The sequence below is a fragment of the Paenarthrobacter sp. NPDC056912 genome, from assembly GCF_042786555.1.
In the GTDB taxonomy this organism is placed as follows: domain Bacteria; phylum Actinomycetota; class Actinomycetes; order Actinomycetales; family Micrococcaceae; genus Arthrobacter.
The window spans coordinates 224,746-281,737 of record NZ_JBHUCD010000002.1; the positions used below are offsets into that span (position 1 = coordinate 224,746).

Annotated in this window: 51 protein-coding genes and 1 pseudogene (2 of these 52 running past the window's edge); 34 read left to right on the forward strand and 18 right to left on the reverse strand. The window is 63.9% G+C overall.

Annotated elements, in window-relative coordinates; genetic code table 11:
• A protein-coding gene (locus tag ACFRJ9_RS03095; protein ID WP_377664302.1) for a hypothetical protein crosses the window boundary here: on the reverse strand, nt 1-625 show its 5' portion. The gene continues 224 nt to the left of window position 1, outside the view; the window shows 625 of its 849 coding nt (coding positions 1-625); it begins with the start codon at nt 623-625; its stop codon lies off the left edge, out of view.
• Between the two features lie 165 nt (nt 626-790).
• Between ACFRJ9_RS03095 and ACFRJ9_RS03100 the strand changes: the two genes are divergently transcribed.
• Nucleotides 791-4,240 (forward strand): SNF2-related protein, encoded by a 3,450-nt coding sequence (locus tag ACFRJ9_RS03100; RefSeq protein ID WP_377664304.1) that lies wholly within the window; start codon nt 791-793, stop codon nt 4,238-4,240.
• A 22-nt stretch (nt 4,241-4,262) separates the two neighbouring features.
• Here ACFRJ9_RS03100 and ACFRJ9_RS03105 read toward each other — a convergent pair whose 3' ends face one another.
• Nucleotides 4,263-5,435 carry an MFS transporter gene (locus ACFRJ9_RS03105; protein WP_377664306.1) on the reverse strand — a complete coding sequence of 391 codons (1,173 nt, stop codon included), beginning with the start codon at nt 5,433-5,435 and terminating at the stop codon, nt 4,263-4,265.
• Nucleotides 5,432-6,115 carry a GntR family transcriptional regulator gene (locus tag ACFRJ9_RS03110; protein WP_377664308.1) on the reverse strand — a complete coding sequence of 228 codons (684 nt, stop codon included), beginning with the start codon at nt 6,113-6,115 and terminating at the stop codon, nt 5,432-5,434. The genes ACFRJ9_RS03105 and ACFRJ9_RS03110 overlap by 4 nt, the downstream gene beginning before the upstream one ends.
• Nucleotides 6,116-6,366: 251 nt before the next feature.
• Between ACFRJ9_RS03110 and ACFRJ9_RS03115 the strand changes: the two genes are divergently transcribed.
• On the forward strand, nt 6,367-9,855 hold the full coding sequence (locus ACFRJ9_RS03115; RefSeq protein WP_377664310.1) for a discoidin domain-containing protein: 3,489 nt from the start codon (nt 6,367-6,369) through the stop codon (nt 9,853-9,855).
• A gap of 113 nt (nt 9,856-9,968) precedes the next feature.
• Here ACFRJ9_RS03115 and ACFRJ9_RS03120 read toward each other — a convergent pair whose 3' ends face one another.
• From ACFRJ9_RS03120 to ACFRJ9_RS03135, 4 genes are all read right to left on the reverse strand, one after another.
• Nucleotides 9,969-10,769, reverse strand: a complete 801-nt coding sequence (locus tag ACFRJ9_RS03120) for a GNAT family N-acetyltransferase (protein WP_377664312.1) — start codon at nt 10,767-10,769, stop codon at nt 9,969-9,971.
• Between the two features lie 303 nt (nt 10,770-11,072).
• Entirely contained in the window at nt 11,073-13,013 is a 1,941-nt protein-coding gene (locus tag ACFRJ9_RS03125; RefSeq protein WP_377664314.1) for a DUF2264 domain-containing protein, read from the reverse strand.
• Nucleotides 13,013-14,164 (reverse strand): LacI family DNA-binding transcriptional regulator, encoded by a 1,152-nt coding sequence (locus ACFRJ9_RS03130; protein ID WP_377664317.1) that lies wholly within the window; start codon nt 14,162-14,164, stop codon nt 13,013-13,015. Before ACFRJ9_RS03130 ends, ACFRJ9_RS03125 begins: the two co-directional genes overlap by 1 nt.
• Nucleotides 14,161-16,146, reverse strand: a complete 1,986-nt coding sequence (locus tag ACFRJ9_RS03135; RefSeq protein ID WP_377664319.1) for a heparinase — start codon at nt 16,144-16,146, stop codon at nt 14,161-14,163. Before ACFRJ9_RS03135 ends, ACFRJ9_RS03130 begins: the two co-directional genes overlap by 4 nt.
• A gap of 163 nt (nt 16,147-16,309) precedes the next feature.
• On the opposite strand from ACFRJ9_RS03135, the gene ACFRJ9_RS03140 reads away from it, so the two are divergent.
• The 6 genes from ACFRJ9_RS03140 to ACFRJ9_RS03165 all read left to right on the forward strand — a co-directional run bounded on the left by ACFRJ9_RS03140 (nt 16,310) and on the right by ACFRJ9_RS03165 (nt 23,110).
• Nucleotides 16,310-17,323, forward strand: coding sequence for a hydroxyacid dehydrogenase (locus tag ACFRJ9_RS03140; RefSeq protein ID WP_377664321.1), 1,014 nt, complete (start codon nt 16,310-16,312; stop codon nt 17,321-17,323).
• Nucleotides 17,324-17,388: 65 nt separating this feature from the next.
• Entirely contained in the window at nt 17,389-18,669 is a 1,281-nt protein-coding gene (locus ACFRJ9_RS03145; RefSeq protein WP_377664323.1) for an ABC transporter substrate-binding protein, read from the forward strand.
• Between the two features lie 114 nt (nt 18,670-18,783).
• On the forward strand, nt 18,784-19,710 hold the full coding sequence (locus tag ACFRJ9_RS03150) for a carbohydrate ABC transporter permease (RefSeq protein WP_377664325.1): 927 nt from the start codon (nt 18,784-18,786) through the stop codon (nt 19,708-19,710).
• Nucleotides 19,710-20,651, forward strand: a complete 942-nt coding sequence (locus tag ACFRJ9_RS03155; protein WP_377664327.1) for a carbohydrate ABC transporter permease — start codon at nt 19,710-19,712, stop codon at nt 20,649-20,651. The genes ACFRJ9_RS03150 and ACFRJ9_RS03155 overlap by 1 nt, the downstream gene beginning before the upstream one ends.
• A gap of 5 nt (nt 20,652-20,656) precedes the next feature.
• Entirely contained in the window at nt 20,657-21,343 is a 687-nt protein-coding gene (locus tag ACFRJ9_RS03160) for a DUF624 domain-containing protein (protein WP_377664329.1), read from the forward strand.
• A gap of 15 nt (nt 21,344-21,358) precedes the next feature.
• Entirely contained in the window at nt 21,359-23,110 is a 1,752-nt protein-coding gene (locus ACFRJ9_RS03165; RefSeq protein WP_377664331.1) for a beta-galactosidase, read from the forward strand.
• A 167-nt stretch (nt 23,111-23,277) separates the two neighbouring features.
• On the opposite strand, the gene ACFRJ9_RS03170 is transcribed toward ACFRJ9_RS03165, so the two are convergent.
• Nucleotides 23,278-23,643: a hypothetical protein gene (locus ACFRJ9_RS03170; RefSeq protein ID WP_377664333.1), complete on the reverse strand. Its 366-nt coding sequence runs from the start codon at nt 23,641-23,643 to the stop codon at nt 23,278-23,280.
• A 106-nt stretch (nt 23,644-23,749) separates the two neighbouring features.
• On the opposite strand from ACFRJ9_RS03170, the gene ACFRJ9_RS03175 reads away from it, so the two are divergent.
• From ACFRJ9_RS03175 to ACFRJ9_RS03210, 8 genes and pseudogenes are all read left to right on the forward strand, one after another.
• On the forward strand, nt 23,750-24,370 hold the full coding sequence (locus tag ACFRJ9_RS03175; RefSeq protein WP_377664335.1) for a hypothetical protein: 621 nt from the start codon (nt 23,750-23,752) through the stop codon (nt 24,368-24,370).
• Nucleotides 24,371-24,629: 259 nt separating this feature from the next.
• A complete protein-coding gene (locus ACFRJ9_RS03180; RefSeq protein WP_377664337.1) occupies nt 24,630-25,010 on the forward strand; it encodes a DUF6507 family protein in 381 nt (126 codons plus the stop codon).
• 890 nt (nt 25,011-25,900) lie between these two features.
• A pseudogene (locus ACFRJ9_RS03185) lies at nt 25,901-25,960 on the forward strand (hypothetical protein); the annotation flags it as partial.
• Between the two features lie 833 nt (nt 25,961-26,793).
• On the forward strand, nt 26,794-27,144 hold the full coding sequence (locus ACFRJ9_RS03190) for a DNA/RNA non-specific endonuclease (protein WP_377664689.1): 351 nt from the start codon (nt 26,794-26,796) through the stop codon (nt 27,142-27,144).
• Entirely contained in the window at nt 27,137-27,610 is a 474-nt protein-coding gene (locus ACFRJ9_RS03195) for a hypothetical protein (protein ID WP_377664339.1), read from the forward strand. The genes ACFRJ9_RS03190 and ACFRJ9_RS03195 overlap by 8 nt, the downstream gene beginning before the upstream one ends.
• Before the next feature lie 12 nt (nt 27,611-27,622).
• On the forward strand, nt 27,623-28,099 hold the full coding sequence (locus ACFRJ9_RS03200) for a hypothetical protein (protein WP_377664341.1): 477 nt from the start codon (nt 27,623-27,625) through the stop codon (nt 28,097-28,099).
• A gap of 11 nt (nt 28,100-28,110) precedes the next feature.
• A complete protein-coding gene (locus tag ACFRJ9_RS03205) occupies nt 28,111-28,587 on the forward strand; it encodes a hypothetical protein (RefSeq protein ID WP_377664343.1) in 477 nt (158 codons plus the stop codon).
• A gap of 12 nt (nt 28,588-28,599) precedes the next feature.
• Nucleotides 28,600-29,076 (forward strand): hypothetical protein, encoded by a 477-nt coding sequence (locus ACFRJ9_RS03210; protein ID WP_377664344.1) that lies wholly within the window; start codon nt 28,600-28,602, stop codon nt 29,074-29,076.
• 120 nt (nt 29,077-29,196) lie between these two features.
• On the opposite strand, the gene ACFRJ9_RS03215 is transcribed toward ACFRJ9_RS03210, so the two are convergent.
• Both ACFRJ9_RS03215 and ACFRJ9_RS03220 read right to left on the reverse strand, forming a co-directional pair.
• Nucleotides 29,197-30,915, reverse strand: a complete 1,719-nt coding sequence (locus tag ACFRJ9_RS03215) for an amidase (RefSeq protein WP_377664346.1) — start codon at nt 30,913-30,915, stop codon at nt 29,197-29,199.
• On the reverse strand, nt 30,915-31,958 hold the full coding sequence (locus ACFRJ9_RS03220; RefSeq protein WP_377664348.1) for an agmatine/peptidylarginine deiminase: 1,044 nt from the start codon (nt 31,956-31,958) through the stop codon (nt 30,915-30,917). Before ACFRJ9_RS03220 ends, ACFRJ9_RS03215 begins: the two co-directional genes overlap by 1 nt.
• A gap of 92 nt (nt 31,959-32,050) precedes the next feature.
• Between ACFRJ9_RS03220 and ACFRJ9_RS03225 the strand changes: the two genes are divergently transcribed.
• Nucleotides 32,051-32,686: a TetR/AcrR family transcriptional regulator gene (locus tag ACFRJ9_RS03225; RefSeq protein WP_377664351.1), complete on the forward strand. Its 636-nt coding sequence runs from the start codon at nt 32,051-32,053 to the stop codon at nt 32,684-32,686.
• Nucleotides 32,687-32,701: 15 nt separating this feature from the next.
• On the opposite strand, the gene ACFRJ9_RS03230 is transcribed toward ACFRJ9_RS03225, so the two are convergent.
• Nucleotides 32,702-33,688, reverse strand: a complete 987-nt coding sequence (locus tag ACFRJ9_RS03230) for a LacI family DNA-binding transcriptional regulator (RefSeq protein ID WP_377664353.1) — start codon at nt 33,686-33,688, stop codon at nt 32,702-32,704.
• Nucleotides 33,689-33,853: 165 nt separating this feature from the next.
• On the opposite strand from ACFRJ9_RS03230, the gene ACFRJ9_RS03235 reads away from it, so the two are divergent.
• From ACFRJ9_RS03235 to ACFRJ9_RS03250, 4 genes are all read left to right on the forward strand, one after another.
• Nucleotides 33,854-34,069, forward strand: coding sequence for a hypothetical protein (locus ACFRJ9_RS03235; RefSeq protein ID WP_377664355.1), 216 nt, complete (start codon nt 33,854-33,856; stop codon nt 34,067-34,069).
• A complete protein-coding gene (locus tag ACFRJ9_RS03240; protein ID WP_377664357.1) occupies nt 34,066-35,571 on the forward strand; it encodes a sodium:solute symporter in 1,506 nt (501 codons plus the stop codon). Before ACFRJ9_RS03235 ends, ACFRJ9_RS03240 begins: the two co-directional genes overlap by 4 nt.
• The gene (locus ACFRJ9_RS03245) at nt 35,568-37,172 is read left to right on the forward strand and encodes an amidohydrolase (RefSeq protein ID WP_377664359.1); all 1,605 of its coding nucleotides are present in this window, start codon (nt 35,568-35,570) and stop codon (nt 37,170-37,172) included. Before ACFRJ9_RS03240 ends, ACFRJ9_RS03245 begins: the two co-directional genes overlap by 4 nt.
• Before the next feature lie 184 nt (nt 37,173-37,356).
• Nucleotides 37,357-37,755 (forward strand): hypothetical protein, encoded by a 399-nt coding sequence (locus ACFRJ9_RS03250; RefSeq protein ID WP_377664361.1) that lies wholly within the window; start codon nt 37,357-37,359, stop codon nt 37,753-37,755.
• Here the strand turns inward: ACFRJ9_RS03250 and ACFRJ9_RS03255 are convergent.
• The 4 genes from ACFRJ9_RS03255 to glmS all read right to left on the reverse strand — a co-directional run bounded on the left by ACFRJ9_RS03255 (nt 37,752) and on the right by glmS (nt 42,450).
• Nucleotides 37,752-38,138, reverse strand: a complete 387-nt coding sequence (locus ACFRJ9_RS03255) for a DUF3040 domain-containing protein (RefSeq protein WP_377664363.1) — start codon at nt 38,136-38,138, stop codon at nt 37,752-37,754. The genes ACFRJ9_RS03250 and ACFRJ9_RS03255 overlap by 4 nt on opposite strands.
• Nucleotides 38,139-38,197: 59 nt before the next feature.
• Complete coding sequence (locus tag ACFRJ9_RS03260; RefSeq protein WP_377664365.1) at nt 38,198-38,965, reverse strand: carboxymuconolactone decarboxylase family protein; 768 nt, start codon at nt 38,963-38,965, stop codon at nt 38,198-38,200.
• Nucleotides 38,952-40,364 carry an MFS transporter gene (locus ACFRJ9_RS03265; protein WP_377664367.1) on the reverse strand — a complete coding sequence of 471 codons (1,413 nt, stop codon included), beginning with the start codon at nt 40,362-40,364 and terminating at the stop codon, nt 38,952-38,954. Before ACFRJ9_RS03265 ends, ACFRJ9_RS03260 begins: the two co-directional genes overlap by 14 nt.
• Before the next feature lie 184 nt (nt 40,365-40,548).
• Entirely contained in the window at nt 40,549-42,450 is a 1,902-nt protein-coding gene (gene glmS, locus ACFRJ9_RS03270; RefSeq protein ID WP_377664369.1) for a glutamine--fructose-6-phosphate transaminase (isomerizing), read from the reverse strand.
• Nucleotides 42,451-42,587: 137 nt separating this feature from the next.
• On the opposite strand from glmS, the gene ACFRJ9_RS03275 reads away from it, so the two are divergent.
• The 13 genes from ACFRJ9_RS03275 to ACFRJ9_RS03335 are packed head-to-tail and all read left to right on the forward strand — an operon-like array spanning nt 42,588 to nt 55,204.
• Nucleotides 42,588-43,640 carry a substrate-binding domain-containing protein gene (locus ACFRJ9_RS03275; RefSeq protein ID WP_377664371.1) on the forward strand — a complete coding sequence of 351 codons (1,053 nt, stop codon included), beginning with the start codon at nt 42,588-42,590 and terminating at the stop codon, nt 43,638-43,640.
• Between the two features lie 46 nt (nt 43,641-43,686).
• Nucleotides 43,687-44,766 (forward strand): ABC transporter permease, encoded by a 1,080-nt coding sequence (locus ACFRJ9_RS03280; RefSeq protein ID WP_377664373.1) that lies wholly within the window; start codon nt 43,687-43,689, stop codon nt 44,764-44,766.
• Nucleotides 44,763-45,605 carry an ATP-binding cassette domain-containing protein gene (locus ACFRJ9_RS03285; protein WP_377664375.1) on the forward strand — a complete coding sequence of 281 codons (843 nt, stop codon included), beginning with the start codon at nt 44,763-44,765 and terminating at the stop codon, nt 45,603-45,605. Before ACFRJ9_RS03280 ends, ACFRJ9_RS03285 begins: the two co-directional genes overlap by 4 nt.
• The gene (locus tag ACFRJ9_RS03290) at nt 45,602-46,501 is read left to right on the forward strand and encodes an MBL fold metallo-hydrolase (RefSeq protein WP_377664378.1); all 900 of its coding nucleotides are present in this window, start codon (nt 45,602-45,604) and stop codon (nt 46,499-46,501) included. The genes ACFRJ9_RS03285 and ACFRJ9_RS03290 overlap by 4 nt, the downstream gene beginning before the upstream one ends.
• A gap of 1 nt (nt 46,502) precedes the next feature.
• On the forward strand, nt 46,503-47,144 hold the full coding sequence (eda, locus tag ACFRJ9_RS03295; RefSeq protein WP_377664380.1) for a bifunctional 4-hydroxy-2-oxoglutarate aldolase/2-dehydro-3-deoxy-phosphogluconate aldolase: 642 nt from the start codon (nt 46,503-46,505) through the stop codon (nt 47,142-47,144).
• A gap of 46 nt (nt 47,145-47,190) precedes the next feature.
• Nucleotides 47,191-48,030 (forward strand): SDR family oxidoreductase, encoded by an 840-nt coding sequence (locus ACFRJ9_RS03300; RefSeq protein WP_377664382.1) that lies wholly within the window; start codon nt 47,191-47,193, stop codon nt 48,028-48,030.
• A gap of 6 nt (nt 48,031-48,036) precedes the next feature.
• Entirely contained in the window at nt 48,037-49,104 is a 1,068-nt protein-coding gene (locus tag ACFRJ9_RS03305) for a galactitol-1-phosphate 5-dehydrogenase (protein WP_377664384.1), read from the forward strand.
• Nucleotides 49,101-50,150 (forward strand): zinc-dependent dehydrogenase, encoded by a 1,050-nt coding sequence (locus ACFRJ9_RS03310; protein WP_377664386.1) that lies wholly within the window; start codon nt 49,101-49,103, stop codon nt 50,148-50,150. Before ACFRJ9_RS03305 ends, ACFRJ9_RS03310 begins: the two co-directional genes overlap by 4 nt.
• A 44-nt stretch (nt 50,151-50,194) precedes the next feature.
• Nucleotides 50,195-51,694, forward strand: a complete 1,500-nt coding sequence (gene glpK / locus ACFRJ9_RS03315) for a glycerol kinase GlpK (RefSeq protein ID WP_377664388.1) — start codon at nt 50,195-50,197, stop codon at nt 51,692-51,694.
• Nucleotides 51,695-51,729: 35 nt separating this feature from the next.
• Entirely contained in the window at nt 51,730-52,689 is a 960-nt protein-coding gene (locus ACFRJ9_RS03320; protein WP_377664390.1) for a shikimate dehydrogenase family protein, read from the forward strand.
• A complete protein-coding gene (locus ACFRJ9_RS03325; RefSeq protein ID WP_377664392.1) occupies nt 52,686-53,312 on the forward strand; it encodes a glucose-6-phosphate isomerase in 627 nt (208 codons plus the stop codon). Before ACFRJ9_RS03320 ends, ACFRJ9_RS03325 begins: the two co-directional genes overlap by 4 nt.
• 5 nt (nt 53,313-53,317) lie before the next feature.
• Complete coding sequence (locus tag ACFRJ9_RS03330; RefSeq protein WP_377664394.1) at nt 53,318-54,274, forward strand: phosphoglycerate dehydrogenase; 957 nt, start codon at nt 53,318-53,320, stop codon at nt 54,272-54,274.
• 15 nt (nt 54,275-54,289) lie between these two features.
• Nucleotides 54,290-55,204 (forward strand): MurR/RpiR family transcriptional regulator, encoded by a 915-nt coding sequence (locus ACFRJ9_RS03335; RefSeq protein WP_377664396.1) that lies wholly within the window; start codon nt 54,290-54,292, stop codon nt 55,202-55,204.
• A gap of 6 nt (nt 55,205-55,210) precedes the next feature.
• Here the strand turns inward: ACFRJ9_RS03335 and ACFRJ9_RS03340 are convergent, their stop codons facing one another.
• The 3 genes in view from ACFRJ9_RS03340 to ACFRJ9_RS03350 are tightly spaced (at most 10 nt apart) and all read right to left on the reverse strand, a layout consistent with a single transcriptional unit that may run on beyond the window.
• Nucleotides 55,211-55,921: an HAD family hydrolase gene (locus tag ACFRJ9_RS03340; RefSeq protein ID WP_377664399.1), complete on the reverse strand. Its 711-nt coding sequence runs from the start codon at nt 55,919-55,921 to the stop codon at nt 55,211-55,213.
• A complete protein-coding gene (locus tag ACFRJ9_RS03345; protein ID WP_377664402.1) occupies nt 55,918-56,346 on the reverse strand; it encodes a heat shock protein transcriptional repressor HspR in 429 nt (142 codons plus the stop codon). The genes ACFRJ9_RS03340 and ACFRJ9_RS03345 overlap by 4 nt, the downstream gene beginning before the upstream one ends.
• Nucleotides 56,347-56,356: 10 nt before the next feature.
• A protein-coding gene (locus ACFRJ9_RS03350; RefSeq protein WP_377664405.1) for a DnaJ C-terminal domain-containing protein crosses the window boundary here: on the reverse strand, nt 56,357-56,992 show its 3' portion. Its footprint extends 348 nt past the window's final position; the window shows 636 of its 984 coding nt (coding positions 349-984); its start codon lies beyond the right edge, outside the window; the stop codon is at nt 56,357-56,359.

A 56,992-nucleotide genomic window follows, 5' to 3' on the forward strand; every position in this document is an offset into this window, starting at 1 on the left:
GGATGATGACCTCGAACTCTGGGGCGTTGGCCAGCGCTTCTTCTTCGGCTTCTGCCTGGCGCTCGGCGAGGTCCGGGATCAGGGCGACGCGCTCGGCGATGTGCGCTTCGATGTCCTCATCCGAGAGAACCAGCAGCTCGGACTGATCGCGAAGGTATGTGGCGTTGAGGTCGATGATGTCTTCTTCTTCCAGCAGGGCTTCGAACTCACCGTCCAACTCGTCCAAGAGAACAACGGCGGCGAGGGGAGTTTCGGACTCGTCCAGTTCGCCGTCGAGGTAGGCCTCGGCTTCGTCCTCGCTCAACGCATCAAAGGCAGCGGCCGTGCGGTTGAAGAGGTCCAGGTGCCGTTCGGCGCCCATGCCTTCGAGGCCTGCGCGAACATAAGCGTCAACTTCTTCACGCTCCGGTGCAGTGAAGACGTACTGGGCGAAACCGCCAGCCAACGCCTGGGTCAGGTAGAAGTCGACAAAGTAACTATTGAGCGCAGCAGATGCGATTTCGTCGCTGTTGAGGAGCTCCTGGTACATCTCGTTCACCACGTTGACGTTGGAATCCACAACATCCGCATTGCCGGCTTCGAAGCTGGTCTTGTTCAGGACGACGGGGTACTCGTTGATAGTCATGGGGAATCCTCACTGCTGAAAGCTGATGGTGCTCCGGACACCTTCAACGTACGCGCGGAAGCGGCGCAGCAATCGAGGATGAGGTTAACGGAGGGCGAAGTTTGGGAGCCGTTTTCTGCTGACTAAGATTGAGCAGATAACCTCCTGCCGAAAGTAGCCCGACGCATGCCGTCCCACACAGACGAAACCTGGGAACTGGCCATTCAGACTCCTGCCATTAACGACCGCTCCTTGGCGGCCGGATTGGCCTATGCCATGGGCAGCCGCGTGAGCGGGATTTCTTTCGATTCAGCCACCGGACTCCTCATGGGCAAGGTCCGCGGCACCGGTCCGCAGCCGTATTCAACATCGGCAAAACTGGTCCGCAAGTCCAGTGGCTGGAGCTGCACCGTGGGCATCTGCAGCTGCCCGGTCCGCAAGGACTGCAAGCACGTCGCCGCGCTGCTCTTCACCGCCGAAGACCACCCGACCATCCGTGCCCAGCTGTTGTCGCAGGCGCCAGGAATCCAGACCTCGCGTCTTGGTTCCAGCGAGCAAGGCGGCTCTGCACGACCCGCTTGGGAACAAGCCCTCAACAGGCTGATCGCCAAGCCCGGCACGGCACCCAGCACGGCCGGAATCCTCCTGGCCCTCCAGTTCGAGGTGGAAGAACCCGCCGCGCACTTCTCCTACACAGGCCGCCGCGACCCCATGCGCAGCGTCCGCCAACTCAAAGCCCGCCCCGTCATGATGGGCGCCAAGGGCAAATGGATCCGCGGCGACGTCTCGTGGAACAACCTCAGCTATGTGAGCTTCCGGCGCGAATTCAGCGAGGTCCACGTCGAATGGCTCCAAACGTTCCTTGCCGCGCACGGTTCCAGCAACGGCCGCCAGCAACCGTCCGGAGCCATGTGGCTCAGCCTGAACGATTTCGCGGCCAAGAACCTCTGGACCCTCCTTTCCGACGCCACCAAAGCCGGCATCCCGCTCATCCACTCCGCTGGTAGCGAGCCCGTGCTGGTAGAGACCCAATCCGCCGTCGTCGGACTTAGTCTGGCGCGTTTGGACGCGAACGGAACCGAAAGCACAACGCCCGACGGCGGCCTGCAGCTTGCGCCGTCAGTCACCGTGGGCGGGGAGCCGGTTGATGCCGGAACTGTGGGCTTCCTGGGCAAGCCGGCCAACGGGATCTTCTTCACGCATTCCGGGGAAACACTGCCGGGCGTGCCGCAGCAGAAGAACCTGATTACCCTGGCACCGATCGAGGGCGGTGTCAGCGATGAACTCCTGGAGTTCGTCATGGACGGCCAAACACTGCAGATTCCGGCCGAGGACGAGAGCCGCTTCCTGACGTCGTTCTACCCGAAACTGCGGCAATCGACGCCGGTGCAGGCCGCGGATAAGTCCGTTGAGCTGCCCACGTTGGCTGTTCCCACGTTGTCCCTGCTGGCCAATTACGGCAACGACCACAAGGTCCGCCTGCACTGGGAATGGCACTACAAATCCGGCACCTTGGTCACCGCGCAACCGCTCTGGCGGCACCCGGACGACCGCGGCTACCGCGACGATCCCGAGGAAGCCCGCATCCTGGAATCGCTCGGACGGCCGTGGGATGTGGTCCCGGCTCTGGCGGAGTCGGCCACGGGTGGTTGGGGCGCTCCGAGGCTCTCGGCTTCGGCCGAGCTTGGCGGCCTGGACACGCTGGCCTTCACTGAGGAAGTCCTGCCAGCGCTCAAGGACCTTCCCGACGTCGTGGTGGAAACCTCCGGCGACATCGCCGATTACCGGGAGGCCGCCGAGGCACCCGTGGTGTCCATCTCCACGAAGGAAACGGCCAGCGGCGACTGGTTTGACCTGGGCATCGTGATCACGCTTGAGGGCGAACCCGTCTCCTTCGCCGCTGTGTTCTCCGCCCTCGCTGCCGGGATGAGCCGCATGCTGCTGCCCAGCGGTGCGTACTTCTCGCTGGACCTGCCGGAGCTGCACCAGCTCCGCGCCCTGATCGACGAAGCGCGCTCCCTGCAGGACAACCCGGACAACAAGGACGGCACCCTGCAGATCAGCCGTTTCCAGGCCGGGCTCTGGGACGAGTTGGCGCAGCTCGGGATCGTGGACGAACAGGCCGCCGCGTGGCGTGAGGCAGTTGGCGGGCTGCTCGACGACGGCGTGACCGGGCTGCCGCTTCCGGCCGGCCTTAACGCTGAGTTGCGTCCGTATCAGCTGGAGGGTTTCAACTGGCTGAGCTTCCTGTACAAGCACAGCCTGGGAGGCGTGCTTGCTGACGACATGGGTCTGGGCAAGACCGTGCAGGCCATTGCGCTGATCTGCGCGGCGAAGGACCTGGCAGCCTCCACTGCAGCCGCCGCCCAGGGTGACTCTGCCGACGTGGCACCGCGTGCTCCGTTCCTGGTGGTTGCGCCCACCAGCGTGGTGAGCAACTGGGCTGCCGAAGCGCAACGCTTCGCTCCCGGGCTCGTGGTGCGGACCGTCGGTGAAACTTTTGCCAAGAGCGGTATGGCGCCCAATGAAGCGTTGGAGGGCGCCGACGTCGTGATTACCTCCTACGCGCTGTTCCGCATTGACTACGACGCCTACGCATCGTTCCAGTGGGCCGGGCTGATGCTGGACGAGGCGCAGTTCGTGAAGAACCACCAGTCCAAGGCCTACCAGTGTGCGCGCAAGCTGCCGGCACGATTCAAGCTGGCCATCACAGGCACCCCACTGGAGAACAACCTCATGGAGTTCTGGGCGTTGACGTCCATCGTGGCGCCCGGCCTGTTCCCCAGCCCCAAACGGTTCGCGGAGAACTACCAAAAGCCGGTGGAAAAGAACGGTGACTCGGCGCAGCTGGGCAAGCTCCGGCGTCGTGTCCGTCCGCTCATGATGCGCCGCACCAAAGAGCAGGTCATCAAGGACTTGCCGCCCAAGCAGGAGCAAATCCTGGAAGTGGTGCTGAATCCTCGGCACCAGAAGGTCTACCAGACGCACCTGCAGCGTGAGCGGCAGAAGATCCTGGGCCTGATCGACGACGTCAACAAGAACCGCTTCACGATCTTCCAGTCGTTGACGTTGCTGCGGCAGCTGAGTTTGGATGCGTCCCTGGTGGACTCTTCGCTGTCCGGTGTTCGGTCATCCAAGCTCGATGTGCTGTTCGAGCAGTTGGAGGACCTGGTCTCCGAGGGCCACCGCGCACTGATCTTCAGCCAGTTCACCGGGTTCCTGGGCAAGGTGCGTGAGCGTTTGGATGCCGAGGGCGTGGAATACTGCTACCTCGATGGCAGCACCCGCAACCGTGGCGACGTAGTGAGCGAGTTCAAGAACGGCGCCGCTCCGGTGTTCCTGATCTCGCTCAAGGCCGGTGGTTTCGGGCTCAACCTGACCGAGGCCGACTACGTGTTCCTGCTGGATCCGTGGTGGAATCCGGCATCCGAGGCCCAAGCCGTGGACCGCACGCACCGCATTGGGCAGGCCCGGAATGTGATGGTTTACCGGCTGGTGGCCAAGGACACCATCGAGGAGAAAGTCATGGCGCTCAAGGCCAAGAAGTCACAGCTGTTCGCGGATGTGATGGAAGGCGACGCGTTGGCCGGTGGCTCGTTGACGGCGGATGACCTGGCGGCGCTGTTCGCGGAGTAGGCGCCCAAGCCAACCGAACGGCTCAGTCGTCCAGCCGCACACCACGCAGCAACAGCATGGTTCCGCCCACAGCTACCGCGGATGCCAGGAACACACCCGCCGCACCGAGGCCCACGGCCACAACACCAATGGCGCTGGGCAGGACCACTTGGCCCACCCTGTTTCCGGCGAGCCTCAAGGCCAGTGCACGTCCGCGTTGGCCTTCGGGCGCTTGGGCCGAGAGCCAGGACATGGTGAGCGGTTGGCCAATTCCCAGCCCAAGGCCCAGGAATGCCATGACGACGAAGAGCAGCCACACGGGCATCGGAATGGCGGCCACTGCCAGCGCGGCGGTGGAGATCGCGAGGCTCAGGACCAGCAGCCTCATCCGACCCAGCCTGCGGGAAACGCTGCCAAGCCCCAGCCTGGACACCATGGAGAAAACGGCTCGGACGGTCAGCAGGAGGCCGACCGTTGCCGCGGTCAGGCCGCGTTCGGCGCCGAGTGCAGGCAGGTAGACAACTGTCAGGTCCACCACGGCGAGGACCGTAGCGCTTGTGGCCAATGCCCGGATGACGCCGGGTGTTCTCAGCAAAGACAAGGCTCCGCCTTGAGGGCTGGCGCTGGCCTTGCTTCTCCGGCTGCTCACCCGGCCCGAAACCACGAACGTGGTCAGGAACAGCACCAGGCTCATGCCCGTGGAGAGCAGGAAAATCGCCTGCGTGTCCGGCCGGATGGAAGCACCGCCCACCAAGGAGATCGCCAACGGTCCAAGGGCCTGGCCCAACGATGCGGCGAACGTCAAATACCCGAAGGCAGAGTCCATGCGTGACGCGGCAGCATTGTTCGCCACCACCGCCTGCTGCCCCACTACGCAGGCGAGCTGCCCCGCACCAAGAAGGGCGGTGCCTGTCACCAGCGCGGGGACCGACGTCCCCCAGAACAGTAGAAACGCAGAACAACCCAGCACGACGGCGGACCCGATCGCCATGAGCCGACGCTCACCGAGGCGGTCCACCAGTCCGCCGATCGGCAGGGCTAGCAGCAGCGGAAAGACGGCGTAGCTCGCGGCCAGCAGGCCAAGGGCGAAGGCTGGCACGTCCAGCTCCAAGGCACGGTAGGTCGCGGCTGGCCGGACCAGGAACGTCACAGCCTGGATCAGCGCCGAATGAACCAGGAGTGCGGTGGACGAGCGCCGTCCAAGTTCGCCGATCATTCGACCACGAGGCCGGTATCCGAGATGACTCTCAACGTCTCATCGCGGGCGCCGATGACGTGGTCAAAAGCGATCTTGGCCGCCTTTTCCGGATCCTTGGAAGCGATGGCCTCGACGAGCAGCCGGTGATTGGCGAGCGCCTCGTCGCGGCGTTCGGGAGCGTTGTTGGTGAAGTATCGGTAGCGTTGAACCTGGCTGGCGATCTGTTCGTGAAAGCGCAGGGCCCAGGAGTTTCCGGCGATCCTGGCGATGGCGGCGTGCAGGGCAACCCCGTATTTCATGGCTTCGTCGGCGAACTCCACCATGGCCGCATTGCGGGCTACGAGCCCTTGGAGTTCTTCGAGGTCAGCCGGGGACGCATTGGCGCACGCTTCCCGGGCCATCAGGGACTCCAAGGCAGCGCGGACGTCGTACAGCTCTGAAATCACCGTCTCATCCAGCGCCGGTACCAGCACTCCTCCGGTGGGTTGCTGCTCCAGCAAACTCTCCGAAATCAAGCGACGGATGGCCTCGCGGAGCGGCGTGCGGCTGACTTGCAGCACGGTAGCCATGGCGGGTTCGTAGATGCGCTCACCCGGCTTGAGTTCCAGGCTGAGGATCTGGCGCTTCAGCTCGCCATAGACGAGGTGCGCTCCTGTAGTGCGTGGTTGTGAACCGTTGCGTGGTTGTGAACCTGCCATGATGACCGCCCGCCGATTATAAAGTGTACTTGTATACATCTATACCCCGGCCCTTGTTGGCTGAGCAAAGTTGTTACAGCTCTGACCACTTCCGACTGACCACGAGCGAGCCTGTTCGACTGCCTTGTGACGCCCCCACCCACCTCATAGTCTCGGCTTGCCGGCCTTCCCGAAAGCCGTGCCAAGCACCCAATGACACCCCGACGATGAGGTCCACCATGGCGTTTACCGCGCGAAGAATCCGAAGGCCAGTGGCCGTGCTGGCAGCAGCCGTCACTGCGGCAGCCAGCCTTGCACTCCTGCCCGCTACATCACCGCAAGCCCACGCAGACAACACAACCGCCGTCACCATCACCCCCAACCCGGCCAGCCGCGGCGAAGCGTTCGAAGGCTGGGGAACCAGCCTGGTCTGGTTCGCGAATGCGACGGCGGGATACTCACCCGAACTGCGTGAGGAGCTGTACCAGAAGGTCTTCGGCGAGCACGGACTCAACCTCAATATCGCCCGCTACAACGTGGGCGGCGGCAACGCATCGGACGTAGCCGACTACCTCAACGACGGCAGCGCTGTGGAGGGATGGTGGAAACCGGTCGCTGAAGCGCAGGCCGGCCAACCGGCGTCGAACCTTTACAACGCGGACGGAACTGTCGACAAAACCCAGGCAAACAAGCTCGCGTTCCTGAACGCCTGGAACCCGGACGACCCCGCCTCCTACAACCCCGACGCCGACCAGAACCAGCGTTGGTGGGTTGAACGCCTCGCCGCCGACCAGCAGGTCACCCACTGGGAAGCCTTCAGCAACTCCCCGCCCTGGTTCATGACCAAAAGCGGCTATGTCTCCGGCCAGGTCAACACGAACAAGGGCGAAAACCTGCTGCCCGAAGCGGAAGCCAAGTTCGCCGCCTACATGAGGCACGCCGTCGAACTTCTCGAAAGCGGCAGCGGGATCACGGTGGACACCATCGATCCGTTCAACGAGCCGAACTCCGGCTACTGGGGAACGGACATCAACGCCGCCACCGGCAAACCGCCCACCACGTACACGCAGAAACAGGAGGGCGCGCTGATCTACCCGGCGGCCCAGGACCGCGTGACCAAGCTGCTTGCTGCGGAGCTCGCCAAGGGCAGCACAGACGCCGTCATCTCCGCGATGGACGAGACAGACCCCACCAAGTTCATGACCAACTGGAACGGCTACAGCCAGGAAGCCAAGGACGCCGTTGCGCAGCTCAACGTCCACACCTACGGCACCAACGATCGCCGCAGGGTTCGCGACCTGGCCAGCTCCACCGATAAGCCGCTGTGGATGAGCGAAGTGGGTGGATTCTGGCCGGGCAACCCTGCACTCGGCGACTCCACCAGCGGCTGGGACCGTTCAAACATCACCAACGGCCTGGGCATCGCGAGCCGCATGGTCAACGATCTCCGCGAACTCGACCCCAACGCCTGGGTGTTCTGGCAGCCTGTGGAGGACACGTACAAGCAGGAGAAGGGCGACAAAGGGTGGGGCTCCATCTACGTCGACTTCGACTGCAATTACGAGGGCCGCGAGGACTTCTCCAATCGTCGGCTCAACGACGGCGCCACCCCGGACCAGGCCAAGTGCAAGGTCCTGACCAACCAGAAGTACAACACCACCCGGAACTTCACGCACTACATCCGTCCGGGCGACTTCCTCATCCAGAACAACGACGCCAAGACCGCCAGCGCCCTCCACGCCGACGGCAACGGCGCCACACTGGTCCACTTCAATGACACCCCGACGCCGGAAAAGGTCACCATTGATCTCAGCCGCTTTGGCGCAATCGCACCCGGCGCCAAGGTCACTCCCGTGGTTACCACCAAGTCGCCGTTGGACGACATCGAGAAGAATGCCCTCGTTACCGGCGTGCCGGTCGCCGTCGATACCGCGGCCCAGTCCGCGACGCTTGAGGTTCCTGCAGCGTCAGTGGTGACGTTCGTCGTCGACGGCGTCAGCGGAGTTTCGGAGGACGCCGCACCAGTGCGGGATGGCCACAGCTACCACCTGGCGGGTGAGGCCAGCGGCAAGTACCTGACCGGGCGTGCGAACGGAACGGCATCGATTGAAGAACCGGGCACGGATGCGGCCGGCGTGGCTGCGCAGATGTGGACGTTCAATGCGGTGAGTACGGACGGCGAGTTTGCGAACGATCGCCGATGGGTTCTTACGAACAAGGATGGCCGAGTGCTCTCTGGCAGTGGCGGTGTGCTGAACGGAAGCCAGTCGGGCTCCGTCTCGCTCGCCTCGCTGACCCTGGAACAGGCCAAGGCCGCTCCTTCCGCACAGTGGATAGTCACCACGGAGAACGGCAAACAATGGTCACTGGTGAATGCCGGTGCTGCTATCGCCCTGCAGGTTTCGGGCAACCAGACGGCGGCGGGAACGCCCGTGGCCCTGGCCTCCTCTACCGGAACCACGGCCACGGCCACCAGCAGCCCCCATCAAGCGTGGGCGTTCACGGACATCGCGGACTTGAAGCTGCTCGGCGTCTCATCCGTGCAGCTCAGCACCCCCACCGGCGTGTCACCTGTCCTCCCCAGCACTGTGACTCCGCTCTACGAAGCGGGTCCAGGCAAGCCGCTCGCCGTGACGTGGGACGCTGTTGCCCCGTCCGTGTGGCAGAAGGCGGGTACAGTGACCGTTCGCGGCTCCGGCATTGACCCATACGGGCAGGCCTTCAGCGATGCTCTGGCCACAGTGACCGTTGGCCAGTACGCGGCCACGGACCCCGCGTCGTTGACTGTTGGTGTCGGTTCTACTCTGGCTGCGGTCCAGGCCGCTGCGCCTGCCACCGTCCCCGGCCAGATCGGCGACGGACCTGCCCGCAACCCGCTTCCTGTGGCGTGGGACTGGACCTCGTTCGATGCCTCGAAGCTGCAGTCTCTCGGTTCGGTGACGGTGCCGGGCAAGGCCGGCTCCATCGACGCGAAACTGACAGTCCTTGTAGTGGACCGAGTTCCGAGCAGCAACATCTGCAAGGACGACCCCACCACCACCGCAACCGCGAGCTACACCGAGGGCTCGTACATCGCAAGCAACACCTGCGACGCCAACGCCTCCACCCGCTGGTCCAATTGGGTAAGCGGCGGCCGTAACAGCGACAACCTGAGCTACTCCTTCAGCCGCGATTACACAGTGTCTTCGGTGAGCGTGACGTCAGCGGAGAAAGCTGCGCAGAGCCTCAAGGTCCAGTACTTGGATGCCGACGGCGCGTGGAAGGACACCTCGGCGGGCACCATCACGGGACTCTCGACGACGGCGCCGGTCACCGTCAGTTTCGATCCGGTCAGCACTCGTGGGATCAGGGTTTCGTTCGTGACAACGGGCTCGTACACGAAGGTCGCCGAGGTGGCCGTTTCCGGGTCACGTTTGGCTGACGCCGGGCTCGCCGACCTCGGCAGGCTACTCGTGAACCAAGCATCGGTGGTCGGTTTCGTTCCCGGAACCACTGACTACCGGGCGCTGACGCAGTCGGCGACTCCCGCCGTCGTCGGCTACCCGCTGGACACGAACGCCAACGTGACCGTCCAGCAGGCAACGGCAGAAAACCCGACGGCGGTAGTCACCGTGACCGCGCCGAACGGCACCACGAAGGAGTATCGCGTGACGGTGTCTACGGGCAAGGAAGCGTGCAAGAACGATGGATGGAAGACGAGTCCATCGCCCGTGTTCAAGAACCAAGGGCAGTGCGTGAGTTACTTCGCGGCGGGGAAGTAGGGAGTTCAGTCACAGCGGAACCGCGCGTGGGCAGCCACGGAAGTCCTGGATGAGGTGGACCGGCTGAACGAGCGTTTGGCCGGTCCAGGCATCTAGGACAGTCTGCCGATTCCTCAGCTCCGCACCCAGCGGTACGGCGTGGTCGTCGAAACCTTGATCAATCCTGAGCGCTCAAGAATAGGGCGCGAGAATTCGGTCGAGTCGCTTTGAATGAGGGTCTTGCCCTTTGCCAGCGCCGACTCGGCACGACGAGCCGTCAGTGCCCGGTAGATTCCACGGCCACGCCATTCGTCACGTGTGGCGCCACCCCAGATGCCGGCGAAGTCCGTACCAGGAACGGGTTCCAAACGACCCGCGCTGATGATGAGTCCGTCTGCTTCCGCAACCCATAACTCCATGCCGTCATCCAACGAAAGCCGGCGCAGCAGGGCATCAGCCATCTCGTCGGAGACTGGTTCGCCGAATACCTCGTCCTGCATTGCGCTCATGGCCCGCACGTCCGGCTCATCAACAACCCGACGCAACCTCACGCCGTCGGGAAGAGGCACGTCCACGCTCAACGCTTCGGCGTCACCGATCATGATCGACTCCGGCGGATCCGGGGTAAAGCCGTTGTCCAACAGTGCCTGGTGGAGGCCGGGAGCGTGGTCGTGTCCGCGGGTCTTCCATTCGACGCGTGTGATCCCGGCGTCGGCCTGAAAGTAGTCGATCGCCTCCGTCACGAGGCGGCGGACCGTTTCCGCGTCCGCACCGCCGAGGTCCTTGTACGTGACAAAGCCGCGCCCGTGAAGGAACGTCACCAACCGGAGAGGGCCATGCTCAGTGACTTTCAGTGCACTGGGAGTCTCGGCATCGGTGCGAAGTTGCTCGTCGTAGGCGGTGAGGAGGCGTGATCGCATGTCAGATTCGGTCATTCGGAGAGCTTACTGCAGAGAATTTCTTATCGTTCCCTGCTCAAGCGCCGCGGGTGATTTCCTCAGGAGATGGCAGCACATCGCGTTCCGCGTCGGGGAGGGTCTCGTAAGTGTAGGAAGAGACTGCGATGGGATGAGCAGAGCCGTCCAGCGCGTAGCGAACTGTTGGTTCGTGCGTAGAAGTTGAGCTGCCCCAGGGTACAAATTGGTACGTGAGAACCCCTTCATATGCGGGAACTCCGCCCTGAGGTCACGAGCCAGCCTTTCCAGCACTTTTGAGCTGGGCTTCCTGAACGAGGCCCTTCAAAGTAGCAAGCGCCTCGCGGTAGTCGTCTGGGAGAAAGCTTGGCCGCATGTACTGTGGAGAACCCTGCTCCTCATGGTTTCCAGGCTTACCGATACACCGTCCGGGAACACGAAGCGGTCGTCCTCGTACCGAACGCCGGCATCTACAGCACCTCCCTCACCGGCGAGAATCACGACGGCGGCGTAGTCGCCGTCGTGCGCGGTTCCCGAGGTGCCGACCCACGGAATGGTGAGTTCCGAACCCATGGGGTGCGCGCCGGAGCGGACGAACGACCCGGTCGCGTCCAAAGCCAATCCGAACCCCGGAACGGCCTGGACGGCGCTGACAACGGAAGCGGCCGCATCTACCGGCCAGCCACCGATTCGGAGAGAAGCGCCCGAGCCAGCAGAACGCACGCGGACCAGCCGAAGCTCAACAGCCCCGCGGGTCACAGAAACCACCGTGACCGTGGGCCCGGGCGTTGCGGCCCCGGCGACTCCGCTGCCGTGATCGGGACCGGCGTCGGGATCGGGTTGAATCCAGTGGGCCGTGAATCGTGAGGCCCCCACTTGAACGCCGGCCTCAGAGAACGACCCCAGGTATTCGAACCCCGTCCGATGCGTCAGCTGGCCGGAGGAATCAACAAACACCACCGCGTTGTCCCGAGACTCCGGCGACAGATCGGGGAACGTGTGCGTCGAGTACCCCAGCCGCGCGTACAACGGTGAGTCCGCCGCCAAAGCCCCAACCACTGCGTGGTCCGTCCCGTGGTTCCGGATCCGGACAACCCCGTCCGCGACCGTCCCATCCACCTGCCATCCCGGTGCCTCGATGAGCCGCCGGGTATCGGCAACTTCAACGGGCAGGGGCTCCTCAACGGCAGTCCACACCGGGTGATCCGCAGGCAGAGCGAGCCCAAGCATCCCCTTCGCCGCCCAATACGGAGATCCCGCGCCGGAGTAGGCCTGCTTCATGCCCGTGAACTCGCCATGCCAGCCAATGGATAGGAGACCATCCGGGGTGATTGAGCCGTGGCGGACAAAGTAATCGAGCATCCCGGAGGCGGCCCGGCGGCTGACCCCGGGTGCCAACCGCGTGTGCCCGGACAACTCCCCCACCCAGAACGGTGCGGCCGCCGCGAAACGGTAGATCAAGCTACGACCCTGAATGAGCGGAGCACCATTCGCGCCGACAAGGAAGGAAGCGTCGTCCAGGAAGTCAGCCAGCCGATCGCCGTCGAGCGCCTTGCGGGCAGTAACCCTGGGATCAGAAGGCGCCATCAGCGCCCATAGCTGCGGGTAGACCTGGAAGGCCCAGCCCACGTAGTGGTCGTACGCGCGTTCGGGACCGTCGGCGAACCAACCGCCGCCCCGGTACAGCGAGTCGTGGATGGCGAGCCCGGCGTCGATATCCTCATCGGAGGACCGGCCGCCAACTGAGGCCAGGAATGTCTCCACCACAATCTGGAACCACACCCAGTTGATGGGCGGATATTCCTCGCCGATCACGGTTTCGAACCACGCGATGAGCTGCTCTTGGACGCGTTCGGGCAGCTTGTCCCACAGGACTTCGCGGGTCAGCGCCAAGCCAACAGCCAACGACGCCGCCTCCACCTTCGCCTGCCCCAGCTCACCTGGCGTCGGCCACCGGTCCGGGTTGGCGGGGTTGGTTCCAGCATCCAGGCCGGCGGCATACCATTCGGCGATCCACCCGGTATTCGAGGGGTCCCCGGCGATCCGGAACGAGGCAAGCAGGAACGTCCGGGCGAAAGCCTCCAGCGAATCGCTCCTTGGGCCATAGTTGCTGTTGGCGCCGGGCAGGTGGATGTTGGCGTGATCCTCGCTTCCGAACCGGTGTGCGGAGCGCAGCAGGTAGTCGGCATATGCGGTCCAGTGCCCGCGCGTCAGGCCGGTGAAAGGTGAAAGGGAGTAGTCCAGGGGCGGCAAAACGAGGGGCATCAGAGCGAATCCTCCAGCAGGGTATCGGTGCGCAACCGGGGCGCGCCAACGGATGATTCGCGCACGATCAGCTCCGGGTTCAGGTCAATGCGGTGCACGGGGCGCATCCTTCCTTCGGCCAGGCGGGCGGCCATGAGCTGCACAGCCACTTTGCCGACGTAGCTTTTGGGTGGGCGCACGGCTGAGATCGCGGGCTCGGCAAGGTAGGCGACTTCGTCGTCGTAGCCCACGATCGCCATGCTTCCGGGAACATCCACGCCGCGGTCCACGCAATGCTGCACGAATGCCACGGCCTGCGTGTCGGAGTGGACCAGCATGGCCGTGGTTCCCGAAGTCCTGCACAGTTCCAGGACGTGGTCGAAATGCTTGGCACGGTCCCCGTTGTCCAGCTTGGCAGAGTCCTCGTGGATGGATTTGTCCAGCGGGATCTTGAGGGCAGCCAGCGCCTGCTTCCAGCCGCGGACCACGTGTGGGCTGGTGGGACTGCTGGAATCGGTCAGGCAACCGATCTTCCGATGCCCTTCCTGCCAGAGATGACGCACGGCCATGCCGGCACCGAAGGCGTGATCGGTGGCCACCCATTCCAGGCGGTGCGCCGGAATCTCGGACAACGATCGCCGTTCTGCCAGGACCACGGGAATGGGCAGGGCGTTGAGCCACCGGAGCAGATCCTTGCCGTACTCGCCGCCCATGTCCGGAGCCACAATCAGCCCGTCAATGTTCTGCGTATCCAGCAAAGCCTGGACTTGGCGTCGGTTGTCTGCAGCGTCGTAATCGGATCCACGGACCAGGATGCGCAGGTTCTGCACCTCCGCTTCACCCCTCGCACCACTAATGACCTGCGGCCAGTAGTAGTCGAGCGACGGCACCACCATGCCGATGGAGTAGCTGTGCGCCGACGGCCTCCCCACGGCAACCGACCGGTCCAGCGGGCTGGGCAGCGTAGCCCCGCCGTGCACGCGGGACACCAGGCCTTCGTCGGCGAGCGTGTTCACGTCGCGCCGGATGGTCAGTTCGCTGACGCCCAGTTTCGCGGCGATGTCACGGACGGTGATAGCACCATGCGCACGGAGCTCTTCCATGAGCCGCTCGCGTCGCTGAAGCGAAAAGAGCGACTTACCGCCCGCTTCCGGGGTCTGATCGGAACTCAAGATGTTGCCTCCACGGTGAGGGTGAATGCGCCGGAAGCGCGGTTTTCTTGCGGCATGCGGAAACGGATCCGCGTGAGCTTTTCTCCCCAGATGTCGCTGAGGAGCGGATCGTCCAGGTCCCATTCGTCCACAAGCACGACGGCGGTTGCCGGCTTCCAGCGCAGGTGCAGTCCGACGGGGCTGCTGGCGGTCGGAATTCCGACAGGGGTGATGGTCGCCGTCGCGTCCTGTCCCAAGTGGACGGTGCCGGCCGCAAGGTAGGTGATGTCGACGTCGTGCGTTCCGCCAGGTGGGGGCGACGGCAGGTTCCAGCGGTCATCAATCACCACGGCTCCGAGTTCCCTGTTCAGCAAGGACGTGCGGATCCATTGCTCAGCGTGGCCCAGTCCGTAGGCAGCGCCAAGTCCGAGCGCGAGGGTGGGCTCGTGGGGAGTGGGCTCCTGGAGAACAGTTGCCGCAAATGAGGAACCGGTCCCCTGCTCCAAGCCGAAGGGCGCCGGTACGCTGTGCCACGCACTTTGCATGGCCCGGATCCCGTAGCGATCAGGTCCGAACGTTTGCGCGGTGTAGGTGGGCTGGCCGGCGTCGACCAGTAACGGAACACCGTCCACGGCAACCACAACCGATCCGACATCGCGGTGGTTATGGTGTTCGCCGTTGTGCCCGCCCTTGGCAGCGAGCGTGAGCCCGTCCGTGGAACCAGGGTTCTGGCGAGCCACCATGATCTGCACCGACGGCAGGTACGTCCCCCAAGTAGGTGACGGCACATGTCCCAATGGACGCTCACTGCGACGTTTGCTGTCACCTCGTTGGGTACGGGAAGCGGGGTGGGTGAGGGACGTGAGGACGCGGCCCAGCCCGGAGCGGGGATCGGGATCGGGCTCGGCGGCGGCGAAGGACTCGGCGTGTTCGGCGGCATGCGAGTCACCGAGGCGCAAGGCCCACGCGTGCAGCATGCCCCACGGGAGCCCTTCGTGCGCGCGGGCCGGGCCATCGGCAACGTTGAGGAACCAGCGGTCGCCCAGGTGCATGCGATGCGGGAAGGCAACCAGCCCGCGGATCACGGGCAGGTCCGGGTTCAGTTCACCGCCGCTTGCTTCCTCCAACAGGGCAAGTCCTTCCAGCGCGCGGCCGGCCCCGTTCCACCAGTAGGCAAAGCCTTCGTCGATTGCGCCGTCGGCCGGGATGGAAGCGAGGAAGCGGTCCAGTCCTTCGACGCAGCGGGCGATGCTCTGCGCCTGAAGCTCGGCATCTTCCACCAGCAACAACGCGGCCACGATGATGTTGGAGTGGATCCACGGGTTCCAGTTGTGGACGTCCCCGTTGAGGCCCAGCCAGTGCCAGTCGAGCCGGTCCAGGAATGGGCGGATCACGCGTTCGTTTGCTTCCAAACGAAGCCGCTTCCGCAGGCCGGGCGCCCTTTCGTCCAGAGCATCTCCCAGAACCAGGTCCAACCACGCCAGCTGCGCCACAACCTCCCCGGCTCCCAGGTCCAGATAGGGGCGGGTGCGGTCCGGAACTACGTCGCCGTCGAGGGTGAACACGTCGTCGTGCGCGGCCCAACTCCACGAACTCTGCTCGCAGAGGAGGTACGCGCCGTCGATCACCTCATCGAGCCACGCGTCGCCCGAACCAAGTCCAGCCAAGGCGGCCATCACGACGGCGCGTGTCAGCCGCTGCTGCCGGCTCGCAACGAGTCCCTCGTACGCCGTGCGATTGCCGTCGCGGAAGTAGCGGGCGTAGTGGGAGACGAGCGGTTGGGGCCACGCGGTTCCCTTCTCCGCCTCCGCTTGGGCGCGCAGCCCTGAAAGGGGGCGGGCAGCAACGTGCTGCCAACCGGCGTCGGACGCTGGACGGACGGCGAGGCGGTCACGCGAGCCGCGGAGCGAATCCACCAGGGAGGACGCATCGGCCCGATTGCCCCAAGCGCTCCGTAACGGGTAAAGCAGTGGCGCTTCAACGGCGGCGGTGCCGGTTGCCATAGGAATTCTTCTCTCGTTTGTTCGAGTTTGAATGTTTCAGATCAAGCTCGATTGAGTTGAATGAACTGTCTTGTTTATGAGTATGTACTGATTATTAGATGTGATGCAACACATAAATCACGGTCGAACAGGCCAAAGAAAATCCGAAGGGAGGATCCCCTCAATGTCGCTCAAGCCCCAGGCACTGCTGGTCATGAATAGCGGAACCTTTGCTGACCAGTTCGATTCCACGCGACTGGAGCGGCTGGCAGGACTGGTCGATCTTGGTGACCAGCCCTGGACGGATTCCTTGGACGCCGCCGAATTCGCGGGCCGCCTTGAAGGGGTGGAAATCCTCCTCACCAGCTGGGGAGTCCCACAGCTCAACGCCGAGCGCTTGGAACGGATGCCCAAGCTTCGGGCAGTTTTCCACTGCGCAGGAACAGTCCGCAGCTTCGTCACCGAAGAACTCTGGGATCGCGGCATCACGGTCACCAACGGCGCCGACGCCAACGCCATCCCGGTAGCCGAGTTCACGTTCGCGTCGATCGTCCTGGCGGGCAAGAAGGCACACGTCCTGGCCAATGATGCCCGGACATTCCGCGCGGACTGGAGTTACATCGGCGATCGCGGAGAGCTGGGCAACATCGGACGCGTTGTGGGCGTCATCGGCTTCTCCCGGATCGGACGCCGGGTGGTCCAACTGGTCCAGCAACTCCAGGACGTCACGTGCCTGGTCAGCGATCCCCACGCCGACCCCCTCGAAGTCGCGGCCGCAGGCGGGACGTTGGTCACGCTCCAAGAACTCCTGCCGGTCTCGGACGTAGTCACCATCCACGCACCCGCCCTGCCGGAAACCCGCAACATGATCAGCACAGCTGAGCTCAGCGCCATGAAGGACCACGCGACACTCATCAACACGGCACGCGGTTCACTGGTTGATACAGCGGCCTTGGAGAAAGAATGCGCCACCGGACGAATCACAGCCCTGCTGGACGTCACGGAGCCTGAGCCGCTGCCCGCTGGATCCCCCCTCTACGACCTCCCCAACGTGATCCTCACCCCGCACATCGCAGGTTCACTCGGGACCGAAACCCGCCGGATGTCCGATGCCGCACTGGACGACCTTGAACGGTACCTCGCCGGCAAGGACCTCCTGGCCCAGGTAGTCCACTCGGATCTGGGCCTGAGCGCCTAGACCCGGCGACAAAACACAAGCCGCACCTGCGGCAAACTTGAAACCCAGTACTAAAGGAGAACGCAATGAAGCGCACAACCCTCGCCGCAATCGCCCTTGCGGTGACTGCCGGGCTTGGACTCACAGGCTGTGCAGGCGCAGCCGGTCCCGCCGAACAACCGGCGGCCAACGGCAAAACCAAGCTGACCGTCTCGGTCTGGAACTACGAGGGCACCCCGGAGTTCAAGGCCCTCTTTGACGGCTACGAGGCCGCCAACCCCAACGTGGACATTGAGCCCGTGGACATCCTGGCTGATGACTACCCCCAGAAAGTCACCACCATGCTTGCCGGCGGCGACACCACCGACGTCCTCACCATGAAGAACGTGATCGACTACTCCCGCTACGCCAACAACGGCCAGCTGCAGGAGATCAACAGCGTGGTGGACAAGGTGGGCAAGGACAACCTGGCCGGCATTGATGCCTTCAATATGGACGGCAAGTACTTTGCTGCCCCGTACCGCCAGGACTTCTGGCTCCTGTACTACAACAAGGACCTGTTCAAGGCCGCCGGCATCGAAGATCCCAAGGACCTGACCTGGGAGAAGTACACCGAGATCGCCAAGAAGCTCACCTCCGAAGCCGATGGCAAGAAGGTCTACGGCACCTACCACCACATCTGGCGTTCGGTGGTCCAGGCCATCTCCGCGGCCCAAAACGACAAGGACCAGAACAGCGGCGACTACGGGTTCTTCGAGGACCAGTACAACACCGCCCTGGACCTGCAGAAGTCCGGCGCCACCTTGGACTTCGGCACGGCCAAGAGCCAGAAGACCAGCTACCGCACCATGTTCGAGTCCGGCCAGGCAGCCATGATGCCCATGGGCACCTGGTACATCGCCGGGCTGCTTCAGGCCAAGAAGGACGGCAAGACCAACGTCAACTGGGGCTTGGCCCCGATGCCGCAGAAGAACGACGACGGCAAGGTCACCACGTTCGGTTCACCCACGGCCTTCGCCGTGAACAAGAACGCCGCGCACTCGGATGAAGCCAAGAAGTTCATCGAATGGGCAGCCGGCGAAGAAGGTGCCAAGGCCATCTCCAAGATCGGTGTTGTGCCTGCCCTGCAGAACGAGTCCGTGACGGCTGAGTACTTCAAGCTCGACGGCCTGCCCACCGACGAGCTCTCCAAGAAGGCCTTCACTCCGGATCAGACCGCACTGGAAATGCCAGTCAGCGACAAGTCCGCCGCAACGGACAAGATCCTCAACCAGGAGCACGACCTCATCATGGTCGGCGAGCGCTCCGTCACCGATGGCATCGCCGAGATGGGCAAGCGCGTCAAGAGCGAAGTCCTGGGCAAGTAAGGCCAGACAAGCAACTGGTTCCGGTGCTGCCTCCCAAGGGCGCAGCACCGGAACCGGACCTGAACTCTCCTGATCCTGAAATGGAGGAACGCTTCCGCCCCGGGAGCGGTCATCATGACTACTGAAACAATCACCCAGGCGCCTGCCCCCGTGCACAGCCGTGGCAACAGGAAGCAGGCCAGGCGAAATACGCTGATCGGCTGGACGTTCATCCTTCCGAACTTCATTGGCTTCCTGGCCTTCACCCTCATTCCGGTCGTGGCGGCCTTCGCGCTTTCCTTCATGGAATGGACCTCGTTCAGCGCCCCCAAGTGGGTTGGCCTGGCCAACTTCCAGCGCATGTTCGCGTCCGACTCCTTCTGGATCGCCCTCCGCAACACCGTTGTCTACGCACTGGGACACGTCCCGCTCACCATGGCCCTCGCCCTCATCCTGGCGATGCTCCTGAACCGCAAGCTCAAGGGAATCGGCTTCTTCCGGGTGGCCATCTTCTTCCCGTACATCACGTCCTTGGTGGCTGTGGCCGTGGTTTGGAACATGCTGTTCAGCCCGGACAGCGGTCCCATCAACCAGTTCCTGAACGCCGTTGGCATCGCCGATCCGCCAGGCTGGACCTCAAGCTCCGACTGGGCGCTTCCGGCCGTCATCATCACCAGCGTGTGGCGCGACATGGGCTACTACATGGTCCTGTACTTGGCCGGTCTGCAGGCCATCCCCACCGAGCTTTATGAAGCCGCCGAAGTTGACGGCGCCAGCGCTTGGCAGCGCTTCTGGAACGTCACCATCCCGTCCCTGCGACCCACCACGTTCTTTGTGGTGGTGATGCTGACGGTTTCCAGCTTCAAGGTGTTCGACCTGATCGTAGTCATGACCAACGGTGGCCCCGGACGCTCCACCACTGTTCTGTCCCAACTGATCTACCAGGAGGGCATCGGCGAAGGTAAGTTCGGCTACTCCTCGGCCATTTCGCTGGTCCTGTTCATCATCGTGCTGACGGTCACCGTCCTGCAGTTCAAGATCCAACAGCGGAGGGAACGCTGATGACCAACATGGCCGAAGACCTCAAAGCCACTCAGTTGAAGGACACTGCACCGTTCCCGAACGGCGCGTCCAGTGCGGAAGACCGGCGTCGTAATGAGCGCAAGCGCTCGCCACGCGAGCAGAAGAAGCGGACCGCGAACCTCATTATCTACGGCGTGCTGGTGGTCCTGGTGGTGGCACTGATGGTGCCGTTCATCTGGATGCTTTCCTCCTCGTTGAAGGAGAACAACCAGGTCCTTACCGTTCCCATCCAGTGGATCCCCAGCGAGTTCGTGTGGAGCAACTACACGGACATCTGGACACGGATTCCCATGATGGGCTACCTGCAGAACTCGCTGTATCTTGCCGTGATCATCACCTGCCTCCAGGTCCTCACCGGTTCGCTGGCGGCCTACGGTTTCTCCAAGGTCCGCTTCCCCGGCCGCGACGTGCTGTTCCTGGCTTACATCGGCACCATCGCCGTTCCGTGGCAGGCCTACATGGTTCCGCAGTACATCATGATGCAGCAGCTCGGACTGACCAACAGCTTCAACGCCTTGATCCTGTTGCAGGCGTTCGGTGCGTTCGGCGTGTTCCTGATGCGCCAGTACTACATGACCATCCCGGACGAGCTCTGCGAAGCTGCCCGCATTGACGGTCTCAGCGAGTACGGAATCTGGGCGCGAGTGATCCTGCCGCTGTCCAAGCCTGCCCTCGCCAGCCTGGCGCTGCTCACCTTCGTGAACACGTGGAACGACTACATGGGTCCGTTCATCTACCTCACGTCCAACCGCCTCTGGACTGTCCAGCTGGGCCTGCGATCTTTCGTTGGCCAGTTCGATGCCGAGTACGCCATGATCATGACCGGCTCGGTGATCTCCGTGATCCCGATCCTCATCATCTTCCTGATCGGCCAGCGCTACTTCATCCAGGGCATCGCGACGAGCGGAATGAAGGGATGAGTTCGGTGAGCGCTAAGCCGCGCCGCTGGGCCGGGCCGGGATTCGAGACCTTCGGGAGCATTTTCGGGTTCATTTACACGTTCCTGGCCGGGAACGTCCTGCTCGCTGCGGCAAACGCGCCGCTGGTGTTCTGCCTCGCTTTGGTGGCAGACCCCGCGGCCGCGTGGCCGTTCTTCCTGGCGCTCTCGGTGACCATTGCGCCGTCGCTTGCCGGCGTCTTCGCTGCCTTCCGCGCATTGAACGACGACGGCGGCGCGGTCAAGCCGGTTGCCGCTTTCCTTCGGGGATACAAGCGCAGTTTCGCCAAGGCCGCGCTGCTCGGCGTCGGTGCCGTGGCACTGCTGATGTTCCTTGGCGTGGACCTGGCCGTCATCCAGTCCGTTCCGGGCGCGGCTTTGCTGGTACCGCTGGTTGTCGTTGTCGCCGCCGTGACGGTGAGCTTGGCTGTTACGGCGATTGCCGGCGTCGTACTCCTGCCTGAGGCGAGGCTGAAGAGCATCCTCAAGGCCTCGCTGTACCTGGTGGTGCAGCGCTGGTACCTGAGCCTGGCGATGCTGATCCTGCTGGGGATCATCGTGTCCGCCGCCGTGCTTCAGCCGGTGCTGGGTGTCGCCCTGGCGCCGGCTCCGCTGCTGTTCGTGATCTGGAGCAACGCTTCGTACGCTTTCCACGCCGTCCTCCGCTCGGCGTAGTTGTTAGGAACCTTGTTGGACACTTTTGAAATCGGCGATCAGGACTTCCTCCTGAACGACGAGCCCTTCCGCATCCTTTCCGGGGCCATCCACTACTTCCGGGTGCACCCGGACCTGTGGGCTGACCGGATCCATAAAGCCCGGCTCATGGGGTTGAACACCGTCGAAACGTATGTGCCGTGGAATGAGCACTCGCCTGCACCCGGTTCGTTCGTTGCCGACGGCGGACTGGACCTGGGCCGGTTCCTGGACCTTGTGGCAGCCGAGGGCATGCGCGCCATCGTCCGGCCTGGCCCCTATATTTGCGCCGAATGGGACAACGGCGGGCTGCCGGCATGGCTGTTCAATGACCCCACCGTGGGCGTCCGCAGCAGCGAACCCGGTTACCTCGCCGCCGTCAGCTCCTACCTTGAAGCGGTCCTTGCTCTGGTGGTCCCGCGGCAGCTCTCCCGCGGCGGGCCGGTGATCCTGCTGCAGATCGAGAACGAGTACGGCGCCTACGGAAAGGATAAGGAATACCTTCAGCAGCTGGCGGACTTGTCCAAGCGCGCCGGTGTGGAGGTTCCGCTCTTCACGTGTGACCAGCCGTTCGGGACCATGATCGAGGACGGCTCACTGCCCGAGCTGCACAAGACCGGGACATTTGGTTCGCGTTCACTTGAACGTCTGGCGTTCCTGCGGGAGCGGCAGCCTACAGGGCCCCTGATGTGCGCCGAGTTCTGGAACGGCTGGTTCGACAACTGGGGCACCCACCACCACACCACCGACGCCGCTGCTTCCGCCGCCGAACTGGATGCCCTGCTGACCGCCGGGGCTTCGGTGAACATCTACATGTTTCACGGCGGCACGAATTTCGGGTTCACCAACGGCGCCAATGACAAAGGCATCTACGAGCCCACCATCACGTCGTACGACTACGACGCTCCCCTCTCCGAAGACGGGCACCCGACGGCCAAGTACTTCGCATTCCGGGACGTCATTGCCAAGCACTTCCCGGTGCCCGCGGAGGTGCCTGCCGAGCGGGTTCCTGTTCCAGCTTCAGTACTTTCGGTCGCCAAGTCGGTGTCATTGCTGGATGTTCCGGTAGCGATGGATTTGGTACCCGGACCTGTGCCGCCGGTGGAAGTCACCAGTCAGTACCGGGGTTTCTACGTCTATGGGGTTGCTGTTCCGGGCGGAGGGGACCTGTCCTTTGCCGAGGTCCGCGACCGTGCGCAGTTCTTCCTGGACGGCGTGCCTGTGGGTGTGCTGAGCCGGGAATCGGGCGAACGTTCCATCGTCATCCCCGCAGGCGGCCGTCTGCAGATCCTGCTGGAGGACCAGGGCCGAGTGAATTACGGGCAGCGGATTGGCGAGGCCAAGGGGTTGATCGGGCCCGCCTTGCTGAACGGCGTGGAGGTGCTCGGCTGGGAGATCGGCGCCCTCGACCTGGATTCGCTGGAGCCCTTCCGGGAGGCCGCCGCCGCGTTGCCCCTTGGTCCCGCTTCTGCCGGAGTGGCAGGCCCGTCCGTGTCCTTCGCTTCCTTCGAAGCCGACGGATCCGGCGACCGTTTCCTTCGCCTGGACGGCTGGACCAAGGGCAATGCGTTCATCAACGGATTCAACCTCGGCCGCTACTGGAGCCGCGGTCCGCAGCGCACCCTGTACGTCCCGGGTCCCCTGATCCGCAAAGGCACCAACGAGCTCGCCATCCTGGAACTCCACGGAAGCGCGACGCGCGAGGTGAGCTTCGCCGTCGAACCTGATCTTGGCCCCGACGAAAAATAACCCTCTCTCACCTCCCGACACGTTTTCCGATCGCTCTCTCACCACCTGAGAGAGCGATCGGCTTTAAACGACGGGAAGTGAGAGACGGTTGGAAACGGCAGAAGGGGACCGGTTCAACCGATCCCCTTCTGGTACGTGTCTTTCGTGGCGCTAGGCCGCAGGCGTCTTTAGCCGCGGCAGAGCTCACCGTACTTGGTGCCGGCTTCCTGGTACGCGGCGCCCAGCTCGGCCAGCTTTGCTTCGCGCTCGCTCTTCTTTGCGGCATCGGTCGGCTCTTCCTTGGACTGCTCATCCAGGAACTCGAGGATCGCGGTGACCACGGGCTTCATTTCCGCCGAGGCAATGGGTTCGATCGGCCGGACCGCGTTGGCCACGCGGGTCATGGCCGTCGGGCTGACGTTGCTGGGAATGCCTGCGGCAGCGACGCCCAGCCGGTCGCAGGTTTCTGCGGTGGTCAGCTGCTGCTGAGCGGAACAGGCGGTTGCGGAGGCAAGGAGCCCCGCAGCGATCAGGACAGTGGTGAGTTTCTTCATGATTCCCTCAGTGGTCGGCGTCCCTTTGATTGTAATCAGAGCCGGGGCGAGGCCGCGCATTGGACGCTCTTCGAGACAGGCTGCGGGCTGCCCTAGGCTGGAGGGCATGGCGATCATTCACAAGGCAACCCTGTCCCCGTCCAAGCTCGAACTCATCGCTGACTACCTGCCCACGCAGCACTGGTTCCAAACCAGCGACTCAGCCCCGGAGCTCATCGGCGCCTACCGCTTTGACGATCCCGCCGGCGAGGTCGGGATCGAAACACACGTAATCGCTGCCGGTGGGCACATCTACCAAGTGCCCCTCAGCTACCGGGGCTATGAACTGGCCGGCGCCGAGGAATGGCTCATCGGCACCATGGAGCACTCGGTCCTTGGCAAGCGCTGGGTGTACGACGCCTGTGCCGATCCCGTGTACATCAAGGCCCTCGCCACCGCGATCCTCACCGGCCAGGAACAGGCCAAACTGATCGTCGACGGCGAGCCCGAGCCCCGTCCCAGCACGGTCACCGTGAAGGGCAGTGGAACGCTCGACGGCGGTGTCCCCACCGTGAGCGCGTCGGCGCCGGTTTCGGGCAGCGGAGTGACCATCATTGATGCCGGAGAGCTTCGGCTGAAGGTGGCCCGGGTGATTGACGTCGACGCGGAAGCCGCGGACCTCTCCCTCAACGGCAGGTGGGCCGGCCAGGACCGCCCGGTGCCGCTGGCCGCCGTCGAAACCCGCTAAAGGGAACCAACACACCAGCGGCGGGGCGGGCACCCACGGGTGTTCCGCCCCGCCGCTTTTTCAAGAAACACTTTGTCACGATCGCCGCTGTTACCTTGTCCGGCCTGGCTTTTATGCAGATTCATATTGTGGCGTCGAGGCCGGTTTCGTGATGCTTATCCCAGGTCTTTTTCTGGCTTACAGTTTCAGCCGCGCCAATTAGTAGCATCCTCTCAAGTCTTGCTTTTCCGTTGTGGAAAGGCTTTGTTTGGGGGATTTTGTGACAATCAGCTGGGATATCGATCCTGCCGGCACCCAGGCCGTGCTCCGTACCGCTGCAGCGGACATTGAGCAGCAGAACCAGGCTGCCACGCGGCTGGGGACCGCCGTCGACGAAGCCGGCGCAGTGGTGGGCGGCGGGTTGGTTGGCAGGGCGCTCAGCGACTACGTCGAGATCTCCCTGCTACCCCACCTCACGGCCATCGCCGGACGGTCTGATCGGATCATCGACGGCGCCACGGGCGCGTTAGTCGCCTATATGCGGGCTGACTCAGTTATGGCGCAGCAGGCGACTGCTTCGGCCCTGACTGCCGGGGGTTTGGAGCCCGACGGCGGCGGGTCGATTTCGTGGGGCGGCCGCCTGTCTCGGGAACAGGGCTGAGCTCACGATGACCAACAACTTTGGTCTGTGCGTCGCCCCGAACGGTGGCGTCCCAGGTTTGGATCTCAGCGCACTGCCCGTCGTCCCGGATCCTCTGGCACTGGATTTGGCAGCGGACGTTCTGCGAGGTGCTGGAGCAGGATTCGGCGGAGCAGTGGCCACAACCGCCACTGCCTGGAGTGCTTTGGCGGTCTCTTTCCGCACGCCGGAGCTCCCTGAACTTTTAGCTGCCTTTGCCCCCGTGAGCGATATGGCAGAGACGGTCAAGGACGGATCGTCCGTGGTCGCCTCGGCGCTATCGGAGTTCGCTTTAGCCTGCCAGGCCGTCAAAATACATTCCCGGAATGTCACCGAGGACACCGAAAACCTCAGCCGACGCATCCAGCTCAAAGGCGACGACTGGGCCACTGTTCCAGCGATCATCGACGAGCAGCACCGTCTCCTGTCTGAACTCAACAAGATCAAAGCCCGGTACGCCGAAGCCGAACAGGACTGCGCCAACAAGATCAACGGCGTCTATGGCGGATCCCGCTACGTCAGCGCCACCGACGCCGCCGCCCGCCCCGACGGCTCCAACGTCTACGCCGTAGACGCGTCTACCTTGGACACCCTGGGCGAGGAAGGCAAACTCCCTTGGGGCACACCCATCGAACGGGCCAAGCTCCATGGATGGGCCGGAGCCGCCCAAGCTGCTCTGGAGACCGCGTGGGAAGTAGGGGGTGCAGCCTACTCGCTAACGGGGCTGTCAGCTTTTCTGCGGCCCTCAGTACCGGAGTTGGGGCTCGACCAAACCCCCAGCACCGAAGACACCGTTACCGGAGTCGGCAAAGCACTCTGGAACATCGGCACGTTCATCGCCCCCGGCATCTGGCTGGACCGCGCCATCACCGGCAAGCAGGAAGAACAGGACGAGGCCGGCGCCGAACTCAGCCGAGCGCTTCCGGAACTGATTCAGGCCGAGGCATGGAGCAAGGGCGAATGGGAGTATGCCCTCACCCGCAACGGCCTCGATGTTGGGGCCGCCCTGGCCACGGGTGGCGGAACATCTGCCGTGCGGGCGGCCGCTGCTGCCGAAAGGCTTGCGGTCCGTCTGGCCCCGGTGGCCGCAGTCAAGATTCTCGACACCTCAGCCGCGGCCAAAGCGGCTGCCTGGCAGCATGTCCTCAAACCAGCAGCTGAGGGGGCCGCCAGCGTTCTGGACAAGCTCGACGACGGCGCGGGCGCGGTTCGCGTGGCTGACGGCGTCTCAGGAGAGGGCCGTGGTCCTCTGGGCAGTCTGGCAGGGGACCTGTTCCAAGGCATAGATCGCCTGGAGCAGGCAGCCCACCGACCCCCGGCACTGGGCACCCACGGCAGGGCCGCCGACCACCACGAGGTCATCTCACAGTTGAGATCCGCTCCGCTGCACGACGTCTCAAAGCCATCCGTGCACCACGTCGTCCGCGTTCCGGAGTCCATGGTGCCCGGACCTCGGACACCATGGACCAAGGTCACCGAAGGCTTCGCACCCAACACCGAGTACCAGGTACCGGGCCGCGGAACCTTCACCACCGACGCGAACGGAACCATTAAGGAAGCAGCACTCACCAAGGTCAAGGACAAACTGAACCCGGACCTGAACAACCCACTGCCGGACATGACCTACAAAGTGACGGGCCTCAAGGGAGAATTTACCTACAAAACCAATCACGAGGGGCTCACGGAGTACGCCAAGGTCAAGGCCCTGGAACTCGGCGACGGCCGACGCTCAAGCTGGATTCAGGGATTGGTCGGCCGCGAAGCGATGGAGGAACTGCGCCGCCTCAACCTGCTGCCACCCGGCGTGAAATACGACGGCGGGCACCTCATCGCCCGGCTCTTTGATGGCATCGAAGAACGAATCAACATCGTCGGCATGCTGCGCGACCTGAATCAGAACTCAGCAAACGGGGATAATTTCTACAACTTTGAACAGGCCTTGAAGGAAAAAGCGTCGCAGATTCCCCCGCCCACGATTGACGCGGAGGTCACGTTAATAAGGACTCCCGGCTTGAAAACTCCTGAGACAATCAGCGTACGAACTTGGGTCGATGGAAAGCTCGTTGACGATGAAGACTTTGAAAACATCGTAGGAAAGTGGGAGAACCTTGACTGATGCAGTCGCACCCCAGGTATTCGAAGACACCCGGGAACAGGAGCGGATCATCGCTGAAGACCTTTGGTCTCTTCGGCCTGTGGGTGAAGAGTGGGACGTCCTTGAGTATGTGCGCTCACAAACAGGCGGCCGGGGTCGTTCCGTTGCAAAGGTTTATCTCAACGGCGAAGAGGTTGACCGCAAGGGCACCTCCTCAGCCGTCATTATCGCGGTCAAAATGCTTCGCAATCTGATGTACGCCCCCGGGAAGGGCGCATGGTTTTCCATGTCCTTGCGGGTAACTCCCGAAGGAGATGGCTGGGAAGCCGACTACAACTACACAGATAAGCCTATTTGGGAACTCGGTGAACCCTCCGCCGACTCTTATGCCCAAGAGCTCTACCTCTACCCTCGGGACGAGGAACACATCCCCGACTGGTTCAAAGAAGAAATGAAAGGCGCCACCTGGACCCCGGGCTCCGACTGAGGCGATTCGCAAATGACGCAACGAACCACACCACAGGACAGATTCGAAAAGGCACGGGAACTAGAGAGAACCATTGCTGAAGGACTTTGGGCCGTTCGGCCGCAAGCTACACCGTGGGATTCCTTCGTTTACGTCCACAACCACATTGGCGGTCGTGGTAGTTCGATTGCCAAGATCTACCACCAAAGCCAGCTCATTGGACGCGAAAGCATCTCTAGTGAAGTTCTATTTACGGTGATGGACCTTCGCGAGCTGATGTACAAGTCAGGAGTGGGCACGTGGATCTCCATGACCCTGACGATCACGTCTGGCGGAAACGGCTGGGAAGCCGACTACAACTACACAGAAAAGCCCGTCTGGGAACTCGGCGAACCGGTCAACGACACCTACGCCCAAGAGCTCTACCTCTACCCCCGGGACGAGGAACACATCCCCGAGTGGTTCAAAGAAGAAATGAAAGGCGCCACCTGGACCCCGGGCTCCGACTAGGACATCGGAAAATGACTCACAGCACTTCATCAAGGGATCCGTTTGAGCAGGCACGCGAGTACGAGCGCATTATCGCGGAGGGTGTGTGGTCCATCCGTCCGACAGATATGGCATGGGATTCGCTGGTATATGTCCACAATCAAATAGGCAGCCGGGGAAGCTCGATAACCAAAATCTTCCATCGCGGAGCGTTGATAGATCGTAGGAGTATCGTCAAAGAAATCTTGTTCACAGTCGATGATCTTCGAGACGTGATGTATCGACCCAATCAGGGCACGTGGATCTCCATGACCCTGAAGGTCACTCCAAAAGGAGATGGCTGGGAGGCGGACTACAACTACATGGAGAAGCCCGTCTGGGAACTCGGCGAACCAGTCAACGACACCTACGCCCAAGAGCTCTACCTCTACCCCCGGGACGAGGAACACATCCCCGACTGGTTCAAAGAAGAAATGAAAGGCGCCACCTGGACCCCGGGCTCCGACTGAGGCGATTCGCAAATGACGCAACAAACCACACCACAGGACAGGTTCGAAAAGGCACGGGAACTCGAACGCATCATCGCGGAAGGACTCTGGGCCGTCCGGCCCCAGGGCATCCAATGGGATGAGTTTGCATATGTTCGCTCCGAAATCGGAAGCAGGGCAAGCTCCATCGCAAGGGCCTACCTAGCCGGCGCCGAGGTGAAACGCATGCACGTGGACAATAACGTTCTCATTGCAGCCCGGACGCTTAGGGAAGGGATGTACCACCCCAATCGGGGCACGTGGTTTTCCATGACCCTCAAAGTCACACCTGCCGGTAATGGCTGGGAAGCCGACTACAACTACACAGAGAAGCCGGTCTGGGAGCTCGGCGAACCAGTAAACGACACCTACGCCCAAGAGCTCTACCTCTTCCCCCGTGACGAGGAACACATCCCCGACTGGTTCAAAGAAGAAATGAAGGGCGCCCCTTGGACCCCGGGCTCCGACTAGTGCTTCCAAGAATGACGCAAGGAGCTACCTCACACCCGGGTGACCGCATGGCTCCCGGCCGCAACCACCAGCGGCGGGGCGGGCACCCACGAGTGTCCCGCCCCGTCGTCGTCGAATCCGCTACAGTGCCGGCGTCCGGGGCGGTGCCGTGCGACGCGATCCGGTCGCTTCGAAGGCCGCGGCCAGCGTCAGCAACGCCGTGTCATCGTAGGCCCGCCCCGCGAAGGTGAGGCCCACGGGCATGCCGATGTCGGCCATGGTTCCCATCGGCACGGTGACAGTGGGAATGCCGAGGTGCCTGGGAACGAGGTTGCCGTTGGCCACCCACACGCCGTTGCGCCATCCGAGGTCCGCGGAAGCCGGATTGACGTCCATGTCGGACGGTCCCACATCTGCGGCAGCCGGGAACAGGACCGCGTCCAGGCCGAGCCCGTCCATCCATTCCTCCAGGTCAACGCGTCGGGTCTCTTCCAAACCGTGCAGCCCGTTTTCGAGCTCCGGGATTTCGGTGAGCGTCGAAAAGCCGTTGTCACGGACGTGCGCTGGGTACTCGGCGATGTCGTCGTCGAAGCCGGCGTAGCGGTCCGGCAAGGCGCCCTCGGGGTGCGGGAAGATCCTTGCACCGTCCACGTCGGCGAGAGTGCTGAGCTCGGGGTCGCCGTTGGCCCGCAGGAAGTCGTCCCAGGCCCAGGAGGACAGGTCCACGATCTCGCGCTTCAGGTACTCGGGAGTGACCAGGCCACGGGTGGCGATGGTGGGCGCTCCGGGGCGGTCGCCTTCGTAATTGGAGACCACCGGGAAGTCCACCAGGACAACCTCGGCCCCGGCAGCCTCGAGGTCCGCCTTCGCAGCTTCCCACAGCTCGATCACGGAATCCCGTGTCTCGATCCGCTGCCCGGTGGACCCACCGATGCCCGGCGTCGGATTGGTGCCGGCGTCGCGGTCCGCGTTGACATACATGCGCGGCACTCCGAACCGCTTGCCCCGCAAAGCCAGCCGCCCGCCGTCGAGCCTTTCCTGTGACAGCGCCACATAGGACTCCGGGCGGACCTCGGAGGACTTTGGGATCTGGACCCACGGCTGTGCGCGCCAGAAATCGCCACGCGCCTCGGCGTCGTCGGCCACTATGACATCCAGAAGTTCCAGCATGTCCGCCATGGTGCGGGTGTGCGGCACCACGACGTCCATGGTGGGGACCAGCGGCCAGTTGCCGCGCACCGAGATGACGCCGCGCGAGGGCGTGTAGGCGCACAAAGCATTGTTCGACGCCGGTGCGCGGCCGCTCGACCACGTCTCCTCGCCCAGGCCGAAGGCCCCGAAGCTGGCCGCCGTCGCGGTGCCGGAACCGTTGGAGGAACCGGAACCGAACGCTGCCGTCAGGAAGTCTGCGTTGTACGGGCTTTCGGCGCGTCCGTAGACGCCGCGCTGCATACCGCCATTGGCCATGGGCGGCATGTTGGTCAGGCCGATCAGCACCGCACCGGCGTCCCGCAGGCGTTCGATGGTGAAGGCATCACGCTGCGCAACCAAGTGCTCAAAGGCGGGGGAACCTGCAGCGGCGGTGAGGCCCTTGGCCAAGTAGCTGTCCTTGGCCGTGTAGGGGATGCCGTCCAGCGGGCCCCTCACCGCGCCCTGTGCCCGGCGTTCGTCGGAGGCCCGGGCATCCGCCAAAGCCTCGGGGTTCATAACCACCATCGCGTTGAGCTTGATGCCGCTGCGATCGTAGGCCTCGATGCGGTCGAGGTAAGCCTGCGTGAGTTCCTCGCTGGTCACCTCGCCCGACTCAAGTGCCTCGCGCAGTTGCGCGATGGAGGCTTCAACGACGTCGAATCGAGCCATTACGCTGCACCTCCTGTGAGTTTGGGCTGCTGCTGGGTGATGCAGTGTATGCCGCCGCCGCGGGCCAGGATGGGCCGGGCGTCCACGGTGACTACACGGCGGCCAGGGTAGGCCTCGGCCAGGATTTCAGCGGCGAGCGAGTCTGCTCGTTCTTCGCCGTAGCCGCAGGCAATGACGCCGCCGTTGACCACCAGGTGGTTAACGTAGCTCCAGTCCACAAAACCGTCGTCGTCGCGCAGCGTTTCCGGTGCGGGCAGCGGCACAATCTCAAACGGCTTGCCCGCCGCGTCCGTCTGCGTTTCCAGAAATGCCTGGAGGGTGCGGCTGACTTCGTAGTCCGGGTGCTCCGGGTTGGTTTGGGCGTGCAGGAGGATACGGCCGGGTGCGGGGAGGGTAGCCACCATGTCGATGTGGCCGCGCGTGCCCAGGTCCTCGTAGTCGCGGGTCAGGCCGCGGGGTACCCAGATGACCTTGGTGGCGCCGATGGTGCGGGCCAGTTCAGCCTCAACTGCTGCTTTGTCCGCGTAGGGATTCCGGCCCGGATCCAGCTGCACCGTTTCGGTGACCAGCACGGTGCCTTCGCCATCGACGTGGATGGCGCCGCCCTCGTTGACCAGCAGTGAGCTGACCAGCTCCGCGCCGGACTGTTCGGCCACGAAGCGGGCCATTCCGGCGCTCTTCTGCCATTCGGACCAGGCCGGGGCACCCCAGCCGTTGAAGATCCAGTCCACGGCGCCAAGCACGCCGGGACGTTCATGGTCCAACACAAAGGTGGGTCCGACGTCGCGCATCCAGAACTCATCCAGAGGTGCCTCGACCTGTTCGATGCCGCTGCCCAGCATGCGGGAAGAGCGCTGGCGCTCGCTGGGGTCCACCACCATGGTGACGGGTTCGAATTCGGCCACGGCATGGGCGACGGCGGTCCAGGCCGCGTAGGCCTCTTCGGCCGAGGCGGCGTCGTCGCCAAGGGTCAGGCCGGTGCGGGGAAACGCCATCCAGGTGCGCTCATGCGGTGCTGTTTCGGCTGGCATTCTCCAAGCCATGGGGGACTCCTTCGTCGTCTTGCGCTTTGTTGCCATTCGCTTGTTGATCGCATGATCAACAATGATGAAAAGGTAATCTAGACTGGTCTGTGATGTCAAGCACCCCACAGAAGCGCGCAGTCCGGAAGTCACCGGCAGAACGCGCCGCAGAAATCACCGAGGCCGCCCGCGAGATCGCACTGGACACCGGCCTCAGGGCCCTCACGCTGCGTAATGTTGCCGCGCGCGTAGGTGTGGCTTCCGGCCTGGTGGCGCACTACCAGCCCAACATGGACGCGCTCGTTTCAAGCACGTTCGCCACCATAGTTGCGGCGGAAACACAGGAAATTGCGGGCCTGCTAGGTCAGCTCCCCAGCCCCTCTGAACGGCTGGGGCTGCTGGTGGACACGCTCTTGGACAACAGCAGGCTGGACGTCACGGCCATCTGGGTGGAAGCCTGGTCCCTGGGGCGCCGCAACGAAGCCCTGGCCGCGTCGGTCCGGGAGCAAATGGATGCCTGGCAGAAGGTCTTCCAGGGCGTAGTGGAGGACGGAAACGCGACCGGAGCGTTCGACGTTTCCGATGCCGCCGCCGTCGCATGGCAGATCCTCGGCATGGTGGACGGCCTGAACGCGCAGGCACTAGTCCGCTGGGACGGCGTCAATGATCGCGGCACCCACCTTGCCCGCGCTGTTGAGGGCATGGTGGGTGCTGCGCGCGGGTCCTTGGTAGCCAAGCCGAACGCCTAGGGACCCTCGGAGAAATCAGCGCGCCAACTGCACAGTCGCGCCTTCGAACCACCGGTGTACCGGCGGAGCGTCGGGATCCTTGATGATTGCGTCCAGCAGTTCCGTGGCTGCCTTGCCATAGGCACGCGGGGCCAGGTCAATGGAGCTGATCAGCGAATTGCCCGTTTCCAAGGCAGCAGCACCGGCGAAGGAGACCACATCCAAGTCCTTGCCCAGCGTGAGGCCCCGGCTTTCCAGGACAATCTGGCTCTGCGCAGCTTGCCCCTGCGCGCCGCAGACCAGCGCGTCCGCCCCGCCGATATCCACCGTTTGGGTGATGGCTGCTACGAGGTCCCGCGGACTGGCATTGGCCCCAACCTCGTGCACCCGGGGCTCGAGGCCATTCCGGAGGCACCAGTCCGTGTAGGTCCGGCGGGTATCGACGGCCCAGGATGATGCAATGGCGTCGTCGATGGCCAGCAGCGCAGGACGTCGCCGCCCACGGGCCAGGAGGTGGTCCAGCACCTGAATCTGCAGTTCGGCGTGATGGGCTTCAAGCGTTCCCTGCACGCGCTCCTCGCCGGGACCGCCGTAACGGCCAACACTCACGGTGGGAATGCCGCCAGCAAGCAGTGCCGCCACCAAGGGCTCACCCGGGGCGGGATCGATGGCAATCACACCGTCCACCTGGAAGGCCATGCGCGGAGTCAGTTCGCGCGCGAACAGCGTGACGTCATAGTCAGCTGCTGCGGCGCCCTCCGTCACGCCAAAAGCGAAGTCCATGTAGAACGCCAGGCTGCGGGCCACCGGTGGAATGTGGAGCCCGATGGTGCCGATCCGGTTCACGCGCAGGCTGCGGGCGGCCCGATTGGTGACATAGCCAAGGCGGTCGGCGGTTTCCTGGATGAGTTCGCGTTTCTCGTCGGAGATACGGCCGGAGCCGCCCAAGGCGCTGGAGACGGTGGTCTTGGACAGGCCGAGCTCGCGCGCGATGTCCATGATTGTTGCCCGAGTTCTCACCATGACCTCATCCTAGGCGGCGCCCCGCCAACGGCGCTTCCCGGATGTTGGGGAACCCCTTGACATTGATCGTGTGACGTCCCACACTTTTATTTGCGGGAACGTTCCCGCAAATTGTCTCCTTCGCTTACATCCGGCCAACGATGCCCGGAGGAATGGATCCCCCCAATGTCCCAAGCTGTCCTGACTTCGGACCGCCGAAGCAACATCCGCAGGACGATCTTCGTGATCGATATCCTGCTCCTGCTTGCCCCGCCCGTGCACTGGTTGTTCAGCGAGGGCCAATCCACCATCTGGTACTTCCTCGTGGCCAACGCACTGGTAACCCTGTCCCTCTTCGGCCTGTGGATGACACGGGACACCGATGAGGAGGAAACGGCATGAACATGCTGATCGGTTACGGAGCCATCCTCCTGTTCACCGTGCTGGTGGTGGTTGTCATGAGCCGCGGCCGGCGCGCGGACAAGTCCATGAGCGAATATGCCACCGGTGGCCGCTCCTTCAGCTCGTGGTTCGGCACCATGGCGTTCCTCAACACCTGGCTGGCCGGCACCATGTTCATTTCCTTTGCCGGACTGACTGCCAGCGCCGGTGCAATCGGTTTCTACTCCCTGTCCTACTCACTGCTCAGCGTGGTGCTGATGTTCTTCCTCGGCACCCCGGTGAACAAATGGGGCCGCATCCACGATCTACGGACGCAGGCAGACCTGCTCGGCCTCCGGTACAACTCGCGCTCCGTACGGGTGATCGCCGCCCTCATCGGTGTCCTTGCCTCTGTTCCATGGGTCGTCTTGGGCATGCAGTCCCTTGGCCTGGTCTTCTCGACGCTCTCCTTCGGCCAGGTCTCCCCCTACGTAGCCGTGGTGATCGGTGTCCTCTTCATTGCCGCACGCCAGATCTGGACGGTTAAGTTGGGCACCCGCGGACTCATCATCAGCGACATGGTTCAAGGGATTTTCGCCTACGGCGTAGGTTTCCTGGTGATCCTGGGACTCCTGGTGTGGCTCATCACCAACGGTCATGGCTTCGGCGAGATTGCGCCCAGCCTGCTCCAACTCCCTGGTCCGGGCAGCGCTGCCGGCCCGTTCTACCTGTTCTCCCTGATATTCACCGGAATGATGGGCGCCTGGTGCTGGCCGGACCTCTTTGTCCGCATGTTCAGCGTCAAGACCCCGAAAACGGTACAGAAATCCGCCGTCCAGGCAGCACCGATCATGTTCCTGTTCTCGGCCGCGCTCACCACGGTCTGCCTGCTGGCTACCAGCCTCCCGAGTGTTTCCGACGCCCCGGATACCGTGTGGTTCATCCTGGCCGGAATCGGTGGAGCGGGCATGGTTGCCATAGCCGGTGTGTGCGTTGTGGCCGCCACCATGGGCAACGTTGGAGCCAACCTGCAGGCCGTCGGTACACAGTTGGCCAACGACGTGATCGGTGTTCACAAACAAGAGCGTATCGAGTCTGCGAAGGGTGCAAAGATCGCCGTCGCCGCCATTACGCTCATCTCCGCCGGGGCCGCGCTGCTGATGGCAAACCAGGTCTCCGGCCTGATCGTGGTCGCCTTTGTGTCCTACCAGGCCATCTGCCAACTGGCGCCCACGCTCTTGCTCGGCATCTTCTGGCGTCGCGGAACAGCTGCAGCGGCCAACGCCGCCATGGTCTCGGGAATCCTTGTGGCCGCAGTCCTGGAAATCATGTACCCCAGCCCCCTGTCCATTCCATGGCTCGGCGGTTTGACGTCCGGCGTTGCCGGATTGATCGTCAACCTCGCGGTCTACGTTGCCGTTTCCATCGCCAAGCCGGCCCCGCTGGCCGAGCAGCAACGCGTCAATGCCCTGTTCGCTGACTTGGACAAGAAAGAACCCGTTAGCCAAGGAGCACTCATATGAGAGCCGCAGACGCGATCGTCTTCGCGAGCACCATCCACACGTTGGATCCGCAGAAGCCAGGCGCCACCGCCCTTGCGATCAAAGACGGCCGGATTGCCGCCGTCGGGAGTCCCGCGGACGTTGAGCCGTTCCGTGGAACCAGCACCGTGATCCACGACTTCGGTGACGCGACCCTGGTTCCGGGGCTGAACGACAGCCACACGCACGTGGTGTTCGGCCTGGAACTGGCCCGTGGCGTGCAGTTGACGGACCTTGGGCCCTTGGCCGAAGTGCAACGGATCATTGCGGACGCAGCCACGGCCGCCAACCCCGGTGAATGGGTCATCGGCTGGGGGCTCGACCCGAACCTTTTCAACCAGACCGGGTTCAGCGGCCGCCTTTTCGACGACGCCACGGGCAGTGTGCCGATGTTCCTGCGCATGCGCGACGGCCACTCGGCGATCGTGAATTCCGCCGCCTTGGCCGCCGCCGGGATCACGGGTCCGGTGGACTTTCCGGACGAGTCGTTGATAGACGTCGACGACGACGGCACGCCCACCGGTTACATCGTCGAGTTCAGTGCGATGGACCTCGTGACGAACGTGATCCCGCAGGAAAGCTTCGAGATCCGGGCCGAACGGCTGCGGACGCTCCTTAACGGGATGGCCGGCGTCGGAATTACGTCCACGCACGTGATGGACTTCGCCGAAGGTTCCGCCGAACTGGTCACCCACTTGGAGACGCTCGGCGAGCTTCCCCTGCGGCTGAGGTTCTCCCCCATGGTCAACGCCGGAGCGTCCCTCAACGAGCTCGAAGAGGTGGCCGCGCTGCAGGGCACGGGCGGACGCCGTTGGCGGGTGGAAGGGGTCAAGTTCTTCATCGACGGCACTATCGACAACGGCTCGGCCTGGCTGGAGCAACCGGACACCCACGGCGAGAACCATGAATCGGTGTGGACCGATCCGGCGGACTTCCAGAAGGCGCTGCGCTTCTTTGTGGAACGTGGCATCCCGACGGCCACGCATGCCATCGGCGACCAAGGAGTCCGCTACGTCCTGGAGGCCCTTGAGGCATCCGGCGAGGCCAGGCACCTGGCCTCGCACAGGATTGAACACATCGAGACCATCCCGGACGAGATCGTGGAGCGGTTTGCCGAACTCGGCGTAGCGGCAAGCATGCAGCCGGTCCACGGAACGCACCATACCCGGGCGGACCGGAGCGACAACTGGTCTGTGCGGCTTGGGCCCGAGCGGGCGGCGCGCGGATGGCGCTGCCGTGACTTGAGGGATGCCGGAGTCACTGTTGCGCTGGGTTCGGACTGGCCCATCACGCCCTACGACCCCAGGGCCATGATGGCCGATTCCATCCTGCGCCGGCCGGTGGAAAGCCCGGAGATCGAACCAGTCCAACCCGAGCAGGCCCTCACTGCGCTCATGGCTTTGGAGGGATACACCAGCCATGCCGCCGCCGCGGCCGGACTTAGCCATGAATCAGGTTCCATCAGCCTCGGAAAGAGGGCCGATCTCACGGTCTTTGCCCGGGACCCCTTGGCTGTGACACCGGAGGAGCTCGCCCGAACCTCAGTGGTGACGACCCTCGTGGACGGCATACCCACGCGCTGACCACGTTCCTTCCTTCGCCAGGCGCTCCGGCGACGTGTTCCAGGGAGCGGCCCTTCTATGACGGGCCGCTCCCTGTGCCAGTTTCCGGGCAACGGGGAGGAACAGCAGGATGAGGCACCTGTTGGTCCACGAAGCTCCGGCGTAGGCTGGCAGCGGGGGCAATCTACAGGGTGAGGGTTTCACCATGCACAAAGCACAATCGATCATTCCCGCCGTTCAAGACCTTGCCAGTGAGTGGGTGAAACATGCAGCGGAGGGCACCGCTTCCCAGACGGATGCCGTGGTGGGCTGGGCCTTATCCCGGATCAACCATGCCGATGTCCCGTCCGTGGTCCACGGTGTCATTCTCACGTTGACAGGCAATCGGAAGGCTGCCAAGAATGCCCGGCGCACCGCCGCGCAAGCCGTCAGGAAAACGACACAAGCCCTGGGCCGCAGGACCCGTCAGCGCGGTTCGCGGCGGGCCGGATGGATGATCGCGCTGGCTGCGGCCGGCCTCGGAGCGTGCGCCGTCCTTGCGTGGCGGATGATGGTGCCCCCGGGTGAGCCTGTACCGGCCTCCTCCGGAAACAGTCGCCGCTAAGGTACGGGTTCGCCGTCGTGCCTTTTGAACCGGCGCTGCAGTGAGGACTTACTCACAAGCCAGTACGCACCGGCGCTGGCCAGCAGGAAACCCAAAACACCCAGAATGACCCATTGGGTGATGATCCCGGCGATGACCATCGCGAAGCCGGCAACCACAGCCAGGCCGCCAAGAATGGTCCGGGTGAACGCACCCCGTGGCCGTCCAGACTGCAATTGAAGGGCCAACTCAGGATCCGATGCCGCGAGGCCGCGCTCCAGCTCTTCCAAGCTCTTGCGTTCTTCCTCCGACAATGGCATCGGAATCATCCTCACCATACGAGCACGGACCGCAAACTGCGCCGATGCTCCATCCACAAGCACGTGCGCTGTTCGCCGTGCCATGACTACATTATGTGCCCGTTCCGCCCCGCTGACCACAGGCACGGCGGCTTCCTCGAGGGCTACACGGTGGGCACTGCCGGGGCGGCCTCGTTGAGCACCCGGAGCGCGTTCAGAGTCCTTGGATATCCGATGTAGGGCAGCAGCGCCGTGATGACAGAGAGCATCCGCGCACGGTCGTTGCCGACGTTGAGATTCCCCTGGACGTGTCCCTTCACTTGCGGTTCGCATCCGCCCAGCGAGACCAGCATCGCCAGGGTGAGGAGCTCGCGGGTGGGTAGGTCCATGCCGCCGCGCGTGAGGAAGTCCCCGAAGCAATTGGCGGCCAGGTACTCCTGGAAGTGCATCTCATCCCCGGCCGCGGCAGCACGGAGGGCCTCCACCCGCTCCGGACCCGCGATCAGCTTCTGCACGGCCAGGCCTTTCGCGGCACGGTCTGCTGTTGCGGTGGTGGATTGTCCGGGCAAGGGCAACTGGACGCCATGCTCAGTGAGTATCGCATTGGTGGTGTGGAGGAAGTCCGAGACCTTCGCCATGCCGACGTAGGGCACGGCCTGATAGACAATCTCCTTGACCTCCACGGCCGTCACCCCGATGGTGAGGGCGGCACCGAGCAGAGCCCTGTACTCCCCCATGGCTTGGGAGGCGATGAGCGACGCCAACTGAACCATGACCCGGGTCCTTGCGTCCAGGTTTGAATCCCGGAGGGTCTCGTCGAAGGCGAAGTTGGTGAAGATCTCCACGAGTTCCGGGTCGGAGGCCGTCAGGCCTGGAAGCTGGCCGGCGAAGAGCTCGTCATGGTTCCGGCGCGCAGTCTCAGTTGGTGCCATGGTGTATTTCTCCTTCGTTGGTTCTTTGGATGAAAACGCTCGCCACCGTCGTCGCAAGGAGCAGCAGTGCAGCGATCAACAAGCTCGCCTGCAGGCCGGGCACAAAGCCGGCCGGGCCCACCAGCAGTGCACCGAAGACGGCCACACCCACTGCCCCGCCAAGTTGCCGGAACGTATTGAAGACTGCGCTGGCGGCGCCTGATCGGTGGGCCGGGACGCTGTCCAAAACGTGTGCCGTGATGGGCGGCATGGCCAAGGCACCACCCACGCCAATGGGCACCAACAAAATGGTGACAGCCATCAGCGAACCGAGTGGCGCGGCCAGGAGCATGCCTACCAGGCCGGAGACCATGAGCAACTGGCCCAGGACGGCCGGGAAACGCGGCCCGCGCCTGGCTGCCAGCCGGCCGGCGGCCACGTTGCTGATCGCGATGAGCACTGAAGCCGGAAGGAACGCAAGGCCCGCAAACAGCGGGGACAAACCGAGGTGCTGCTGGAGGAAGAGACTGATGACGAACACCATCCCGTACCACCCCACCATGAAACTGAAACCCACCGAGAGCGCGATCCGGAGGCCCGCGGACCGGAACAAATCCAGGGGCATCATGGGATTCCGACCGCGGGCCTGGGCCACCAGGAAGACAGCGATTGCCAGGACCGCACCGAGCAAGGAAGCGATGACCAGCGGAGATCCGAAGCCCGTGACACCACCTTCGATGAGACCGAAAATGAGCGCCCCCACCCCGACGAGGGAGGCAAGTTGGCCCACATGGTCGAACACGGCGGGTCGAACCGGGGACCTCGGGACTCTCAGCAACATTGCAACGGCAGCGGCGCCAACAGGAACGTTGATGAGGAAGACCAGCCGCCAGTCGATGGTGGTCAGCAGTCCACCCAACGCCGGGCCGGCGGCGGCAGCCACCGCGCCGCCCAAAGCCCACAAGCCAATGGCCTTGGAGCGCTGGATCGCGTCGGGAAAGGCTTCGCGGATGAGGGCCATCGACGGCGGCAGCATCAGCGAGGCTGCGGCGCCCTGAACGAACCGGGCCAATACCAATGCCCAGAGGACGGGGGCGGAGGCACAAGCCGCGGAAGCGACGACGAACAGCACCAGCCCGAACGTGAAAGCGCGTTTGGCTCCGATGCGGTCCGACAAAGTGCCGGCGAACAGCAGCAAGGACGCGAACATCAGCGTGTAGCCGTCCACGATCCACTGTTGTCCGGCAGTTCCGCCGCCGAGTTGCGTGCCGATGGTGGCCAACGCGACGTTGACGATCAGTGCGTCCAGCGTGATAACGAAGAATCCAAGAGTAGAGACCGCGAGGGCAAAGCGCGCGGCGGAGGACTGCATCGGGGCAGGGGCTTCGCGTTGACGGGGGCGGAGGCTGGTGGAGGTCACCTCCCCATAAGACGCCCCTTTTGCGAACCGTGGGAGAGCCGGTTGATACAGGTTCCGGCAGTACCTCCCTTTCCCGGCCAGCGCGGCTAGCCTCGTTCGAGGCAACACCTTCCCGTTTGGAAGGTAGGACCCCATGCGTTTCGATCCCGAGGCACCTGTCGAGAAACGGGCGGGCGGCCCCGGACTACTCCACCGTGACGGACTTGGCCAGGTTCCGGGGCTGGTCAACGTCGAGCCCCTTCTCGCCGGCAAGTGCGGCAGCGAACAGCTGGAGGGGAACCGTTGTCAGCAGTGGCGCAAGCAGCGGCGACGATTCGGGCACACTGACGACGTCGTCAGCCCAGTGCCGCGCGACGCCATCCCCCTCTTCGGCGACTGCGATGACGCGTCCTCCCCGGGCTTTGATCTCCTGGATGGTGGACATGACCTTGGAATGCAGGAGGCTGCTGTGCCGGGGTGATGGCACCACTACAATCACGGGCTGGCCATGGTCGATCAGTGCGATGGCACCGTGCTTGAGCTCGCCCGCCGCGAAACCCTCGGCATGGATGTACGCGAGTTCCTTGAGCTTCAGCGCACCCTCCATGGCAACCGGGAATCCAACATGCCGGCCGATGAAGAGCACGGATTGCGTATCCCGCAGGTCGGCGGCCAGCGCGTCGATCCGCGCAACCCCGTCCAGTGTGCGCTGAATGAGGTCCGGAATCCGCCGCAGCTCCTGGGCCACTTCCCGGGTTTCCGCTTGGAGCGAGGAACCGCGCAGTTGCGCCAAGTAGAGCGCCAGGAGCAGGTTGGCCGTGACCTGGGCAAGGAATGCCTTGGTGGAAGCAACCGCAATTTCCGGCCCGGCCAGGGTGTGGAGGACGCCGTTCGATTCGCGGGGAATGGTGGAGCCCAGTGTGTTGCAGATGGACAAGACCACAGCTCCCTGCTCGCGGGCATAGCGGACTGCCATCAGGGTGTCCATGGTCTCTCCGGACTGCGAAATGGCCACCACCAGCGTTCGGGAATCCAGCATGGGGGTGCGGTAGCGGAACTCATGGGCAAGATCCACCTCAACGGGAATCCGGCACCAGCGTTCAATCGCGTACTTGGCGATCTGCCCGCCGTAGGACGCGGTTCCGCACGCAACAATGACCACCTTCCGGATGCCGGCCAGGGTCCCGTCGTCGATGCCAATCCCGTCCAGTCGGACTGAACCGTCCACGCCGATCCGGTCCTGAATAGTCCGCCGGACCGCTTCGGGCTGTTCCAACATCTCCTTGGCCATGAACGATGCATGCCCGCCCTTGGACGCTGCTTCGGAATCCCACGTCACGGCGAACTCCGCCGTCTCAGCGGGCGCGCCCAGGAAGTCGGTCACAGTGACTTGTTCGGCGGTGACGCTAACAACTTGGTCCTGCCCCAGTTCAACCGCACGCGTGGTGAACTCGGCGAAAGCCGACACGTCCGAGCCGAGGAAGTTCTCGCCGTCGCCGATCCCCACCACCAGTGGCGAGTTTCGCCGCGCGGCCACAACAACGCCGGGGTGATCCGCGTGTACGGCCAGCAAGGTGAAGGAGCCTTCCAGCTCCTGGCAGGCGTTCCGCATTGCGACGGCGAGTGCATCGCCGGCCACTTCGCGCCCGCCATTTTCGACGGCGGCACGGTAGGCCTGCGCCAGCAGCGCGGCGGCCACTTCCGTGTCGGTCTGCGACGCGAACCTGTGCCCGTTGCCCTGCAGTGATTGGCGCAGCGGAGCGGCATTTTCGATGATTCCGTTGTGGATCACGGCCAACCTGCCATGGTCCACCAGGTGGGGGTGCGCATTCGCATCCGTTGGCGCCCCGTGGGTGGCCCATCGGGTGTGACCGATGGCCACCTCACCTTGCGGGAGCGGCTCGGCGAGGAGCGAGTCCGCGAGTTTGGCCAGCTTGCCCGCCTTCTTCCTGACATGGACGCGACCAGCCGAATGAACGGCGATGCCCGCTGAGTCGTAGCCCCTGTATTCCAGGCGACGCAAGCCACCCAGCACTACATCGAGCGCACGTTCGCGGTGAGTTTCCAGTGAGCCGGCCGGGCCGACGTATCCAACGATTCCACACATGGGTGCCAGCCTAGCCGGTCTTGGAAATTTCTTCCAAAAGATATTGATTGGTGGAAAATTCCTGCTATCGTTGTGATCAACACCACCCCTCCCTGAAGTTCAGCAGAGAGACTCCTCTCGACAGAAAGGCCTCGAAAATGACCGCTCGTACACAACGGCGTGGAATGACCATCAAGGCAGCAGCCTTCCTCGCAGCCGCTGGCCTCACGGCCGGATTGGCCGCTTGTTCCCCGTCCGCAGCCGACTCCAAGCCGCTCGTTGGGCTCATCACCAAGACGGACGACAACCCGTACTACGTCAAGATGCGCGAGGGCGCCGAAAAGAAGGCCGCGGAACTGGGCTTCGAGCTCCAGGCGCTCTCCGGCCAGGGCCAGAGCGACAACGACTCCCAGGTCAAAGCCATCGAGAACCTGGTTGCACGCGGCGCCAAGGGCATCATGATCGCCCCGTCCGATTCCGAAGCCATCCTCCCTGCCATCAAGAAAGCACGGGACGCGGGCGTGTTCGTAGCGGTCCTGGACTCCCCCACCAACCCGGCGGATGCTGCCGACGCAACCTTTGCCACAGACAACTTCCAGGCGGGGGTGCTGATCGGCCAATGGTCAGCTGCCCAGTTTGCCAACAAGCCCGCGCGGATCGCCATGCTGGACCTCAGCCCCGCCCAAGTGGCAGTGGACGTGCAACGCAACCAAGGATTCCTGCAGGGATTCGGCGTGGACATTGCCGACAAGAACAAGATCGGTGACGAGAAGGACCCCAGGATCGTGGGGCACGAAGTCACCAACGCCAACGAGGCCGGCGGGCGCGCGGCCATGGAAAAGCTCCTCCAGCGGGACCGCACCATCAACCTCGTCTACACCATCAACGAACCCGCCGCAGCGGGAGCCTACTCCTCTATCAAGGCCGCCGGCTTGGAAGGCCAGGTCACCGTAGTTTCCATCGACGGCGGCTGCCCGGGCGTCAACGACGTCAAGGCCGGAACCATCGGGGCCACCTCCATGCAGTTCCCCATCAAGATGGCCGGAGATGCACTCCAAGCCATCAGCGCCTATTTGAAGGACGGAACCAAGCCGACCACAACCGACGGCCTTGATTTCACCAACACCGGCGTCACCCTGATCACCGACAAAGCTGCTCCGGGCGTCACCTCTGAACCCACTACGTGGGGCCTGGGCAACTGCTGGGGCTAGGCCCGGCACCCAGACCACCGTTCATTGAACAGCGAAGGTACACACAATGAAGTCAGTATCCGCGACCACCGGCGCCCCTGCGCCGGCCAAGACCCCCGACGCCCCCGCCCAACGTAGGGTCGGCGAGCGCCTGGACGATCAGCCTCCCGTTCCTTTTCTCGGTCGGGTCCAGCGCCAAATGCACGCCCACCCCCTCCTGGGGCCGACTGCAGTCCTGATCCTCGCCTGCGTGGTGTTCACCGCCATGGTAGGCCCCCGGTTCATCGATCCCCTCAACGTTTCGCTCATCCTGCAGCAGGTGCAGATCATCGGCATGGTAGGCATCGCGCAGACGTTGATCATCCTGACCAGCGGCATCGACCTTTCGGTTGCCGCAGTCATGGTCTTCACCACGGTCATCTCCGGAAAGTTGGCGGCCGAGGCGGGAGTACCTGCCGTCCTGGCCCTGCTGATTGCCCTGGCTACCGGCGCCGCTTGCGGTTTCCTCAACGGCGTCCTGGTGACCCGCTTCCGCGTCCCGCCCTTCATCTCCACCTTGGGAACACTAAGCATCTTCACCGCCCTGAATCTCCTGGCTTCAGGCAGCCAGACGATCAAGGCCAATGTCCTCCCGGACCTGCTCCTCTGGCCGGGCGAAACCTTCAAGGTACTCGGAGCTCCGGTTACGTACGGCTCCATCCTGGTCCTGCTGAGCTTCATCGCCGTTGCCTTCATCCTCAAGCGCACGGCGTGGGGCGAGCACATCTACGCGGTGGGTGACAACGCCGAAGGCGCCAGGCTCAGCGGCATCCGGACCACCCGTGTCCTGTTGAGCGTCTACGTCGTAGCTGGCGTCATCTGTGCCATTGCCGGATGGCTCCTGATCGGCCGCGTAGGCTCCGTCAGCCCGTTCTCCGGCGAAGGAGTGAACCTGGCCAGCATCACTGCAGTAGTCATCGGCGGCACCAGCTTGTTTGGCGGCCGCGGCAATGTCCTGGGCACCCTGTTGGGCGCCTTGATCATCGGAGTCTTCAGCAACGGCCTGACTTTGGCCGGCGTCGATGTCCTCTGGCAGGTATTCACCACAGGCGTTCTGGTCATCGTCGCAGTCGGACTGGACCAGTGGACTCGAAAGGTCGCGGGATGACCACCAACCCAACTTCCACCAACCCGGTTCCCACAATTCAGCCCATCCTTCGGGCGCGGAACCTCGTCAAGCGCTACGGCCACGTCACTGCCCTCGCCGGCGCGGACCTCACGCTCTACCCCGGTGAAGTCCTGGCCGTCATCGGTGACAACGGCGCAGGCAAATCCTCGTTGATCAAGGCGCTGTCCGGTGCCCTGATCCCGGACGAGGGCGAGATCCAGGTGGATGGCGTGACGCAGAAGTTCCGCTCCCCGCTGGATGCCCGCTCCGCCGGAATCGAAACGGTGTACCAGCACCTGGCCTTGGCTCCGGCCCGGGACATCGCTGCGAACCTTTTCCTGGGCCGCGAGATCCGGAAGCCAGGCCCGTTGGGCTGGGGCCTGCGGATGCTGGACCACAAGACCATGCACAAGGAAACGGCCCGGATCATGGGCGACCTCGGCCTGCTGACCATCCAGAACATCGGCCAGGCTGTGGAGACGCTCTCCGGCGGACAGCGCCAGGGAGTGGCCGTGGCCCGTGCTGCGGCGTTCGGCAGCCGGGTGATCATCATGGACGAACCAACGGCGGCCTTGGGCGTCAAGGAATCCGGCAAGGTCCTGGACCTCATTTCCGGCATCCGTGACCGCGGCATCCCCGTGATCCTGATCAGCCACGACATGCCCCACGTGTTCGAGGTTGCGGACAGGATCCATGTCCAGCGGCTCGGCCGCCGCATCGCGTGCGTCCAGAAAACCGATATCACCATGAACGATGCCGTCTCCTTGATGACCGGCGCCCAAGCACCGCCTTCCGAACACGATCCCGAGGCCGTCCCCGCTCGATTGGCTGTCCGATGAGCGAAGTGTGGACGGTCCGTGCGGACGGTGACGGACCCGACGTCGGACATCTCACCCAGGCGCCCGACGCCGACGGCGGCCTCCGCTTCTGGTGGCTGGGCCAAGCCGGGTTCGCCTTCGAATATGCCGGCCGTCGCATCCTCATCGACCCGTATCTTTCGAACAGCTTGGCCCGCAAGTATGCGGGGACGGTGTTCCCGCATACCCGGCTCCAGCCGGTGCCGGTGGATCCCGCTGCCGTAAGGGGAGTCGATGCTGTCCTGCACACCCACGCCCACACGGACCATCTGGACCCTGACACGGTGAAGGCCCTGCAGCAGCAGAACCATCCCCTGTTCGTGGCGCCCAGGGCCCGACAGCAGGTGGCCTTGGACCGGCACATCCCCGAGGACCGGCTCCAGGCAGTCACTGCCGGGGACCGCATTGAACTTGGCGACGGCGTCACGGTCACCGCGGTTCCCGCGGCGCATGAGGAACTCGAATTCGACGCCAACGGGGACTCCGTCTTCCTGGGCTACATCCTGGAAATCGCCGGGGTCCGGATCTACCACTCCGGCGACTGCGTGCCCTACGACGGCCAGGCCGAACTGCTCCGCAGCCACGGCGTGAACCTGGCTCTGCTCCCCATCAATGGACGGGACAGCCACAGGCTGCAGAACGGCGTACCCGGCAACTTCACGGCGCGCGAAGCGGCAGCCCTGTGCCAGCAGGCGGCGATTCCCGCCGTCGTCGGCCATCACTTCGGGCTGTTCGACTTCAATACCGTGCCGCGTGAAGAAGCCGCCCGGGAACTTGCCGAGGTGGCCGGCGAACTGCTGTGGACCCTCCCCGACGTCGGCCGGTGCTATGTCATCGAGCCCGCCCGGCAGCCCGCTGTCCAGCTGAAAGGAAACTGACATGGACCTCGAACACGCCCTCCGGCAGCTGCGGATTGTTCCGGTGATCGAAATCGCCGACGCCTGTAACGCCGTCCCGCTGGGACGCACCTTGGTGGAGGCCGGACTGCCGGTCGCCGAAGTCACGTTCAGGACGCCGGCGGCTGCCGCGGCGATCGCCCGCATGGTCCAGGAAGTACCGGGACTGCTGGTGGGCGCCGGAACCGTCCTCTCCGAGGCCGATGTGGACGCAGCCGTCGACGCCGGTGCGCACTTTCTGGTCTCACCCGGCCTCAATGCCGCGGTAGTGGAACGCGCCCGCCGGGCGGGGGTACCAATCATTCCGGGCGTCACCTCACCCAGCGAGATCGAGGCGGCCCGGGCCCTCGGCTTGCGGCTGCTGAAACTCTTTCCGGCAGAGGCAGTCGGCGGGCTACCGCTCGTGAAGGCGTTCGCCGCACCCTACCCGGACATTGCCTTCATGCCGACCGGCGGAATCACGGCCCGCACTGTTGCCGCCTGGCTTCAGGTGCCAACCGTGGCAGCCTGCGGCGGATCGTGGATCGCCACCAAGGCGGACATCGCCGGCCAGCGCTGGGATGAGATCCGCAACAAAGCCAGCCAGGCGGTAAGCCTCGCCTCCCCCTCAGTGGCGTCCGTTTGACGGCCACCGAACCCATCAAAACCACCTAATACAAGGAGAACCACAAATGAGTGAAACATACGTCCCCCAGAACGGCGTGGCCCTGACCGGCAAGGTCGCCATCATCAGCGGCGCGGCCTCCGGCATCGGCGAGGCCGTGGCACGCATCTTCGCTGCCAACGAAAGCAAGGTCCTGCTGGTGGACATCGACGAGGAGCGCCTGGACAAGGTCACTGCCAGCATCCGCGGCTACGGCCGGGGAGAAGTGCACTCCATCCTGGCCGACGTCACCGATGAGCAGTCGGTCATCGACCTGTTCTCCTGGGCCAAGAGCAACTGGGGCAGCGTGGACCTCCTGGTCAACAGCGCAGGACGCGACTCCCTCGCCCCACCGGTGGTCGACGTCACCCTGGACGAGTGGAACAAGACCATGACGCCCAACCTGACAGCAGTCTTCCTGATGTGCCGCGAAGCTTTCCGCATCATGGAGAAGCAGGAAAACGGTGGCCGCATCATCAACATGGGCTCCTCCTCCGCACGCGTCGCCTCCGGCCCCGGCCACAGCCCGTACCGCGCTTCCAAGCACGGCCTCATGGGCTTCAGCAAGAACATCCTGCTCGAAGGCAAGGACAAGAAGATCGGCGTGACGGTCATCAACCCGTCGCACGTCAAGACCCCGATGACCGAAATCATCGACAAAGGCCTTTACGACGGCGACGTCCCCGCCTACATCGACGGTTGGCTGGACAAGAAGGAAATCGAAGAAGGCATCCACGCGAGCTGCATCGAGGTGGACAACGTCGCTGAAATCACCCTTTACGTGGCCACCCGCACCCCGGATGTCACCATCCCGCAGATCGCCCTCTACCCCACCCACAAGGCACACCGCTACGGCATGGAGGTCTAAGCCGTCATGAAGGCTGCCATTCTCAATGGACTCAATGACCTGGAATACGGTGACATTCCGGATCCCGAACCGGTAGGCGAGAATCCGGTCCTGGTGAGGGTCGGCGCCGTCGGGGTCTGCGGTTCTGACGTGCTCCGCTTCGGACACGGCAAGGCGTACCACTATCCGCTGGTCCTCGGCCACGAGTTCTCGGCGATCGTGGAAGAAGCTCCCGCCGGTTCCGGGCTCAAGCCCGGGGACCGCGCCGCAGTGTTCCCGCTGCTGCACCAGCACGGGGATCCAATGTCCGAAATCGGCGAACACGCCCTGGGAACCGGTTACGACTACTTTGGCTCCCGACGGCACGGCGCCATGTCCGAGCGAATGTGGGTACCGGAAAAGAGCATCTTCAAGGTCCCGGAAGGTACTCTCCTGACCCACGCGGCCATGGTGGAACCGGCAGGTGTTGCGCTGCACGCCATGCTCAAGCTGGACATCCCTACTCACGCCACCGCATTGGTGATCGGGGCCGGACCCATCGGGGCATTGGCTGCCCAATGGCTGCGCATCCTCGGATGTTCGCGGGTCCTGGTGGCAGACATCGATGACCAAAAGCTGGAGATCATGTCCGGGCTGGGCTTCGAAACCCTCGATGCCAAGACCGGAGACACTGCCCATCTCGCCCGGGCCGCCACGGACGGCTGGGGACCACAGATCACGGTGGAAGCCACCGGCAACCCCAAGGCGCTGGTGCAAGCCATCGACGCAGCTTCGGTCCAAGGCCAGGTGGTCCTGCTGGGCGATCTCAGCGGCGACCTCCAACTGGCCAAGGCCGAGGTGTCCTCGCTGCTCCGCCGGGAGCTGCGCTTGTACGGAACCTGGAACGCCAAGGTGACGCCCAAGGGCCACAGTGAATGGGACATGGTCATCGCCCACCTGGGCAAAGACCTGAAAGTGGAGGAACTCATCAGCCACGTACGCCCGCTGGAGGAAGCTCCCGGGGTGTTCCGCCAACTCACGGACCGCTCCATTTGGTACAACAAGGTGCTGTTTGCCGTTGCCGAGGAAGCCCGGGCGGAGGTGCGTGCCCAGTGAAAGCGGCAAGGCTCCACTCGGCCGGAACCATCACCGTGGACGAGGTTGAACGCCCGGTTGCAGGGCCCGGTGACATTGTCATCAAGGTCCGGGCGGCGTCCATTTGCGGCACGGACCGCCGGATCGCCGCCAACGGCCACTTCAAGCTCCCGGAAGGAACACCGCGGGTGCTCGGCCACGAGTTCGCCGGCGACATCGTTTCCGCCGGGGCTGAAGTTGCCGGCTACGCAGTGGGCGACAGGGTCAGCGTCACTCCCAACGTCGGCTGCGGGCGGTGCCAAAGCTGCCTGGTGGGCCTGAACAACATGTGCCCTTCCTACGAGGCGTTCGGCATCACCATGGACGGCGGATTCCAGGAATACGTGCTCATCCCCCGCTTCGCCATCGAACGGGGCAACGTGTTCCACCTGCCGGACAGTGTGGACTACGCCGAGGCCGCCTTGGTGGAGCCCCTGTCCTGCTGCTACAACGCGATCAGCAAACTGGACATCGGCCCGGAGTCCACTGTGCTTGTCATGGGCGCCGGACCTATTGGCGCCTGCCATGTGATGTTGTCCAAGTTGTACGGTGCCGCCAAGGTCATCGTGTCCAACAACCGGCAGGCGCGGCTCGACTTCGCCGGTTCGGTGGGGGCCGATGTCCTGGTGAACCTCGGCGAGCGCGAGTTGTCTGCCGTGGTTGCCGAGGAGACTTCCGGCACGGGCGTGGATGTGGCGCTGACCTGCGTTTCCAAGCCGGAGGTCCAGGCGGAGGCCGTTGACCTGCTGGCGATGCATGGACGGGTGAACTTCTTCGCCGGCCTGGGCAAGGCCCAACGGGTTCCGGTTGACACCAACAGGGTCCACTACCAGGGCCTCACGCTGACGGGAACTACCGGGTCCAGCAACTCCGACTACGCTGCGTCTTTGCGGCTGGTCGGACAGGGCCGGTTGAACCTCTCGCCACTGGTCACCGAGACCTTCACACTTGATGACATCGATAAGGCCATGGACTACGCAGGATCGGGCGCCGGCATGAAAGCCATGATCCTTTTCGACTCGAAGTGAAGCGCAGCCCGCCCGGGCACAGCGCATGCAGAAACGGACATCTGATGACGAAGAAGTACATCATGGCACTCGATTCCGGCACCACCGGAATCAGGTCAATCCTCTACAGCCAGGATCTTGAGATCGTGGGTGAAGCCAGCCAGGAGTTCACCCAGATCTACCCCAAGCCAGGTTGGGTGGAACACGACCCCATCGAGATCTGGAATACCCAGCTCGCGGTGGCCCGGCGCGCTACAGAGGCCGCGGGAATCGATCCCCGGGACATCAGCGCTATCGGTGTCACCAACCAGCGTGAAACCACTGTCATCTGGGACCGGAGCACAGGCAAGCCCATCATGAACGCCATCGTCTGGCAGGACCGTCGGACCGCCGGCCGGTGCGACGAGCTGAAGGAGAAGGGCTTCGAGGAGCATGTTCGCTCCACTACGGGTTTGGTGGTGGATGCCTACTTCTCAGGTACCAAGATCGCCTGGATCCTGGACAACGTTCCTGGAGCCCGTGCCCGTGCGGAGGCCGGCGAACTGGCCTTCGGCACGGTGGACAGCTGGCTGATCTGGAACCTCACCGGCGGCAAGGCCCACGTCACGGATTACTCCAACGCGGCCCGGACCATGCTCTTCAACATCAACACCCTGGACTGGGACGACAAACTGCTGGACGAATTGGGGGTACCGCGGATCCTGCTCCCCCAGGTCCGGCCCAGCAGCGAAGTCTACGGACACACCTGCGATGCGATCTTCGCCGGTGCCCGGATTCCCGTGGCGTCCGCGGTTGGTGACCAGCAGGCTGCGTTGTTCGGCCAGGCTTGCTTTGACCGGGGCATGGTCAAGGCAACGTACGGGACGGGCGCCAGCCTGGTCATGCACACCGGCGATACTCCGGTGAGCTCGGCCAACGGGATGCTCACCACCATCGCGTGGGGCCTGGACGGGAAGGTGGAGTACGCCCTCGAAGGACTCATCTTCGTTGCTGCCGCCTCCATCCAGTGGCTCCGCGATGAACTCCGCGTCATCTACGACTCCGCGGACAGCGAGTACGCGGCAATGCATGTGGAGGACTCCGGAGGGGTCTACGTGGTACCGGCCTTCACCGGGCTGGCCGCGCCGTATTGGGATCCGTACGCCCGCGGAGCCATCCTGGGCCTCACCCGGGGATCGAGCCGCAACCACATCATCCGGGCCACCCTCGAGTCCATCGCCTTCCAGATCAAGGACGTCATCAACTGCATGGAGACCGATGCGGGCATTCCCGTCTCGGAGATCAGGGTTGATGGCGGGGCGGTCCGCAACAACTTCCTCATGCAATTCCAAGCCGACATGCTCAACGTCCGGGTCCTCCGGCCCCGGCAGGTGGAGTCAACTGCCAGGGGTGCCGCCCTTCTTGCAGGACTGGCCTGCGGGATGTGGAGCACCAAAGAACAGCTGCGTGAAACCTTCGCCCTGGACCGGGAATTCGTTCCGGACATGGCTGAAGAGAAGCGGCAGAAGTTGTACTCCGGCTGGCAACGCGCTGTTGCCCGTGCCTCCGATTGGGAAGAGCACTAGTCCATCCACTTTCAAGACCTTAGGAGAGCACCACCATGTTGATGCCCGCCACTGAACCCACCATGTACTTCATTGGTGTCACCACCAACCAATCGTCCATCATGCGCGTCTTCCCGGCATGGGCCGAGGAACTGGGACTCGACGCAGTCCTGAAGGGAATCGATCTTCCGCCCGGGGCACCGGACGCCGAATACCAGGAGGTTGTCCGGTTCCTGAAGTCCGATCCGCTGTCCCTTGGCGCCTTGGTCACCACCCACAAGCTGGACATTGTCAGCGCAGCCCGCCAGGACTTTGACGGTTTCGGGGAAGACGCCCAGGTGCTGCACGAAATCAGCAGCATCAGCAAGAAAGACGGAAAGCTCTGGGGAAACGCCATGGACGCCGTGACCAGCGGCCTGTCGTTGGAAGCGATCGTCCCTGACGGCTACTGGCTGGATTCGGCCGCGGAACTGGTCCTGCTGGGTGCCGGAGGTTCTTCGCTGGCCCTGACGTACTACCTGCACAAACGCGCTTCCGCCGGGCTTCCCGTCCCCGCGAAAATCACGGTGACCAACCGCCGGATCAGCCGGCTGGAGGAAATGCAGGCCATGCATGCGGGCCTTGGCAGCACCCTCCCCATCACCTACGTCCAGGTGGCTGACGCGGCAGAAAACGATTCGGTGGTGGCTGCGGCCGCGCCGGGCTCCGTCATCATCAACGCCACGGGACTGGGGAAGGACCGGCCCGGTTCGCCCCTCACGGATAACGTCATTTTCCCGGCCAACGCCATCGCCTGGGACTTCAACTACCGCGGCGACTTGGTCTTCCTGGACCAGGCACGTGCCCAGCAGACCGGGCTCAACGTCCGCGTCGAAGACGGCTGGGTCTACTTCCTGCACGGCTGGACCCGTGTGATCGCCGACGTCTTCGGCATCGACATTCCTACCCGCGGACCGGCCTTCGACCGCCTGTCCGATATCGCATTGAACGTTTCCAAGAAGGAGATCTCCAAATGAGCACCACCCCCACCGCCACCAACCCCGCTGAAACTGCGACGCCAGCTGAGACCACCGTCCAGGCCGTCCTCACCGACTTCGACGTCACCACCGGGTTGTCCGCCACCAAGGCACCGCTGCAGCGCCGCCTCTCGGCCATGGCCGACATGTACGCAGACCAAGAAGCCGCCGCCGCCCAGGTGGCCGAGGACGACGTCATTGTCTACGAATTCTTCGATATGGGCGTCCCGTCCACCCCTGGAGATGTGGCCTACGGGACCAGCATCACCTACCCGGGCAAAGTGGGCGACGAGTACTACATGACCAAGGGCCACTTCCACGAGGTCCTGGACACGGCCGAAATCTACTACTGCCTCAGCGGCCGCGGCTACATGCTCATGGAAAACCCGGAAGGCGATTGGCAGGCTGCCGAGTTCACTCCGGGACAGGCTGTGTACGTGCCCCGCCGCTATGCCCACCGCAGCATCAACGTCTCCGACACCGAACCCTTGGTGACCTTCTTCGCCTTCCCCGGCCATGCCGGCCACGATTACGGCACCATCGAGACCAAGGGCTTCCGCAAGCTCTGCGTCGAGCGCGACGGCAAGCCGGAGTTCATCGACAACCCGCGCTGGCAGGCCTGACAGCGATGTCACCGAAGACAACGCACGACGGCGGCACCCGCCGGATTGCGGTGACCCCCCGTTCCATTTCGGACGGGGGGCACCCCGCCTTGCGCCAACTGGAAAAGGCGGGATACGACGTCGTGTATCCCGCCCCGGGTGCGGTGCCCAACGAACAGCAGCTCCGCAGTGCCCTTCCCGGCTGTGTGGGCTACATCGCCGGGACGGAACACCTCAGCGGCTCGTTCCTGTCCGAGTTCCCTGAGCTGAAGGCAATCTCCCGCAACGGAGTGGGGATCGATTCGATCGACGTCGATGCCGCCAAACGGCAAGGCATCAGCGTCCTCACCGCTCCCGGCGCGAACTCCCAGGGCGTTGCCGAACTCGCCATAGCCCTCATGCTCTCCGCGGTGCGTGGCATCGCGTGGCACGACCACCAGCTCAAGGCAGGCCAGTGGGCACGGCGTCCGGGCCGGGAAATTTCCGGCCTCACCCTGGGGCTGGTGGGCTGCGGGCAGATCGGACGCCGGGTTGCCACCATGGCATTGGGACTGGGCATGAAGGTCCTCGCCTTCGATGCGTACCCGCTCGAATCGTTCCGCCCGTCCGATGATTTCTCCTGGGGAACACTGGAGGAAGTATTGGGATCCAGCAACATCGTCTCCCTGCACATGCCTCCCGCCGAGGAGCCGGTCATCCGCCCCGCAACCATTGGCTTGCTGCAGCCGGGCACCGGAATCGTCAACACGGCAAGGTCCTCCCTGGTGGACGACGAGTCGGTGTTGGCAGCGCTGGAATCGGGCCAGGTGGCATTCCTGGCCACGGACGTCTTCGCCACCGAACCGCCGGGGTCCACAGCGTTGGTGCTGCATCCCAACGTCGTCGCGACACCGCATATCGGTGGATACACTGGGGAAAGCGTTGACCGAGCCACCTGGGCGGCCGTGGACAACCTGCTTCAGGCCCTGGCCAATCAGCAATAGACCGGAGACTGCCACATGACGGAGACCTTTACCGACGGCGGACTGCTGCACCGAATTTCGGCGCGGTTGCCCTACCTGCCGCCGTCGCTCCGTCTTGTGGCAGAGGCCGTGCTGAAATCTCCGGAGCAGGCACAGGCCATGACCATCACCGAACTGGCTCTGGCCGCTGGAGTGGGTGAGTCAACGGTGTCCCGCTTCGTGCGCGAACTCGGCGTGGACGGCTACAAGTCGCTGCTGCTTGGACTGGCCGAAGCCACGTTTATCTCCAAGGCGGCCACGCAGGAGCAAACGGCGGCCTCGGATGTTGTGTACGAGGGCGTCAACCGCGGAGACTCAGCTGCGGACATCGTGGGCAAGGTAGAGCGGAGCAGCATCCAATCCCTGCGGCGTACCGGCCAGCGCCAGGACGTGGAAACCATCCAGAGCGCGGTGGACATGATCGACGCCGCCAACACGCTGGTTTTCTGCTGCATGGGATCCTCCAGCATCGCCGCCGAAGAAGCGGTGATGCGTTTCACCCGCGCCGGGAAGAAATGCATGCTGTACCGGGACACCACCATCCAGGTCATGCTGGCCACCATCCTTGCCCCGGGCGACCTCCTCATTGGCATCAGCGACTCCGGCCAAAGCACGCCCATCATCGAGGCACTGCATCTGGCGCAGCAACGCGGAGCAGCAACCCTGGCCATTACCGGAACGGAAGGTTCACCGCTGCTTGAGCACGCGGACATCGCCCTGTTCACGGCCACGGTTCCCAGCGGCGGCGAACTCTACGGAGAGTCCGTGACCAGCAAATGGGGTCAGCTCCTGGTCATCGACATCCTCTACGCCGCTTTCGCAACGCGTCACTACGACGCCACCGTGAAGACGCTCAAGGACACGTACCAGAGCAGTATCCGGCAGTCGCGCAGGAGCACGCCGGGCTCATAGTCCGTCTTACTTCCAGGCCGCCACCCATGCCAGCAACTCAGCGGATTCCAGCGAATCGCAGAGGGCATGGGCGAGCGGCCGTTGGCTTGCCGCTTGGGGCACTGCAATGACTTTCATTCCGGCCGCAACGGCCGCTGAGGCACCGGCCTCGGAATCTTCGAAGACCAGGCAATCATCGGCACGGGAGCCTAGGGCGGCAGCGGCAGCCAGATAGATATCCGGCGCCGGTTTGGGACGCGGAACGTCGTCCGAGGACACTGTGATGGCAAATCCGGTGTCGAATCCACCCCGGCCCAAAGCAACGTCCAAAATGCGTCGCGCTGAGTTGCTCGCAACTGCAATGGGGACTTTGGCGCCGATGACCTGCACCAACTCGCGGGCACCGGGCATAGGTTTCCCGGATTCGCGGACCAGGAGTTCGTTCACGTCCAGGAGTTGCTTCACGGCGGCTTCCGGTTCCGTCCCGGAACGTTCGGCCATCAGGGGGCCGATGCGGCTGGCAGGCAAGCCCACCAACTGGTGCTGGAGTTCGGCGTCGAAGTGAACTCCGAGCGCCTCGCACACAATGCGCTGGGTCTGTACCCACAGGGATTCCGTGTCCATCAGCAGCCCGTCGCAATCGAAAACGACTGCCTGCGGACGCCACGAACCGAAAATGTCCGTCAGCGTGGACGGAGCGCCCACACTCTTGTCCGCCCGGGTTGGCGCCGGGATCACCGGCTCTCCTCCGGCCGGGGCCGCCATACGACGACGGCCTGCGACCTCGCACGTGGACGTTGCCCCCGGGCCAGGCTGACGACGTCGCCCGCGGCGCCCGCAGCAAAAATGCGGGCGTCCACCGGCGTGCGGCGGCGGGTCAGTTCCTCTGTCAGTTCAGCGACGCGATACTGCAAAGCGGCCACCTGGTTTTCGAGGTCCAGGATACGTTTGATGCCTTCCAGCGAGACGCCCAACTGCGAGAGGCGCTGGACCTCACGTAGCTTGTTGACGTCGTTCTGGGAGTAGCGGCGGGACTTGCCGGGCGCGCGACTGGGCGAGACGATGCCCAGTCGGTCGTACTGGCGCAACGTCTGCGGATGCATGTCGGCAAGCTCCGCAGCCACGGAGATGACGAAGATCGGCTGGTTGACGTCGATGCCCATGACCGCCTCCTTACAACCGGGCCTTCGCGGCCAGGTCGTGGCGAGGGTTCGCGTCGGTCGTGGCTGCGGCGAAGGCCTTCACGGCTTCCTCCGCTTCCTTGCTCAGGTTCTGGGGAACCGCGACGTCGATGGTCACCAACAGGTCACCGGTCGCCTTGGACGTCTTCACGCCACGGCCCTTGACCCTGAGCGTGCGACCAGCCGGTGTCCCGGCCGGGACGCGCACCTTGACGGTGTCGCCGTCGAGCGTCGGAACTTCGATGGTGGCGCCGAGCGCCGCTTCCGCGAACGTGACCGGCACGTGGATGCGGATGTTGTCGCCGTCGCGGTGGAAGAAATCGTGCGGCTTCACGCTCACCGTGATGATGAGGTCGCCGTTGCCGGCCGGGCCCACATTGCCCTTGCCGCGTTGACGGACTTTCTGGCCGTCCTTGATGCCTGCAGGGATCTTGACGTCGATCACGTTGCCGTTGCTTTCACGCAGGCTCACCGTAGTCCCCTTGATGGAGCCGGCGAAGGAGATGGACGTCGTCGCAGTGCGGTCCGAGCCCTTCTGCGGTGCCCGCTGGAACCCGGTCTGGTTACCGCCGCCGAAGCCGCCACCAAACAGGTCAGCGAACTCCGGAGGAATACCCCCGCCGCCCGC

Coding starts and splice junctions, on each gene's coding strand:
- ACFRJ9_RS03100 (WP_377664304.1), top strand. CDS start 791: ATGCCGTCCCACACAGACGAAACCTGGGAACTGGCCATTCAGACTCCT.
- ACFRJ9_RS03105 (WP_377664306.1), bottom strand. CDS start 5,435: ATGATCGGCGAACTTGGACGGCGCTCGTCCACCGCACTCCTGGTTCAT.
- ACFRJ9_RS03110 (WP_377664308.1), bottom strand. CDS start 6,115: ATGGCAGGTTCACAACCACGCAACGGTTCACAACCACGCACTACAGGA.
- ACFRJ9_RS03120 (WP_377664312.1), bottom strand. CDS start 10,769: ATGACCGAATCTGACATGCGATCACGCCTCCTCACCGCCTACGACGAG.
- ACFRJ9_RS03125 (WP_377664314.1), bottom strand. CDS start 13,013: ATGCCCCTCGTTTTGCCGCCCCTGGACTACTCCCTTTCACCTTTCACC.
- ACFRJ9_RS03135 (WP_377664319.1), bottom strand. CDS start 16,146: ATGGCAACCGGCACCGCCGCCGTTGAAGCGCCACTGCTTTACCCGTTA.
- ACFRJ9_RS03140 (WP_377664321.1), top strand. CDS start 16,310: ATGTCGCTCAAGCCCCAGGCACTGCTGGTCATGAATAGCGGAACCTTT.
- ACFRJ9_RS03145 (WP_377664323.1), top strand. CDS start 17,389: ATGAAGCGCACAACCCTCGCCGCAATCGCCCTTGCGGTGACTGCCGGG.
- ACFRJ9_RS03150 (WP_377664325.1), top strand. CDS start 18,784: ATGACTACTGAAACAATCACCCAGGCGCCTGCCCCCGTGCACAGCCGT.
- ACFRJ9_RS03155 (WP_377664327.1), top strand. CDS start 19,710: ATGACCAACATGGCCGAAGACCTCAAAGCCACTCAGTTGAAGGACACT.
- ACFRJ9_RS03170 (WP_377664333.1), bottom strand. CDS start 23,643: ATGAAGAAACTCACCACTGTCCTGATCGCTGCGGGGCTCCTTGCCTCC.
- ACFRJ9_RS03175 (WP_377664335.1), top strand. CDS start 23,750: ATGGCGATCATTCACAAGGCAACCCTGTCCCCGTCCAAGCTCGAACTC.
- ACFRJ9_RS03190 (WP_377664689.1), top strand. CDS start 26,794: ATGGAGGAACTGCGCCGCCTCAACCTGCTGCCACCCGGCGTGAAATAC.
- ACFRJ9_RS03200 (WP_377664341.1), top strand. CDS start 27,623: ATGACGCAACGAACCACACCACAGGACAGATTCGAAAAGGCACGGGAA.
- ACFRJ9_RS03205 (WP_377664343.1), top strand. CDS start 28,111: ATGACTCACAGCACTTCATCAAGGGATCCGTTTGAGCAGGCACGCGAG.
- ACFRJ9_RS03210 (WP_377664344.1), top strand. CDS start 28,600: ATGACGCAACAAACCACACCACAGGACAGGTTCGAAAAGGCACGGGAA.
- ACFRJ9_RS03215 (WP_377664346.1), bottom strand. CDS start 30,915: ATGGCTCGATTCGACGTCGTTGAAGCCTCCATCGCGCAACTGCGCGAG.
- ACFRJ9_RS03220 (WP_377664348.1), bottom strand. CDS start 31,958: ATGGCTTGGAGAATGCCAGCCGAAACAGCACCGCATGAGCGCACCTGG.
- ACFRJ9_RS03225 (WP_377664351.1), top strand. CDS start 32,051: ATGTCAAGCACCCCACAGAAGCGCGCAGTCCGGAAGTCACCGGCAGAA.
- ACFRJ9_RS03230 (WP_377664353.1), bottom strand. CDS start 33,688: ATGGTGAGAACTCGGGCAACAATCATGGACATCGCGCGCGAGCTCGGC.
- ACFRJ9_RS03235 (WP_377664355.1), top strand. CDS start 33,854: ATGTCCCAAGCTGTCCTGACTTCGGACCGCCGAAGCAACATCCGCAGG.
- ACFRJ9_RS03240 (WP_377664357.1), top strand. CDS start 34,066: ATGAACATGCTGATCGGTTACGGAGCCATCCTCCTGTTCACCGTGCTG.
- ACFRJ9_RS03245 (WP_377664359.1), top strand. CDS start 35,568: ATGAGAGCCGCAGACGCGATCGTCTTCGCGAGCACCATCCACACGTTG.
- ACFRJ9_RS03250 (WP_377664361.1), top strand. CDS start 37,357: ATGCACAAAGCACAATCGATCATTCCCGCCGTTCAAGACCTTGCCAGT.
- ACFRJ9_RS03255 (WP_377664363.1), bottom strand. CDS start 38,138: ATGGCACGGCGAACAGCGCACGTGCTTGTGGATGGAGCATCGGCGCAG.
- ACFRJ9_RS03260 (WP_377664365.1), bottom strand. CDS start 38,965: ATGGCACCAACTGAGACTGCGCGCCGGAACCATGACGAGCTCTTCGCC.
- glmS (WP_377664369.1), bottom strand. CDS start 42,450: ATGTGTGGAATCGTTGGATACGTCGGCCCGGCCGGCTCACTGGAAACT.
- ACFRJ9_RS03275 (WP_377664371.1), top strand. CDS start 42,588: ATGACCGCTCGTACACAACGGCGTGGAATGACCATCAAGGCAGCAGCC.
- ACFRJ9_RS03280 (WP_377664373.1), top strand. CDS start 43,687: ATGAAGTCAGTATCCGCGACCACCGGCGCCCCTGCGCCGGCCAAGACC.
- ACFRJ9_RS03285 (WP_377664375.1), top strand. CDS start 44,763: ATGACCACCAACCCAACTTCCACCAACCCGGTTCCCACAATTCAGCCC.
- ACFRJ9_RS03290 (WP_377664378.1), top strand. CDS start 45,602: ATGAGCGAAGTGTGGACGGTCCGTGCGGACGGTGACGGACCCGACGTC.
- eda (WP_377664380.1), top strand. CDS start 46,503: ATGGACCTCGAACACGCCCTCCGGCAGCTGCGGATTGTTCCGGTGATC.
- ACFRJ9_RS03300 (WP_377664382.1), top strand. CDS start 47,191: ATGAGTGAAACATACGTCCCCCAGAACGGCGTGGCCCTGACCGGCAAG.
- ACFRJ9_RS03305 (WP_377664384.1), top strand. CDS start 48,037: ATGAAGGCTGCCATTCTCAATGGACTCAATGACCTGGAATACGGTGAC.
- glpK (WP_377664388.1), top strand. CDS start 50,195: ATGACGAAGAAGTACATCATGGCACTCGATTCCGGCACCACCGGAATC.
- ACFRJ9_RS03320 (WP_377664390.1), top strand. CDS start 51,730: ATGTTGATGCCCGCCACTGAACCCACCATGTACTTCATTGGTGTCACC.
- ACFRJ9_RS03325 (WP_377664392.1), top strand. CDS start 52,686: ATGAGCACCACCCCCACCGCCACCAACCCCGCTGAAACTGCGACGCCA.
- ACFRJ9_RS03330 (WP_377664394.1), top strand. CDS start 53,318: ATGTCACCGAAGACAACGCACGACGGCGGCACCCGCCGGATTGCGGTG.
- ACFRJ9_RS03335 (WP_377664396.1), top strand. CDS start 54,290: ATGACGGAGACCTTTACCGACGGCGGACTGCTGCACCGAATTTCGGCG.
- ACFRJ9_RS03345 (WP_377664402.1), bottom strand. CDS start 56,346: ATGGGCATCGACGTCAACCAGCCGATCTTCGTCATCTCCGTGGCTGCG.